The organism is Dendronalium sp. ChiSLP03b (genome assembly GCF_034531165.2).
In the GTDB taxonomy this organism is placed as follows: Bacteria; Cyanobacteriota; Cyanobacteriia; order Cyanobacteriales; family Nostocaceae; genus Dendronalium; species Dendronalium minutum.
In genome coordinates this window covers 57,672-99,545 of sequence record NZ_JAVRBR020000092.1, presented here as the reverse complement: position 1 = coordinate 99,545, position 41,874 = coordinate 57,672, and the positions used below count along the sequence as shown (strand labels likewise).

General features: G+C 42.5%; 27 protein-coding genes (1 of these 27 cut by a window edge). 15 read left to right on the top strand and 12 right to left on the bottom strand.

The annotated features are described in order from the left end of the window. The first annotated feature begins 300 nt into the window (after positions 1-300). Together RMY31_RS21750 and RMY31_RS21745 are read left to right on the top strand one after the other, a co-directional pair. Positions 301-3,678, top strand: a complete 3,378-nt coding sequence (locus RMY31_RS21750; RefSeq protein ID WP_322658691.1) for a PAS domain S-box protein — start codon at positions 301-303, stop codon at positions 3,676-3,678. 717 nt (positions 3,679-4,395) lie between these two features. Beyond that, a complete protein-coding gene (locus RMY31_RS21745) occupies positions 4,396-4,728 on the top strand; it encodes an STAS domain-containing protein (protein WP_322658692.1) in 333 nt (110 codons plus the stop codon). Here RMY31_RS21745 and RMY31_RS21740 read toward each other — a convergent pair whose 3' ends face one another. From RMY31_RS21740 to mnmA, 3 genes are all read right to left on the bottom strand, one after another. After that, a complete protein-coding gene (locus tag RMY31_RS21740) occupies positions 4,729-5,865 on the bottom strand; it encodes a PP2C family protein-serine/threonine phosphatase (RefSeq protein ID WP_322658693.1) in 1,137 nt (378 codons plus the stop codon). Positions 5,866-6,128: 263 nt separating this feature from the next. Further along, a complete protein-coding gene (locus RMY31_RS21735; RefSeq protein WP_322658694.1) occupies positions 6,129-6,896 on the bottom strand; it encodes a DUF1350 family protein in 768 nt (255 codons plus the stop codon). Positions 6,897-7,292: 396 nt separating this feature from the next. After that, positions 7,293-8,348 (bottom strand): tRNA 2-thiouridine(34) synthase MnmA, encoded by a 1,056-nt coding sequence (mnmA, locus tag RMY31_RS21730; protein ID WP_409878174.1) that lies wholly within the window; start codon positions 8,346-8,348, stop codon positions 7,293-7,295. Positions 8,349-8,718: 370 nt separating this feature from the next. Here mnmA and RMY31_RS21725 point away from each other — a divergent pair, with 370 nt between their 5' ends. From RMY31_RS21725 to rpmA, 4 genes are all read left to right on the top strand, one after another. After that, positions 8,719-9,549 (top strand): hypothetical protein, encoded by an 831-nt coding sequence (locus tag RMY31_RS21725; protein ID WP_322658697.1) that lies wholly within the window; start codon positions 8,719-8,721, stop codon positions 9,547-9,549. Between the two features lie 105 nt (positions 9,550-9,654). After that, positions 9,655-11,295, top strand: coding sequence for an NAD(P)H-hydrate dehydratase (locus RMY31_RS21720; RefSeq protein WP_322658698.1), 1,641 nt, complete (start codon positions 9,655-9,657; stop codon positions 11,293-11,295). Positions 11,296-11,482: 187 nt separating this feature from the next. Next, entirely contained in the window at positions 11,483-11,881 is a 399-nt protein-coding gene (gene rplU / locus RMY31_RS21715) for a 50S ribosomal protein L21 (protein WP_322658699.1), read from the top strand. Between the two features lie 32 nt (positions 11,882-11,913). Further along, positions 11,914-12,195, top strand: a complete 282-nt coding sequence (rpmA, locus tag RMY31_RS21710) for a 50S ribosomal protein L27 (protein ID WP_322658700.1) — start codon at positions 11,914-11,916, stop codon at positions 12,193-12,195. 102 nt (positions 12,196-12,297) lie between these two features. On the opposite strand, the gene RMY31_RS21705 is transcribed toward rpmA, so the two are convergent. Continuing rightward, positions 12,298-12,741 (bottom strand): hypothetical protein, encoded by a 444-nt coding sequence (locus RMY31_RS21705; protein WP_322658701.1) that lies wholly within the window; start codon positions 12,739-12,741, stop codon positions 12,298-12,300. A gap of 392 nt (positions 12,742-13,133) precedes the next feature. Here RMY31_RS21705 and cruF point away from each other — a divergent pair, with 392 nt between their 5' ends. Continuing rightward, positions 13,134-14,042 carry a gamma-carotene 1'-hydroxylase CruF gene (gene cruF / locus RMY31_RS21700; RefSeq protein ID WP_322658702.1) on the top strand — a complete coding sequence of 303 codons (909 nt, stop codon included), beginning with the start codon at positions 13,134-13,136 and terminating at the stop codon, positions 14,040-14,042. Positions 14,043-14,189: 147 nt separating this feature from the next. Then, positions 14,190-15,389: a 2'-O-glycosyltransferase CruG gene (gene cruG, locus RMY31_RS21695; RefSeq protein ID WP_322658703.1), complete on the top strand. Its 1,200-nt coding sequence runs from the start codon at positions 14,190-14,192 to the stop codon at positions 15,387-15,389. A gap of 138 nt (positions 15,390-15,527) precedes the next feature. On the opposite strand, the gene rnhA is transcribed toward cruG, so the two are convergent. From rnhA to RMY31_RS21660, 7 genes are all read right to left on the bottom strand, one after another. Next, positions 15,528-16,427, bottom strand: coding sequence for a ribonuclease HI (rnhA, locus tag RMY31_RS21690; protein WP_322658704.1), 900 nt, complete (start codon positions 16,425-16,427; stop codon positions 15,528-15,530). Positions 16,428-16,476: 49 nt separating this feature from the next. Next, positions 16,477-17,856: a hypothetical protein gene (locus RMY31_RS21685; protein WP_322658705.1), complete on the bottom strand. Its 1,380-nt coding sequence runs from the start codon at positions 17,854-17,856 to the stop codon at positions 16,477-16,479. After that, on the bottom strand, positions 17,853-18,275 hold the full coding sequence (locus tag RMY31_RS21680; RefSeq protein ID WP_322658706.1) for a hypothetical protein: 423 nt from the start codon (positions 18,273-18,275) through the stop codon (positions 17,853-17,855). The genes RMY31_RS21685 and RMY31_RS21680 overlap by 4 nt, the downstream gene beginning before the upstream one ends. Continuing rightward, positions 18,272-21,709, bottom strand: coding sequence for a tetratricopeptide repeat protein (locus RMY31_RS21675; RefSeq protein WP_409878173.1), 3,438 nt, complete (start codon positions 21,707-21,709; stop codon positions 18,272-18,274). The genes RMY31_RS21680 and RMY31_RS21675 overlap by 4 nt, the downstream gene beginning before the upstream one ends. Before the next feature lie 338 nt (positions 21,710-22,047). After that, on the bottom strand, positions 22,048-23,286 hold the full coding sequence (locus tag RMY31_RS21670; RefSeq protein ID WP_322658708.1) for a glycosyltransferase family 4 protein: 1,239 nt from the start codon (positions 23,284-23,286) through the stop codon (positions 22,048-22,050). Between the two features lie 83 nt (positions 23,287-23,369). Beyond that, positions 23,370-27,899 carry an eIF2A-related protein gene (locus RMY31_RS21665; RefSeq protein ID WP_322658709.1) on the bottom strand — a complete coding sequence of 1,510 codons (4,530 nt, stop codon included), beginning with the start codon at positions 27,897-27,899 and terminating at the stop codon, positions 23,370-23,372. A 903-nt stretch (positions 27,900-28,802) separates the two neighbouring features. Beyond that, positions 28,803-31,286: a caspase family protein gene (locus RMY31_RS21660; protein ID WP_322658710.1), complete on the bottom strand. Its 2,484-nt coding sequence runs from the start codon at positions 31,284-31,286 to the stop codon at positions 28,803-28,805. Between the two features lie 611 nt (positions 31,287-31,897). Between RMY31_RS21660 and urtA the strand changes: the two genes are divergently transcribed. The 4 genes from urtA (at position 31,898) to urtD (ending at position 36,617) form a co-directional block, all read left to right on the top strand. Next, positions 31,898-33,214 carry an urea ABC transporter substrate-binding protein gene (gene urtA / locus RMY31_RS21655; protein WP_322658711.1) on the top strand — a complete coding sequence of 439 codons (1,317 nt, stop codon included), beginning with the start codon at positions 31,898-31,900 and terminating at the stop codon, positions 33,212-33,214. A gap of 363 nt (positions 33,215-33,577) precedes the next feature. Beyond that, a complete protein-coding gene (locus RMY31_RS21650) occupies positions 33,578-34,738 on the top strand; it encodes an ABC transporter permease subunit (protein ID WP_322658712.1) in 1,161 nt (386 codons plus the stop codon). Positions 34,739-34,774: 36 nt separating this feature from the next. Beyond that, a complete protein-coding gene (urtC, locus tag RMY31_RS21645) occupies positions 34,775-35,896 on the top strand; it encodes an urea ABC transporter permease subunit UrtC (RefSeq protein WP_322658713.1) in 1,122 nt (373 codons plus the stop codon). Next, positions 35,871-36,617 (top strand): urea ABC transporter ATP-binding protein UrtD, encoded by a 747-nt coding sequence (gene urtD / locus RMY31_RS21640; RefSeq protein ID WP_322658714.1) that lies wholly within the window; start codon positions 35,871-35,873, stop codon positions 36,615-36,617. Before urtC ends, urtD begins: the two co-directional genes overlap by 26 nt. A 369-nt stretch (positions 36,618-36,986) precedes the next feature. Here urtD and RMY31_RS21635 read toward each other — a convergent pair whose 3' ends face one another. Further along, positions 36,987-38,306 carry a dihydroorotase gene (locus RMY31_RS21635; protein ID WP_322658715.1) on the bottom strand — a complete coding sequence of 440 codons (1,320 nt, stop codon included), beginning with the start codon at positions 38,304-38,306 and terminating at the stop codon, positions 36,987-36,989. Positions 38,307-38,548: 242 nt separating this feature from the next. Between RMY31_RS21635 and lepB the strand changes: the two genes are divergently transcribed. The 3 genes from lepB to RMY31_RS21620 all read left to right on the top strand — a co-directional run. Beyond that, on the top strand, positions 38,549-39,190 hold the full coding sequence (lepB, locus tag RMY31_RS21630; protein ID WP_322658716.1) for a signal peptidase I: 642 nt from the start codon (positions 38,549-38,551) through the stop codon (positions 39,188-39,190). Positions 39,191-39,320: 130 nt separating this feature from the next. Beyond that, complete coding sequence (locus RMY31_RS21625) at positions 39,321-40,121, top strand: MOSC domain-containing protein (RefSeq protein ID WP_322658717.1); 801 nt, start codon at positions 39,321-39,323, stop codon at positions 40,119-40,121. 561 nt (positions 40,122-40,682) lie between these two features. Then, positions 40,683-41,874 carry the 5' portion of an ATP-binding protein gene (locus RMY31_RS21620; protein WP_322658718.1) on the top strand. It continues 1,091 nt past the right edge of the window, so only the first 1,192 of its 2,283 coding nucleotides appear in the window; its start codon is at positions 40,683-40,685; its stop codon lies off the right edge, out of view.

The window sequence follows — 41,874 nt, the reverse complement described above, 5'->3', positions numbered from 1 at the left end:
AGTAATGACTATAAAACTAACGCTCTAATCATCATTTCTTCTACCCCTACACCCTTACACCCCCACACCCTTACACCCTAAAACCAGGGTTTTAGGAACAAAACGTAAAAAACCTACACCTGTCAGCTGCCCCCCTGCCCCCCTGCCTCTTCACATCTGGCACTGCCTGTTGAGAAATCGCGGTCGTTGGGAATACTAAAAAAGCAGAGGTAATAGCCTCAGAGAAATTCTCAAAAGAGCGATGGTGCATCTAATCTCGAGCGATCGCAGGCTGAAACGCTTACAAACAGGACTTTAGGCATGGAAAAGGACAGTAAAAAATATGAGTCCCGCGATGAAGCTCAGGAACTTACCAGCAATTGTCCACTCAAAAATCAGCAAGAGAATTTTTCTGTAGCCTTTGTACTACAGATTATTAACGGTACGGATGACCCGATTTTTGTCAAAGACCGCCAACACCGCTGGGTACTGCTCAATGATGCCTTTTGCAAATTGTTAGGGCGTAGCCGAGAAGAATTGATTGGCAAGTCAGACTATGACTTTTTTCCGAAAGCAGAAGCTGATGTGTTTTGGGAAAAAGATGAACTTGTTTTCACGACAGGCATTAGCAATGAAAATGAAGAAGTTTTAACCGACGATCGGGGATTGACGCGCTTTATCTCTACCAAAAAATGTTTGTTTGAAGATGATGCGGGTAATCAGTTTGTAGTCGGTAGTATTCGAGATGTCACACAATATAAGCAGGTAGAAGCTGAACTGCGCCAGTCAAAACAGCTACTGCAACTAGTGATAGATAATATTCCCCAAGGAATTTTTTGGAAAGATCGTAATTCAGTTTATCTAGGCTGTAATCGGAACTTTGCCCGTGATGCCTGTGTGGATTCACCAGATGAGATCGTCGGGTTGAATGACTACGATTTGCCTTGGACAAAGGAAGAGTCTGAGTGGTATCGAGAATGCGATCGCCGCATCATACAATCAGGCATACCAGAACTACACATCATTGAGACACAACAAAAGCCTGATAGCAATCAGCATTGGGTAGATACCAATAAAATTCCGCTGCGCGATACTCGGGGTAATGTGGTAGGTATTCTTGGCACTTACGAAGATATCACAGAGCGCCAACGAATTGAGGAAGCCCTACGTCACAGCGAAGCAAAATTGCAGAAGCTATCGGCAAACGTGCCAGGAATGCTTTATCAGTTTATGCTGCATCCCAATGGCTCATTCTCGTTTCCCTATGTTAATTCCGGTTCTTATGAAATCTATGGGTTGAAACCAGAAGAGATCCAAGCTGATGCCAGTTTGATAATTTCAACTGTACATCCAGATGAACGTCAGGCTTTTGAAAAATCTATTACTGTTTCTGCTCAAACTTTGCAGCCTTGGCAGTGGCAAGGGCGAATTGTTTTGCCTACCGAACAAATCAAATGGCTACAGGCTGTATCCCGTCCAGAACTGCAAGCAGATGGGTCAATTATTTGGGATGGTCTAGTAACAGACATAACCCGCAGTAAGCAAGCAGAGGCAGCACTCCAGCAAGCTTATGCAGAAATGGAAACACGGGTAGAAGAGCGAACTCAAGAACTGGCACAAAGCAACGAGGCGCTACAGGCTGAAATTATCGAACGACAACAAGCAGAAGCAGAATTGAGAGCTTCGCAGCAAAGACTAGCACTATTGATTCAACAAACACCAATAGGTGTGATTGAATGGAATACCAAATTTGAGATTCAAGAATGGAATCCTGCGGCGGAAAGAATTTTTGGATACAGCAAAAGTGAAGTTTTGGGTCGTTATCTTGAGTTTTTAGTTCCTGAGGTTGCTAGAGAACACGTAAAGCAGGTAACAATTGCTCTTTTGCAGCAGCAAGGAGGCACTTTAAGTGTCAACGAGAACCTCACAAAAGACAATAGAATAATTATCTGCGAGTGGTATAACAGTCCTTTAGTGGCTGATGATGGTGAAGTGATTGGTATCGCATCAATGATGCTGGATATCACGGAACGCAAGCAAGCAGAGCAGAGCTTAATGCTTTACAAGCAAGCTGTAGAAAGTTCTAGTGATGCCATTGCCATAGGCGATGCAACAGGTAATCATATCTACCAGAATCCGGCATTTTGCAAATTGTATGAGTGCGAAACCGTAGAGGACTTTATCAAATTTGGTGGTGTGCCTGCTACCTTCACTAACTCAGCAGTTGCTCAAGAGGTATGGCAAGCTACTATTTCAGGTCAATCTTGGATAGGTGAGGCTGAGCAACGCTCTCCTAGTGGTCGGATTATGCAGACTTTTCTTCGATCGTATGCTCTGAAAGATTCCACAGGTCAAAACATCGGTTTGGTTGGTGCAATTACCGATATTACAGAGCTTAAACGGGCGGCAGCTCAATTGCTAGAGAAAGAACAATTTTTACGTAGTGTATACGATGGGGCTGAAAATCCTATATTTGTTGTGGATGTCTTGGAAGATGGCGACTTTTGCTTTTCGGGTTGGAACCCTGCTACACAATCTATGAGTGGTATCAACAGTGCAGAGATAATTGGTAAAACACCAGAGTATGCACTTGGTGAGATTGAAGGTGCAGCAGTACGCCAGAGATATCTAAGATGTTTAGAAATAGGTGTGCCGATGACCTATGAAGAGTGCCTAGTTTTTCAGGGTGAAGAAACTTGGGCGCTAACTACGATTAATCCACTCAAAAATAGTGAAGGTAGAATCTATCGATTGGTGGGAACAACATTTAATATCACTGAACGCAAACAAGCAGAAACTCAGCTCAAGCAGCAAAAAGAAGACTTAGAAAGAGCCATCCAGGAACTCCAGCAGACTCAAATGCAACTCGTGCAAAGTGAGAAAATGTCTAGTTTGGGTCAATTAGTAGCAGGTATTGCCCATGAAATCAACAATCCTGTTAACTTCATCTACGGCAATCTCATCCATACTAATGACTATATTCAACACCTACTGGAATTTGTGCGGCTCTACCAGCAACACTATCCCCATCCCGTACTTCAAATTCAGGACTTTGCAACAGAGATAGATTTAGAATTCCTGAGCGAGGACTTGCCGCAACTCCTTAACTCTATGAAAGTTGGGGCAAAGCGTATTCAAGAGATTGTAGTATCTCTACGCACTTTCTCGCGTATGGATGAAGCTGATATGAAAGAGGTAGATATCCATGAGGGAATTGACAGCACTCTGATGATTTTAGAACATCGCATAAGAGCTACATCTGACCGCTGTACCATTCAAGTTATCAAAGAATACGGCAAATTGCCCTTAGTGGAATGTTACGCTGGGCAGCTTAACCAGGTATTTATGAATATTTTGACAAATGCGCTCGATGCTTTAGAAGAGGGATTGCGGAATGGTAAGTGTGCAGTAGGAGAAGAAGCACTCCCTACTCCCCAAATTCGCATTCGTACCCAATTACTAGAGCAAAACGAAGTAACAATTTCCATTACTGATAACGGGTCGGGAATCCCAGAGGCAGTTAGAAACCGAGTATTTGAACCTTTCTTTACTACAAAGCCTACTGGTAAAGGTACTGGCATGGGACTGTCTATTAGCTACCAGATTATTACTCAAAAGCATGGTGGTTCTTTAGAATGTATTTCCCCACTAGGAGGTGGCACTGAGTTTGTGATTACTGTTCCCCTCCGCCAAGAGTAATTTAATTTGTTTTTCCTTGTACGCCTATAATTTAGAACAAATGAGACAACTGAGTCATTATGAGCTTGTGTTGCATAACCTAAAAGTTTCTCTTTCTTGTAGGTTTTACCCGAGCTGATATAGTTAATAACCTTGTGATAACCTCAAATGAGAGGTTGTATACTATACTTCCCTTAAAAATTTATTAGCTAGTTTCTAACTCTAAATCAGTTTGACTATAAGTATTTTGATGCAATTGATACAAAAATTATCTATGGTAATCAGTTATCTTTATCTATCTTACTGCTCTCTCTTATTTCGTAAATCATATTCTTATAGTTGGTAAAAATAATATTTTGAAGGCTAAATACTATGAGTATTTATTGGCTATCTTTAATTCGTTTCATATGAGGTTTATTGTCACAAAATTTTCTTAAAAGTATGGTGATAAAGCAAGCATTTTTAGTTAGAAAAATTGGTAATAATTTTATGTCAATGTTTACTAAGCGGCAGCTTATTTTAAAACTATAGTAATATTACCTAACAAGTAATAGTTATGATTCTATTCAACTGATGTCCTTGATAGTTTACTATCTATCGATTAGAATTTATTATGCTTCATTTTTCCTTAAATAATTCATACCTTTGATAGTGTTAGCTTTTTCCAAAGTATGACTATTAGTATATAATACTAGCAAAATCGGCACATCCTCTTGCAAAAAATTGGTTAAAAATATTATGAATCAGCAAGTGAAAGTTAAAGTTATTAAACTCAGCGGGATTGTCAACACCACGAATTCACAGGAATTACGACAAAATATAACTAATCTTTTAGAAAGCGGTGCAAAAACTGTGCTAGTTGATTGTCAAGATGTGACTTTTATGGATAGTTCTGCTCTGGGTGCTTTGGTATTAGCATTCAAAGCACTACGGGCAGCGGATACAAACCTAGTTCTTTGCTCAATTAATGAACAAGTCAGAATATTATTTGAACTGACTGGGATGGATAAAGTCTTTGAAATCTTTCCAACTCAAGATGATTTTAATGAGGTGTTATTATCCAAAAATTAACTAATCAAATTTAACTTGTAAGATTGATAAATCATCATCAAAAGCTTCTTTAGAGTTCAAGGCGATGAGATAATTCAATATCCGATCGAGTTGGTAACCAATGGTATGCTGTAAGCTCACAAGTATCTGAATAAAAGCATCCAAACTCCAAAGTGTGCCATCTAACTTAGTAATTTCGTAAGCACCATCACTAAAAATATAAAGGCTGCTAAATTTTTCCACATAGCAATAAGCATCAACATATTTGGCCTCTGGAAACATACCAACTGGCATACCGGGGGTTCTCAATAGTTGAATTTTAGTATTTTTAGGAGATGTGCCAGATACCAAGACTGCTGGTGGATGACCCGCACTAGCATAAATTAATTGCCGCTTGACTCGGTTATAAACTCCGTACCAGATAGTAAAGTATTTATCATTTTGATAATTCATCTGAAAGGTTTCATTCAACGCTCTGAGTACATCACTAGGTTGATAGTAATCCAGACTTTTGAGAGCGCGGGAACGCAACAGATTCAGCACCGAAATAGAGGGAAGAGTAGCTTTAAGTCCATGTCCAGCAGTGTCTAACAGATATACTGCCAGATAATCGGGATCTAACCAATAGTAATCAAAACAATCGCCGCCGAGTTGCCGAGAGGGAATGAACCGGGAATTAATGGTGAAGGGTTCGGTCATAGGTAAAGGTAGCAGCGATCGCACATATTCTGCTGCTTCTGCTAGTTCTGTTTCTAAAAGTAGCTTCTGGGTCTGCAAATCCCGGCTCAATTGATGTAGGCGCAATCCGGCTCTGACTCTTGCTTTTAATTCATTTTGCTCGATGGGTTTAGTAATAAAATCATCAGCACCAGCATCTAGTCCCTTGACGCGATCGGCAACCGAATCCAAAGATGTTAGTAAGATAAAGAAAGTTGTGGATAAATTGGGGTCAGTTTTAATACGGTTACAGACTTCCAATCCATTCAAACCTGGCATTATCCAATCGCAAATAATGAGTGCTGGACGGTAGGCAATAGCCTGTGTAATTCCTTCGTCTCCATCGCTAGCGACAACTACCTGATAACCCTGCTTTTCCAAAAGTCTTTTCAGAAATATTTGTATTGAAATGTCATCATCAATGACGAGTATTTGAAACATAGAAACTTATGGAACAATTAATTAAGAAATAGATGTAAAAATAAAAATAAAAGCGTTTTAATGGTTAATTTATTACTACTATGACTGCAAATATAGTAATAACACCAATTCTCTAAAATCGGGCAATAGATTCAAACCTGTAAACACAAATTAAATCTAAGGACGCAAGACCTTGCACCTCTGGATTATAAATTAGGAATTGGTATGATCTATTCTCAATTGTCCCTCGACTTCATAACCTTTTGCCACTGATAGAAAAAAGATTATGGAGGCGAAAGAGGATTCAGCCACAAGAGAATGGCGCGTTTTAACTGGTTTAGGTCGCGGTATACTTCTTGCTTGAACCATTGCCCTAGAGCATCAAAGGGAGTGAAAGACGTTCCTGTTTGCCATTTGATATCCTGACCTAGGGGTGTGGTGTGAGTTCCTGGTAAAGTTTGTGCTGTCACCATCTCAGAAAAGCGTTCTTGTAAGATTTTGGTTAAAGTTCCTGATTGATCGAGAGTATCGTTACTAAATTTGATTAATAAGTTGCGACGAATGTTGTAGCGTTCCAGAACAAGCTGGTTAGTTTCTAAGGGCGAGGGGGTAAACTCAATTGCCAAAGTAGAATTAAATTGCTCCACTAAGGGAATAGCATCCTTAGCAGCATAGTTATTGAAGGATATTAAAATATTACCTGCCCGTTCTACAGGGAAAAGGCTGCCTATAAGCAAGTGGAGTTTGCAACCCATACTGTGACCGATGCCGTATGTAGGCAGGTAAAGCTTGCGTAAAGCCATAGAGTCATGTAAACGTTCTAAGGTGCGATCGAAGTTCAGCAGTACGGATTTAGCGATCGCAATATGATCCAAAGTATTGACAAATGGCGTAGCAATCACAACATACCCTTTAGCCGCCAACTGTTCTAATAGCCAGCGGTAAGTCAGGTGGGGTGCAGTGGCGACAAATGCACCTCCCAAGAAATGAATAATACCGATGGGATTTTGGGGAATGATGACCCAATTACCTCTAATTTCTTTCCAGTCCATGCCTACAGGCGATCGCTTGATTTACATTTGATTTACATTACTTTATGTTAGACCTTGAATTGCAGCGTTGGGTTAGTTTGTGAGAAAAGCTATTAGGAGACACAAGGCAGTCCCGATGAAAAAATTTCACCGTCAGCCATGAAAAACGAACAAGCAGATAGGGGATAGAGAGCAGAAGAGATAGGGTGAAACAGAGTAACTTGGATACAGCTTTTTCCCCTCTGCTCCTCTGCCCGTGCGACTCTGCCCTTCGGGTGATGCTCGTGCTGACGCTCGATAACTCGCTAACGCTGCGCTAACAGCAGTGACGCTCGGTCGCGTAGCGTCTCACGCCACTTGCTCTACTTGGGGAGCAAGTGGCATCCAAGACTGCGACTGCTTCACCTCCTACCTTCTTTAACTAAACTGTTCAATAATTCCGCCACCCAAAACTTTATCGCCGTCGTACCACACCGCAGCTTGTCCGGGGGTGATGCTGAACTGAGGTTCATCAAATACCAAGCGGACGCGAAAGTTTTCTAAGGGAATCACCATAACTGGTGTGGGAGTAGAACGATAGCGAATTTGCACTTCGGCGTGAATTGGGGTTGATGGTTCGGCGATGGAAACCCAGTTTACCCGATTCACTATACATTCTTGCTGAGTTGCTTTGGTGCGATCGCCTACTATCACCTTATTATTGGCTGCATCTAATTCAATCACATATAACGGTTCAGGTGCAGCAACACCCAAACCTTTACGCTGTCCAATGGTGTAGTGATGGACACCATCATGCTGTCCTAAAACTTTGCCTGTGGCATCCACAATATCGCCTTTTTTGGGGGCAAGATACTTATCTAGAAATGCCCGCATGGAACCGTTACTTTCTACCAAGCACAAATCTTGACTTTCTGGTTTGTTGGCGGTTTTCAGTCCGTAGTCAGCTGCGATGCGGCGCGTATCGGCTTTTTGCAGTTCACCCAAAGGAAACACGGAGGCTGCAAGTAAATCTTGAGACAAATCATAGAGGAAGTATGACTGATCTTTGTTGCGGTCAACTGCCCTTAACAACTGATAACGTCTTGTAGCTTCGTCATAGCTAATTTTGGCATAATGACCAGTAGCGATGCGATCGCATCCCAACTGTTCGCGGGCGTACTGCACCATTGGCCCAAACTTGACTGTTTTATTGCACTGGGAGCAAGGCAAAGGCGTGATCCCAGCACTGTAACCAGCCACCAGATAATCGACAATATTTGTCTCAAAGACATCTCGAATATCTACAACCTGATGGGGAATGCCCAGTTGTTCACAGATATAAGCCGCGTCGATCATCCCTTCAGAGCAACACTGTCCTTTGCCTTTCATCAGCCAAAGGGTCAAACCAATCACTTCATAGCCCTGATTGTGTAGGATAGCAGCGGCGGTAGAACTGTCAACGCCACCAGAAAGACCAACTACGACTTTTTTCATATCTCTAAATCTTGCTAGGCTAGTACCGCTTTGTGAAATTCAAAATTCAAAATTTTTTTGTAGCGGTGACGCTGTACTCAGTATGCGAGTAGGGCTTTTCATACAAGCCCAACACGGGAGCTTCGTGACTGTCCAATTCTAACACACATCTCTTCAAAGCCTTGATAGGGAAGCACTTCAGTTTCTAGGTTACTCATCAGCATATTGCCGGAAACTCAATTAGCTTCGCACTCGCTAACAGCTACTGAATTTTTTTCAGATGTATTCATTGCAACCTGGACATGCTAATTCTAAGCTGACACTATATAGTTGCTACAACAGTACATTCATTAGTTCCTGAAAGAAATTCTCTAAAAATCTTGTTACCACTATGTACAGTCAAATATCAGGTGAATTTATCGCATATCGGATGATTTTCTTGTTTTTGGGAGGTTGGTTGGCACTGACTTCCCATATTAATCCAGCACAAGCCCAAATCAACAACAGTAAAGTGTTGCTAACTCAACAGGGAGTAGTTAATACTTTACCACCGCCAGAAATTTCACCGATTCCCTTTGGTCAATCGCCATTACCCCAGGTACAACCAGGCCAGTACGGGCAATATCAGCCCACTCAATCAGTGGAATTTAATCAATATCAGCCGAATTTGCAGCCCACTCAATCAGTAGAATTTAACCAATATAGCCAGAGCTTTCAACGCTACTTAGTGTACGTTGATAATTATAATTACCAGACGCTGCAACAAGTGCGTCAGATTGAACCTGGAGCTTATATCCGTCAGTACCAAGGACGTTCTGTAATTCAGTCAGGAGTCTTTAACAGACTATCTAACGCCCAAGAGCGTGTTAGACAACTTGAGTCATACCGGATTTATGGCGCACAGATTGTTAGCTTCACAGACGGACGGGAAATTCCCACGTCTTCTTATTCTTCTAACACGGGTGACAGAGGCGTAGGCGTTTCTAGAGGAGAAAGTTCTAGATACTATGTGGCTATTCCCGCTAAATCAGAAGAGTTACCTGCGATCGCAGAAAGAATCAGACAAAATACACGGCTATCTGGCTTTATATTTCAAAGACAATCACCGCGAGGACCACACGTAGCAGTGGGGCCTTTTGCCCAGCGAACAGAAGCAGAAGAATGGAATAACCGTTTGCAAAATTTGGGATTTGGTGATGCTAGAGTTTACTACGGAAAGTAAATAAGTGCTGAGTGCTGAGTTAGGAGTTAAAAGTTAAAAGTGAGGAGTTGTGAGTGAGAAATTCATAACTCCTAATTCATCACTCCTAACTCACATTCAAAACTAATGCGGAATAGGCAAGAGCAAATTTCACAAGTCGTAGTTACCGCCGTGCAAATGCGGGATATTGAAGAGCGTATCTTTGCAGCTGGAATGCATGTAGCGGCTTTGATGGAAAAAGTGGCGGGACTCATCGCTCATCGCATTCAAGACATATACCCAAATTTTGGACAAGAGGGAGAAAAGGACGCGGGGAAACGGAGACGGGGGGACGCGGAGAAAGAATTCTTCGCATCTTTGCGTGTATCTCCAATAAGTACCTGTGTCGGAATTCTCGTCGGGCCTGGTCATAATGGGGGTGATGCTTTGGTGGTAGCCCGTGAATTATACTTTCGCGGGTATGAGGTTTGGATCTATTCTGCTTTTTCTAAGCTAAAGGAATTAACTGCACAGCACTTGCAGTATGCTCAAAGTTTAGGAATTCCATGTTACCAGGAGATATCACAACTACAAGATTGTGATTTTTTGGTTGATGGGTTGTTTGGATTTGGTTTAGAAAGAACGCTCACCGATCCCATCGCTGCTGCAATAGATCGCTTAAATGAATGGAATAAACCAATAATTAGTATCGATTTGCCTTCGGGTTTGCACACTGATACAGGTGAGGTATTGGGAACTGCCATTCGCGCAACTCACACCCTTTGCTTGGGTTTGTGGAAGTTGGGTTTATTGCAAGACCAAGCTTTAGATTATGTCGGCAAAGCTGAGTTAATCGATTTTGATATTCCTTTGGCTGATGTGCAAGCTGTTTTGGGGGATACACCCAAAATTAAACGCATTACACCAGCAACGGCATTTTCAACTTTACCGCTACCTCGTCCACTAGTTACCCACAAATATAAGGAAGGTCATTTATTGCTAATTTGTGGTTCGCGCCGCTATGCTGGTGGGGCAATTTTAACAGCTTTGGGGGCACGGGCAAGTGGTGTAGGAATGCTCTCAATTGCAGTTCCAGAATCTTTGAAACCTATTTTGGTGTCGCATTTGCCAGAAGCGCTGATAGTTGGTTGTCCAGAAACGGAAACTGGAGCGATCGCTCAGTTACAATTACCAGAAAAAACTGATTTAAGTTCCTTTCATGCGATCGCCTGTGGCCCTGGTTTAACAAAAGATGCTACAGCCATTGTGCAAGAAGTAATAGCTAGTGATGCTCCCTTAATTCTTGATGCGGATGGTTTGAATATCCTGGCACAGCTGGGAACCATCCCCACATTACAAAAGCGAAAAGCAACAACTGTACTCACGCCCCATACTGGTGAATTCCAGCGGTTGTTTCCCGATATCCCAGATCCCAAACACGACACAGTGCTAGCTGTCAGGGAAGCTGCGGCTCACAGTGGAGCTGTAGTGTTATTGAAAGGCGCAAGGACAGCGATCGCTAACCCCCAAGGTTTAGTTTGGATTAATCCAGAAAGTACCCCAGCTTTGGCGCGTGGCGGTAGTGGCGATGTATTGACAGGGCTACTGAGTGGATTGTTAGCGCAAGCAGTAACTAAACAAATAGCTGTAGAAGATATTGTGGCAACTGCGGCTTGGTGGCATTCGCAAGCGGGTATTTTAGCAGCCCAAGAACGCACTGAATTAGGAGTAGATGCGTTTACATTGACACAGTATTTAATGAAAGTTCTAAGTAATCCAAAAGTTTAAATTCTGTTTGGAGTTGACTTACCACTAGTTAATCAAATATGATTTTAGATTGTCTGTCTAATTCCTGCTCGGATCAGGTAGACATATCGCAAAAGCCAGCAACAGCGAATTATCGCAACCAGATAAGTCGCATCTCTATACAGAGATAAAAGCTAGCTACCTGTACGGCAACTTCAAGGACAATTCCATGACCTACGCAATTATTGAAACTGGCGGCAAACAACTGCGAGTTGAGCCGGGACGCTTTTATGACATCGAACTGCTTCCAGTTGAAGCAGACGAAAAAGTTACAATAGAATCTGTATTACTAGTTCAGCACGACGGCGAAGTTACCATTGGACAGCCGCTAGTAGCAGGGGCGACTGTAGAAGGCACGGTACTGCGAAATCTTAGAGGTCGCAAAGTCCTGGTCTACAAAATGAAGCCGAAAAAGAAAACCCGCAAAAAGCGGGGGCATCGCCAGGAAATCACCAGATTGATGATTAATTCCATCACCCTCAACGGTACGGTGCTGGTTGCTCAAGAAGCTGCAACTGCTGAAACTCCCGTCGCCGACAATCCCCCTGCAGAAGCAACTGCTGAATAATAGAGAAGAGAAAACAGACACAAGAGGAAATTATGGCTCATAAGAAAGGAACAGGTAGTACGCGCAACGGTCGCGATTCTAATGCCCAACGTCTGGGTGTCAAGCGCTATGGCGGTCAAGCTGTGCGTGCGGGAAACATTCTTGTGCGTCAGCGCGGCACTAAATTTCATCCTGGCAACAACGTCGGTATAGGTAGTGATGACACTTTGTTTGCTTTAATCGACGGTGTAGTGACCTTTGAAAGAAAGGGCAGAACCCGTAAGAGAGTTAGTGTTTACGCCCCTGCTGCCGCAGTTGAGGCAGTAGCTAGTTAGAGCAATCGGGTAGGCATTACCACCCATAAAATTTATCGACGAAGACGCGGAGAGTGTTTGCGATCGATTCCCCGCGTCTTCTCTATTTGTGGTATTTAGTCTCTATAAAGATACGTGATGTAAAACTCCTTGGTATATGCCTGCACCCAAGGCTATGCCTACCAGTGAGATCGCACAAGTAATCCAAAAGGCTTGCCCTTCTGTAAAACCAGATACTTGAAAGTCAATTCTCGCTAATATAGCCGCAGAAAAGATCAGCAAACAATCAAGAAATAGCCGGAACCAGGCAAGCATCAAAAAAAATAAGAATGCCCCGAAAACGGCAACAGAAAAAGTCCTGATATTTGAACGAAATAAAATACTAGAATATTGTGTCATCAATGACAAAGGAGCGGTTAAGCTTCCCACAACAAACAAGACAATAGGCACAAATACTAGCCATACAAGCCTAGGGACTTGTGACTCAGCTAATACCCAACCTAAAGCACTATAGCTAAGCAGTACTAGCACTAAGGATATCCAGGGAAGTCTTTTAACAATTGACATGAACTTGGTATGGCCATTAGCGGTTCAATCTATTACCTAACAGGATTTAGTGCCACTGAAAGCCTTGTTTTATTGAGTTGTTCAGATTGTGGCTATTGTCTGCCCTCAGCTATATCCTCATATAGTGGGAGTCTTTCAATCTCTTAGTGTAAGCGGGTCGTAAACTAGAAGCAAGCCGGATCTAGGTAGATATATTTTGACAGCGATCGCTTAGACTATATGTCTATCATCCTATTTCTTCTAGATTCAAGCAATAGGCTGTTATGCTCTTGCAAGAAAACTAAACTACTTGGTAAAGAATTACTGCACAAATTAGTTAAATATGATCGTAAACATTTGTAAACTGTTAGCAGCCGAGTAGCGACGTGTCACATCTTGTTAAGGAATTCTCTATGAGACAACTGGTTATCGCTGAACGTGTATGCCTCATTGGTCATATTGTGTCAATGGTGTTTGGATTGGTAGGGATACTACTGGTTGTACCTAACGCCGAAGTAATTTTTCACCTATCCGAGATCGGCCAGACTGCCATGCAATGGAGTATGGCTGGTGGTGGTGTAGTATATATGATTCTAGGTACAGCTGCTGTATTTTTATATGGCTTGCGGATTTTGGGTTTGGGTCGCACTTTAGCATTTATGCTGCCCGCAGTGCTGATTTCCTTAAGCAGCGAACTCCTAGGAACTAGCACAGGCTTTCCTTTTGGTCACTACAGCTATCTAAGTGGCTTGGGCTATAAAATTGCTGGTTTAGTGCCGTTTACAATCCCCTTGTCGTGGTTTTATGTAGGATGCGTTTCGTACCTGCTAGCGCGGGCTGGTTTAGAAGTAGACAAAAAACCTAGCTTGTGGCGACATATAGGTGCAATCGGCTTGGGTGCTTTGATGCTCACCTCCTGGGATTTTGTCCTCGATCCTGCCATGAGCCAAACTGCTTTGCCCTTCTGGTATTGGCAACAACCGGGGCCTTTCTTTGGTATGCCCTACCAAAATTTTGCTGGCTGGTTGGGTACTGGTTCAGTGTTTATGACTGTGGCAGCATTGTTGTGGAAAAATAATCCAATTAAATTGGAGCGATCGCAACTTAATGTACCCTTGGTAGTTTATTTAAGCAACTTTGGCTTCGCTACAGTTATGAGCTTGGCAGCTGGGTTCTCTATTCCTGTGTTGCTTGGCTTGTTGCTAGGTGTAGCCCCTGCTGTAGCCTTTTGGTTGAAAGCTTCAGCAGCATCTACCCAAGTTACTGTTGAACCAGCAGCTCAGGAAGTCTCAGTAGCCAGCGTCAAAGTCGCCTTGAAATGATAAGGCAGGAGGACGACAGTCGCCACAAGTCGGCAAAGCCGCCCAAGGCGCTGTCTCCAGAGGGCAGAAGTCAGTAGTTTTATTTCCCCTGCTTCCCCTGCTCCCCTGCTCCCCCTGCTCCCCAGTCCCCAATCCCCATCAATTAACGTGGACAATGCTTCGACAGTAGAAAGCGCCATATCGCTCTTATTGCTACTTATTCAGTTACCAGCAACGGCGATTCTGCTCTCACGTCTATTCAAGGGCCCAACACGCCATCCACCCATTCAACCCCAACAGCCAACACTAGAACTTTTGGGTAGTGTTAGTGTTGTCGTACCCACGCTGAACGAGGCTCTTCGCATTAGTCCTTTGTTAGCTGGCTTGAGCCGACAAAGCTACGAAGTTAGGGAAATCATCGTTGTAGATAGTAAGTCCCAGGATGCTACTCCCGACTTGGTGAAAGCCTCACAACAGCAAGATCCCCGCTTTCGTCTGATGACTGACGATCCCTTACCCTCCAGCTGGGTAGGTCGTCCTTGGGCGTTGCATAACGGCTTTTTACATAGCTCAGAAGCAAGTCGGTGGTTTTTAGGGATGGATGCTGATACCCAGCCACATCCAGGTCTAGTTGCTGGTTTGGTGAAAACGGCCCAAATGCAAGGGTATGATTTGGTTTCTCTGTCGCCCCAGTTCATTCTCAAGTATCCAGGAGAATGCTGGCTACAACCAGCATTGTTGATGACTCTGCTTTACCGATTCGACCCTGCTGGGATCGAGACAGAACAGCCTGAAAGAGTGATGGCAAATGGTCAATGCTTTTTATGCCGTCGCTCTGTTTTAGTCGCTGTGAGTGGTTACACCAGTGCGAGGAGTTCTTTTTGCGATGATGTCACCTTGGCGCGATATATTGCTGCTCAGGGGTTTAAAGTAGGCTTTTTGGATGGTGCGAAAGTTCTGAAGGTGCGGATGTATGAGGGGGCAATCGAGACTTGGAAAGAATGGGGACGCAGTCTCGACCTCAAAGATGCATCTCTACCTGCTCAAGTTTGGGGAGATTTATGGTTACTCTCAGCCGTTCAAGGTTTACCCCTCCTGATTCTACTCAGTTATTTATCTCTTCTTTTGCTGCTCCCCCAGCCTTTGCTGCTACCCTCACTCCTCTTACTGGGACTGAATGTATTTCTATTGGTGATTCGCTTTGCTATGCTACTAGCGATCGCACCTTCATACGATCGCAAAAGCGCTAAAGGTAGCTGGTTATTTTGGCTTTCTCCTTTAGCCGATCCCCTAGCAGTGCTACGAATTTTCTTATCTGCGTTCCGCACTCCCCGTGAGTGGCGGGGACGCAAATACAGTGCTGAGTAAGGAGTCAGTTGTCAGTTGTCAGTTGTCAGTTGTTAGTTGTTAGTTGTTAGTTGTTAGTTGTCAGTTATCAGAAGGCAATAGGCAATAGGCAAGAGTCAATGATTGTTCCCCGCGTCACCGCGTCACCGCGTCCCCTATTCACTCTTCACTTTCCCCTCCTAGTCGATCGCCTCGTTCCAGTTCCCAGAGAATTTGATTACCTTCGCGTCGTACCCGTGACACAATCCAGTTTCGCCAGCGCCATTGATCCCCGCGACTTGTGACAGCGCTGGCGTGGACATCCATCAGGTCTGCTAGTTCAGAACTGGTGATTAAGTAGCCTTTTTCGGCAATCTCGTCGGCTATACGTAAAGTTTCAACCAAATTGCGGAGTTGTTCTACCCTGTTTTCAGGTAGCTTTTCTTCAGTTGCGGCCGCAACGTGTGCGGTAGATTGTTCCATAGACGTTATTTCTAATGCAGGAGTACTGATTTCTCTTGTTCTAGTGTTAATTATTGTAGAGTTTGTTTCGCGATCGGATACTTTTACGACTGGAGCGGGTAAAGTTTTATGAACATTTGTGAGAGACAATTGTTGTAAAGACGGGACTTTACCACTAGCAAAGGAGCGAGCGATCGCATCACAACGTTCGTTACCTATGTTACCAGAATGCCCACGAACGTGTTGCCATTTGACTTGTCGGGTATTAAGTTCATCTAAGATTTCTAAAAGGTCTTGATTTTGCACAGGGTTGCCGTCTGCTTTTTTCCAGCCTTTTCTTTTCCAGCCTTTCACCCACTTGGTAACGCAATTAATAAGGTATTCACTATCGGTATGCAGGGTGATGGGATCGGTTTGTCTAAATTCATGTATAAATTGCAGAGCAGCGATCGCGGCTTGCATTTCCATTTTATTATTGGTGGTGTGAGGCGATGCATCGCCCATTTCGTGAATTGAGCCATCGTTGAAATAGACGACAACGCCCCAACCACCAGGGCCAGGGTTGCCGGTGCAAGCACCATCTGTGTATATGTTTTGGATTGTAGGTTGGGTGAACATGGTTATGAATATCGAACCGCATTAGACGCAAAGTACGCCAAGGAAGAAGTTATGAGCGGCGAATTTGGGTAAACAATATCCAGGCTATTATACTGGTAAGCACTCCAGTGACAACGCTCCAACCAAAGGCTGTTGTGAGAAAAAATGGTGTTTTGCTATGCGGTGGAAATTGGGCTACTAAAACTGAAGATGCAATTTGGCTAGTTGCTAGTCCAATACCTGCACTACCAATGAAGTTTTCTAGATTGCGATCGCGTTTTGCTTGATATATGTCAATTGTACCTTGAATTGTACTAATTAGATTTTGTAGCAAGGTTAAGCCTGGGCTAAGGTTGACGTAATCTGTCTCGATTTGTTGGAGATATTTTTCAGCACTAAATTCACTGAATTGTTGAAGAAATTGTAGCTGGCTTGTGCTGTTTTCTCTAGAAATATTTTCTAGTCGCTTTTTATAATTATTCAGATTAACTTTGATTGTACGTGCTTGGTCATCCAGATAGCTTAAATCAATTGCATAGCGCGATAGAATTGTCAGGGTGTCAGTTAGGGTTTTTTGTAATTCTTCAAGATTGGGTTTGCCTTGATTAATTTGTTGCCCGAAATCGCTGATTTTTCTAACTGTCTTTTGGACTTGGTGAAAATCTGTCTTGAGTTGATTTTTTAATTCGCGGCTTTGATGGTAAGCCCAAAGAATTTTGTGGCGATAACAGAACAGACGGATTAAATCGAAATATATATTAGCAATACTTTCTTGAATGTCCTTCTGCGATCGCTGTGGTGGAAACAAACATATTAACAGATGAAAACTATTTTGAAAACTCTGCTCATCTATCCAATTACGAGGCTGTTCCCAGACATCAAATGCAGTTGCACCTAAAAAATTGCCTTGGTTTTGCAAGTTGATTTCACCTTGATAATTGAGATTGATTTGTAGATAGCATTGTTTGGCGATCGCTTCGATTTCTTCTGCGTTATAAATCTTTTCCAACTGTCCCCAGACAAACCAAGTTTGACCGATTTTTCCTTTTTGGTGATGGATACGAGATTCTATGTTTTTTTTAATATCCTGAAAACGGTTAATCGGTTTACTGATATTGTCATCAATAACAGAGCAATCCACCTGTAGAGCGTAGGTATCGCTTAGTTGTAGGGCGCGGTAATAACCTTCTAAGTCTGTTGGAAACTGTTCTAACTTATCTGGTACAAATAACTCGGCGTAATCTGCTTCTGGGTTCTCTAAAGTAGCGAGTTGTTTAAGTAAACCATTATCTTTAATTGTTTCGTAATCTTTATTTAAAGCTGGATTGATTTTGCGCCAAAAATTATGACGATTTTGATTAATTCGCTCGTTTGTTTGTCCTAAACCTTGTTGTAGGTCATAGACAAACAAATCAACAGTTGGGTAAATAAGATTATACTGTTGATTCATGGCATAGGCATTTGTAGAGAGCGAATAATTATTGCCCACGTATTTTTAGCGACAGTTACAGAATCAGAAGCCTGGAAAATGGGTCGAGCAATTTCAGTTAAGCTTTGGTCATCTAGTTGTTCATCAATAGCGACAAGAATATTGTTGATTTCTGTGCTTTGCTGTTCGGCAACTCGATCAATTTTAGCGGGTAAAGGGCCTTTGCTACGCTGTTTACTAATTGCGTCTAAAGATTGCCAAACATTTTCATAAGAAGTTGCTAGGGGCGAATAACTCTTGGCTATGTCATAGAGTTTGCTAATATCCGCAGGTATGTTAATTTTATTTATCTGCGCTTGCACAGTCTCCGGCAAAGGTGAGTCAAGTTGGTAGAGTGCAAAAATAAAGGCTTTTAGTTCCGAGGCTTCTATTGGTTTCATGATGGATTCCCAGTAATAGTATAAGCTGCCCAGAAGTAAGGGTGATTATAGGGTTTATTATTTGGTTCCGCTGTATTCTTAATATTGTCTAAATAGCGTGACAAGAAACGGCGAACGAGTCCTTCATTTTCAGAAAGTTTTGCAATTTGCGCTGCGTACCATTCTGCAAGTTCTGCATTTGTGACATTTCGCAACCATTGGGTAGCCTCAGTCAAAGCTACCGTTTCTGGTTTACCTTGTTGCAGCAATTGGTAAAACTGAATCATCACCAAAGCGCTAGCAGCTGATTCTACAGTCCATAGAGTACTGACGACATGAGCCACACCGCAACCCATAAAGCCACTGACAAGCCCTACGTATTCTGTGGTGATGATATAATTACCTGTTATCGCAGTTTCGCAAGCTGCTAGAGTTACGAGTTGGTAGCTTTGCAAATTAAAGCCGTGGATATCCGCGAGAGTTAACTTTTCCTCACCTGCTAATGCCAAGTGAGATAACGCCGGATTTTGGAAGTTATATGCACCATGCCCTGTAAAGTGAAAAACACTGTAGTTTTGGGGCAAAGCAGTTATTAGTGCTGCTTTTGTGGCTTGTTCGGAATGCTTGCGGGTAGGGTTGGGGAACATTCGGCTAATGGCTTCCGATTCGACTTGGGCGAACTCCAATGAGGGATAACCTGTACTGTTGGGATGTTCTATGCTAAGTAAATTTTGTGGCTTATGGCTGCCTTTGTTAACAGGGATAGAGACAATTTTGGCGCTTGGTAAATAGGTGATGGTAAATTCAGGTGGAAACAGTGCATGGAGAGGAAAGCGGTGCAAATCGCGGTGGGGAATGAGAATTAGTTGAGTAATATCTGGAATTGCCGAGACAACAGCGTTGATATCAAGGATAGTACTCAAGTTGTGAAGCATTTCAGGCAAGTTATTGCGCCATGTTCTGTCTTTTTCACCTTGCTTATCTTTGCCTTTGCGATAGTCGGTGTATTGTTCATTCCAATTTTTCACCCAGCCTTCAAAATCGCGTAAGCGTTGCGCCTGAGTTAGAAACTCGGTTTTTCCTAAAACAATCGGTGATGGGGCGTTGTGTTTGAGGATGAAGGTGTGTAGAGCGTAAGAACTGAGATGCCAATAAATAATAGCAGTTGAGGGATTAAGTAGTTGTTGTATTTCTGCATAACTGGAAGAAGAAATTTGATCGTTCCATCCATCCAAAAGCCAACGCAAGCAGGTATTTTTGCCCTCTTCTGCTAATTCAATAGCTTGCAGCAAATCTCCAGAATGCACAGCTAAATCAACAGTTAACTGCTGAATCCAGGCAAATTTTAGAGCTAGTTGTTTTTTACTTCGCTCGGAGCGATTTGGTTCATTTGATAAGCGCCGCAACAAATCAGTACCCTGGCGCTGGAGTTCTGTGGCTTCGGCTGTTTCTCCCAAATCCAACTGCACGCGAATTAAGTCTTGCAAAACCTCTAGATGCAACTCAGGAAAATCTACTGCTGTGAGAGTTTGGAGTACTTCGTTGTAACTGTTAACGGCTTTGCGCCAATAATAGCGGGCGTTAGAATTTCCTCGTCCTCGGAAGTAATGAGCATTACCTATCGCCTGATGCAATTTCCCCCAACCTTCTGGGTGAGTGTCTTGCTGACAATGCTTCAATCCTTCCTCGTAGCTTGCCAATAGTCCCTCATAACCACGCTTATTTAAATCAGGATTGTTAAATTTTAAAGCGAGGTTAGGTGCTGCTGCATTAGGTAAAGTAAATGTAAAAGAGAAATCTGTCCTCTGTCCAGTTACGTTCCCTGCTGCAATTCCTCGGTTAATCCAAGCTTCGTGGAAGTCTGGTTTAATTTTGAGGGCACTGTCATAAGATGCAAGTGCTTGTTCTAATTCTCCTAAATCAGCCAGCGCCGTACCCCGGTTGTTCCAAGCTTGGTCTTTGTCGGGTTTAATTTTGAGGGCATTGTCATAAGATGCGATCGCTTGTTCTAATTCTCCTAAATTATGCAGCGCCACACCCCGGTTGTTCCAAGCTTCGTAGTCGTCGGGTTTGATTTTGAGGGCATTGTCATAAGATGCGATCGCTTGTTCTAATTCCCTTAAATCAGCCAGCGCCAAACCTCGGTTGTTCCAAGCTTCGTAGTCGTCGGGTTTGATTTTGAGGGCATTGTCATAAGATGCGATCGCTTGTTGTAATTCCCCTAAATCAGCCAGCACCGTACCCCGATTATACCAAGCTAGGTAGTCGTCGGGTTTGATTTTGAGGGCATTGTCATAAGATGCGATCGCTTGTTCTAATTCTCCTAAATTATGCAGCACCGTACCCCGGTTGTTCCAAGCTTGGTCTTTGTCGGGTTTGATTTTGAGGGCATTGTCAAAAGATGCGATCGCTTCTTCAAATCGCCCTAAATCAGCCAGCGCCCCACCTCGGTTGTTCCAAGCTTCGTGGAAGTCGGGTTTGAATTTGAGGGCATTGTCATAAGATGCGATCGCTTGTTCTAATTCTCCTAAATTAGCCAGCGCCCCACCCCGGATGTACCAAGCTTCGTGAAAATCGGGTTTGAATTTGAGGGCTTTGTCAAAAGATGCGATCGCTTCTTCAAATTCCCCTAAATCACCCAGCGCTACACCCCGGTTAGTCCAAGCTTCGTGGGAGTTAGGTTTGATTTTGAGGGCGTTGTCAAAAGATGCGATCGCTTGTTCATATTGTCCTAAAACATACAAGGAGAGACCCCGATTGTACCAAGCTAAGTGGTCATCGGGTTTTATTTGAGATTTTAAAGCTTGATTAAAAGCTGCGTTTGCTTCTTCATATCGCCCTAACTGAAGCAATGCCACGCCGCGATTCCGCCAAGCATCGTAGAAATCAGGTTTGATTTCAATAGCATCGTCGAAGAATGCGATCGCTTGTTCATGTAATCCTAAATTAGCCAGTGCCACACCTTGATTAAACCAAGCCTCTGCTTCACTATTTGTCAATTCACCAGCATCATTGAATTGATTACTATTACTTGTTTCTTCTTCCTCCGCTTCCTCCACACCTTGGCGGTTCGTTTCTCCTCTCTCTAACAACCGCCTACCAACATCATAAGCAACATCACTAACTTCCCCAATACTCAACTCGCCCAGCTGCACCATTCGCGTTGCTAACTCATCATTTGGTGTAGCTGAGGCTAACAATCTTTCGCCAAAGCCTCGCAACCACTCCACCAAATTAGTCTCATTGATGCGCCTTGCAGCCAAGAAACCTTTTACCCCTCCTCTAGTCAAGCCATCATTGACTTCTGCCAACAACTGGAGAAACAACGATTCATACTCCGTATCTGTTAGCGGTTTCGGTGGTTCTACTTTCCTCTGTTCCCGCAAAGGAGTGTGCTTTCTGCCAAATAAGCGCCCAAAAGACCTCTTGAGCCACTGCCAAAGCTGCTTGAGCATCTACCGCAACCATGTATTGCTTTTACGATAAATTTTAGCGATTTTACTGAAACAGCAACAAAGTACAAAAGTATATTTTTTTAACGAGACATACAGCAATGAGACAGCCCAGCAGTTAGAGGTGAGTTTAATATATGCGATCGCATCATTCGTAATAACATAGTGAAATTAATTAGAACTTACGCATTGACAAGGCCGCGATCGCATTAACAATGCAAGTCGATGCATTAACAAGGCCGTAGCCGCATTCATCATGCAGGTCGATGCATTGACAAGACCGTGGCTGCATTCATTATGCAGGTCGATGCATTAACAATGTCAGCCAATGCATTTAACTTTCATCTAATAACAGGGATAAAAGGTTTGAATTTCTTACTAGCAACATCTTTGATGAGTTGAACGTGTTGGGGTAGTAAATCAGCCAAAGCATAACGCTCTAACGCAGTTTTACGAGCATTGGCGCGAATTTCTGCCATCTGTGTCGGATGGTTTAGGACTTCATCGATGCGGTCAGCTATTTTTTGCGGCGAGAAGAAGTCAACCAACAGACCGTTTTCCCCATCTTTGATAACTTCAGTTACAGGTGCTGTATCAGAACCAAGTACTAAGCAGCCTGTAGACATAGCCTCAATCATCGACCAAGAAAGTACAAAGGGTCTGGTTAAATAAACATGTACTGACGATGCTTGAATTACTTGCAGATACTGCCCATAGGGCAAAGAGTCAGTGAAGTGAACCCGTGATAAATCGAGTGGGACTTTTTTCAGCATAAAGTCCTTATAGCTGCTACCGTCTGGCAGAGATTTACCGTAGCAAACTCTATCTGAGCCAACAATGACAAAATGGCAATTTGGTCTTCTTTCTTGGACGTAAGCAATGGTTTCGATAAACTGGGGAAAACCACGGTAAGGCTCCATTCCTCGTGCCACATAAGTGACAATTTCATTAACACTAGATAAATCCAGGTTGGGCAATACTAATTTAGCTCCTGGCTTAGGTTTAAAGTATTCCGTATCGACTCCATCATGCAGTACGGAAATCTTTTGATGGAATTCTGGGGGAAACTGCGCTTTCTGCCAACCTGTTGGCGATAGACCGCGATCGCATGTATACAAATCTAATAATATAGGTGCATTCTTTGTCCGAATACGTGCTAAGTCATCGACACTCAACGGATCTGTTGGGTCAAAATCTGCATCTGCACCCAGAGAGTTATAAAACCATTCAAAATAACAAATAAGTGGTTTGTCTGGGAATGCATCTTTAATATACAAAGTTGGGCCCCAACCAGAATGACCGCAGATGACATCAGGTACAAAGCCTTGATGTTTGAGTTGCTCGCATAATTTAAATACTGCTTGCCCATGCAAAACAGCACTTTCCAACGGACGAACATAATGATGTGTTGTAGGATGGGGATTACGGCTAGGTTCAAAAATCGCTTTATAAATCCCAGGTAGATTTACGTCTCGATTTTTAGTACCAAAGACTACCTGATTTTTGGGATCTTGAGCCAAAGCTTGGGCTACATGGCGATACTGCGCTGGGAAGTTGGTATGCAGGAAGAGAACTCGCATTATCTTACTTTCGTGTATTAGTGCCTTCGTGGTTCAAATTTTTTACCACAAAGACACGGAGACAGAAAGAAAAGAAATATTTCTCAATCCATGTTTTTACGAGTGCAGAGAGAGCGATCGCCTTCATCCGTAGAGTGATTTAAATAGTTACGCAAGCGCAAGCAACCTCCTTGTATTAGATCGTTGAATGATTCAATGTGCCACACTCCAGCGATTCCATCTCCGCCTGCGGTAGCTAGTAACTTGCTATCGGGGCTAAAACTAACACTCTCAACTTCAAAGCCTCGATGCCCTGTCCAAGCTGCAAACTTTTCACCTTGTAAATTCCACAACTGTACTGTACCTTTCTCCCCACTAGCAGCAATCATTTTGCCATCGGGGCTAAACGCCACTGCTTTGAGTTTGATGCCAGGTATCTGGAATGGCTGCTGAATTGGTTTACCTTGCAAGTTCCATAAACGGACAGTACCATCATCTCCGGCGCTGGCTATTTGCTTACCATCACGACTGAACGCTACAGCATAAACAGGGCCTAGATGACCTTCAAATGGCTGTGCCACTTGTTGTCCTTGTAAGTTCCACAACCGCACAGTCGCATCATCTCCGGCGCTGACTATGTGCTGCCCATCTGGACTAAAACTGACTCTGTTGACTTTGCCTCGATGACCTGAAAATGTTTGAGGATTTGGTTGTCCTTGCAAGTTCCACAAGTGGACATTACCATCATCTCCGGCGCTGGCTATTTGCTTACCATCTGGACTAAAACTGACGCTGCGGACTTTGCCTTGATAAATTTGAAATTGTACTAACTTTTGAGTTTGCAAGTTCCACAAGCGGACAGTACCATCTTCTCCGGCGCTGGCTATTTGCTGACCATCCGGACTAAAACTGACGCTGAGGACTTTGCCTCGATGACCTTGAAATGGCTCTCCTATCTGTTGAGCTTGCAAGTTCCACAAGCGAACAGTACCATCATCTCCGGCGCTGGCTATTTGCTGACCATCCGGACTAAAACTGACGCTGCGGACTGTGTATTGATGCCCTGTAAATTGTACCTGTTGGTCTTTTAAGTTCCACACATGCACAATGCCATCATCGCCAGCACTAACTAATAGCTGGTCATCTTTGCTGATACTGACGCTTCTGACTGGCCCTTGATGCCCGATAAATTTATCTAACTCATTGCCTTTTAAGTCCCACACACGGACAGTCCCATCTCCAGCAGCGCTAGCTACTTGCTTACCGTTGTGGCTGAATCCCACATCCCATATCCTACCTTGATGCCCTTTAAATGGTTTTGCTAATAGCTTACCTTGCAAGTTCCACAAGCAGACAGTACTATTTTCTCCTCCTGTTACTAGTACTAGTCGCCGCTCGTGCAGGCCAAATTTGATGCTGCTGATATTGCCTTGATTCCCTTTCCATTCTTTCAACAGCTTACCTTGCGGGTTCCACAAGTGAATCAGACCGTCATCACCAACGCTAGCGATGATTTTATCGTCCGGGCTAAATGCTACGCCCCAAACGCCCCAAACTAGCTTTTCTTCTTGTTGGTGAGGCACAATCCTTGGGAAGGGTTGCCCGATGGGGTTGCCTTGCAAATCCCACAAGCGGACAGTATTGTTTGCTCCTCCAGTAGCTACAAGCTGACCATTGGAGCTAAAGCTGAGATTTTTGACAAAGCCTTGCTGTGCTTGCCATTCTTTGACAAGACTACCTTGTAAATCCCATAGGCGGACGGTATCATTTTGACCGGCAGTAGCTATTAGTTGGCCGTTTGGACTAAAAGTAAGATTATTGACAGAGCGTTGCTGTGCTTGCCATTCTTTGACAAGATTGCCTTTTAAATCCCACAGGCGAATAGTGTCATCTTCTCCAGCACTAGCCAAAAGCTGATTATCTGGGCTAAGAAAGCTCCTGACTGTGCCTTGATGCCTTTCCATGCGAATGCGTTCTCGGACTGAATAAACCGCTTCTTGCAGTGTGCCTCTGACTTGATTTTGTAGCTCCTCGCTGGGACTAATTAATCGCAACAGTGGGTGTTGCAGTAACCTTCCTGCTCGTAGGCTATAAACTAATGCATCTAACCCTCGCTCTTGTAGCTTGGCTTCTGCTGTTTCTCTAGAAGCAGTGGTTTCACCAATCTTTGCACTTCTTTGACTAATCAGCGCCCACAAAGTAAATCCGAGTAAACTTAAGATAACTGCGATCGCAATCCGCCATCGCCAACTGATATTGCGGCGTTTCTGTAAAACACTCTGCTGCACAAACTCAGCTTCTACTTCGTTAAACCAGTTATAATTCGCCTGGAATTCTCTATTTAATACATCTAAATAAGGATTAGTATCCCAAAGAAATTGTACGGGTTTCTCTCTCGAACTTGCCTGCTGATTTTGTCTTTGTCGCCAAAATTGCCAAAATAGAGTATTGATTTTATTTAATAAATTTTCGGCAGTATAGAGTTTGCTATCTACCCAATCAAATACAGTTTCAACCTTTGCTTGTAATCCTGAAGGCTGTTCTTGGTCTTTAACACTTTGCCATTCAAAAGCTGCTGGGGTCAGCCGCCGTTGTAGAATTAAATTTTCCTCTTCATCTTGTTTCCAAGCTAATAGCTTTTGCCATCCCCGCACCAAGGCATCGTGAGCAGGTTCGACATAAGGATTGCCCTCTGTATCTTGTCCTTCAACTAATAACCGTGCATCTGTAAATCGCCTAATTATTTCCTTGACTCGCTGATTTTCCGCTGGGGGATATTCCAGTTCCGATAAAGGCACGCGCCGACGAGCAAATTCACCACCGCCTACCGCTACCATTCGCAGCATGACATGACGAATTGTTTCTGCATAAGCTGAATCTAGTTGCACTAATTGCTCGTATTCGCTATCAGCTCGTTGAGTAAGACTTTGCGCTACACCTCCCAATTCTTGATAATCTGCCTCAGTAATTGCTCTATCGATTGTTTCACCGTTGATTTGAGCGATTTGTTGTCGCTTTAAATACTTAAGATAAAGCTCGCTCAACGTAAAAGATAATAAAGGTAAGGCTCCTGGCATATCTGCTACTTCATCAATTAGCCTGTCTACCAAAGGAGACTGAGGGTCATCCGATCTAAAGTACATCACCCGTTTTGATGCCGGTTCTTCAATTGCTTGCCGCAGTTCAATTCGCGTCATCTGTGGCACAATAAATCGGGCGTTTTTCCAATATTGCTTGAGGGCAGTGTTTTGAAATTGGGATTCAAAGTCAAGTCGCAGTGTCAATAATAGCCGTAAATAATTTGCAGATTTTGCTACTAATTGTGCCAACAAGTTAAGAAATTTTTCTCGCTCTTGCTCATCTCGACAGAGAGTGATGATTTCTTCAAACTGGTCAATTACTAGTACCAATTTTGCATTAGGATTTTGTTGACTCCAAGCCGCAATGTTGGCAGATATAATGTCTACTTCTTGGTTATTTAGCTTTGCTAAGTGTGCCTGTACCAGTGTATAGTTTAAAGTTTTCAGCGGCGACTCTCCCGGACGTATAGTCGCTAGAATGTGCCACTGTTGCTGATTGAACTGTTTGAGGTATGGTATCAATCCTGCTTTTATTAAACTAGATTTTCCTGTTCCCGATGCTCCCAGTACTACAGTTAACGGTTGAGTACTGACAAAATTATGTAATTTTTTGGTTAATGCTTGTCTACCAAAGAACAAATCACTTTGGGATTCTTCAAAAGATTCCAAGCCACGATAAGGGTTTTGAGATTCGTCTAGGGGCGGTGCTGGTGGTAAATTTAATACATGCCCAGGTGTAAGAAAGATATATTCGCCTTTATCGTGCTTCTTCAAAGGCCAAATACCGGGGGTTTGTCTTTGACGATTACTAACGGTTGCAGGTTCGACGCGATCGCGCAAATATAAATACATTTCTGTTGCAGTAATTACGCCATCGCCTGCGGGTTGACCTTGATGAGTAGCAGGTGGATAGACATCTGCCGCACCTGCTAGCGCTTCTAGTAATGCCCCAGCAAAGGGGGAATGAGTGCCGCGACCGCGTTCGGTATTGATTGCAAAAGCATCTAAGGCTTTTTGGTCGTAGGCAGCAGAAGTAATTACCTGCCATGCTGGGTCAGTAATAAAGCGATCGTAACGTTCTTGATAAATTACTTCTGGAACAGTAGAAAAATCTCTAGTACTCGACCAGCGAAATGCTCCCGCAAAGCAGCAGTCAAGGATTCCCAAGAAATGACGGCAAGGTAATTTCTCCAAGGCCACCTGCAACCGAGTCATCGGTAGATAAGTTTGCACGTCTCCTAATTTGGCATCTTGGGGAATTAAATAACCTTCAGGCCCATCTTCGCCATTCAAAGCAATTCCATGACCCGCAAAATAAAATAGCAGACGGTCATCTGGCTTCACTTGTTCTGGAAGAGTTGTTTCTAGCAGTTCGTACAAATTCCGAAGAGTTGCTACTTCATCCAAGCACACCCATACATTGTATTGATGCTGCCCGCGCAGAACCTCCACCAGCTTTTTGGCATCATTTACAGCATTTTGGAGAGAAGAAATCCCATTGCTGTAATTGTTAATTCCAATTACAAATGCTAAATTGCGTGAAAATTCAGACATAGTACCAGAGCCTCATTTAGTTCAGATGACTGGTTGTTTGAATCGTGAACTAGTTTTTGACTAACCCAACAAAGCAGGCTACTGAGTTGACAGGTGTAGGTTTTTGAGATTTTGCGTTTTGATTGGCGCAAAAACGCTAAGAGAAATTTCAGACCGAAAAAATCAGCTTTTTCGACTGAATTTGAAAAACCTACATCTGTAAGGCAGGAAACAAGGGTAGAGAAAAGGTCTAACTGAACTATGCTGACGCATAAACACATTTCAGCGTTTCTGCCAAAAGTTATGCACTTAAAAACTCAAATCTTTATTTGTATTGCTGTGTCATCTAAAAGCAACCTCTTGCATTGTGAATGCATCGGCTGACATTGATAATGCAGGGGGTGGCCTTATTAATGTATCGACTTGCATTGTGAATGCAGGAGCGGCCTTGTGAATGCATCGACTTGCATTGTAAATGCAGGGTGCGGCCTTATTAATGCATTGGCTTGCATTGTTAATACATAGGCTTGCATTCCAAGACCGCCCTGACTTAACGTGAGTTCGATGAACCTCTCCCTCCCAACCTCCCTCTCCCACGGGAAAAGGGAGGAGCAACGATAAATTAGGGTTTTGGCTCCCCTTTCCCTGTCGGAGAGGGGTTGGGGGAGAGGTCAAAAAAGGGCTTGTCGAACTCACGTTGACTTATACCAATTCGCAATTCGCAATTAAAAAATTTAGATGCAGCATGGCTTTCAGGGTTTACATCTGTTTCATGATTTTAGTGAATTGGTATTACAGTCCACAGTCAACAATTTATTTTTGTAAAGACTGGCTGGGTTGATTCTGATTTTTGGGCTTTGTGTTTTTGGATTGCTGTGAAATCAACAAGTCGCGCCTTTCTACTCATACACAGTAGCAAGCATGTCATTGGGTTTCTCGAATCAGGGCAAAGAAAATTCTGATTGAACGCCCAAGATAGCCACTGCTTTCACTTACTGGCTCAGTCAACCGCTCTAATACAATTTCTGTCTTGCCATCTAAGGTACTGCGAGCGTATCCCAAAGGTAAATCGTCATAGCTGATGGGTAATAATTTTTCCTGTGGTCGTAAGGGTGTATCAACAATTAGCTTCAAGGGTTGAGCGGGTGTCACCACAGATGAGTTGTCTACCTGAGTTAACTCCAGAACATTGCCAGTTTGCTCAAGTCCACGAGTCACAGGAAATTGAAAAGATTGAATACCCAAACGAGTTGACTGTAGCATTGGTGGTAGTATACTACTGCCTAAATCCCTGGTAGATTGGGTGACTGTTATTAGACGAGCATTAGCTTTGAGGCTGGGATGCGATCGCAACCTCACACCAGTTGCTAGGATAAGATTCTCGTCTCCTCTGGGTATCGATGGTTGCGGACGCACAGTCGTAATCACGATTTGACTTGTTACCCAATCGTCATATTCTTCGTCATCTAGTATAGTAGTGAGTTTACGGGTTTGAATTTGATGCATTAAACGGTTGAGCGTTCCTTTCTGTCGCCCTCCCAATGCTCTTATTGTATGCCGCAAATCCAACTTGTCTTGTTCGAGTAATCTAGCGTCAAATTCAGATGTACTGACAATCAGTTTGTAAATATCTGTGTATTCGCTAACTCCCTGTGTTAGTAGTTCGTAGGGAATCTCTGCATAAATAGTTTGACCTCCTAATGCCCAGGCTTCTTGTTTTGGCTGTAGCCACACTCCTCCAGCTTCAAATAAACCAGAATCTACTTTATATTGCTGTGTTAAATCTAAAACAGCACAGTATAGCGGTCTAGTGCTTGTATTTTGCAGTTTGATTTTAAAAGGTGGTTTTTGCCATCTGCCATTTACTTGACGATATTCCAAGCGAATCTCAGCATTTAGAAATTCTTGTTCTTCCCGATAAATAATCATTTGCACTGCATCAGGCCGAATTCTACTAGTAGCAGGACTGGAGAGTTCGGCGATATTTGTCCAACGGGCAATGTGTTCTAATCGCTGAATTGCTTGCCAAGCAGTAGCCGAATTGTAACCTCGAATTGGCGCAACTAAAGGACGGTCATCGGCTGGGCGTGTAATTAAATATTCTCCATCGCGGACTATTAACTTAAACTCGGCTGTTTCGGGTGTGACAACTTCTCGAACGTAGAGAGAATGCTGGTTTTGCGGCCCGACTGTTTGCAGAGCTTTACGTGCTAAGTTGATTCCTAGTTCTTCTCCAACAATCAAGACTCCTTTGGGCGGTAAAGGTAGACTAGTGATGACTGCCTTGAAAGTCATGTCTAAATTTAAGTCATCTACACCGCTGATTTGAACTTTACTTAATTGCGGCAGAACTTTGATAACTTGAGCTTCGCCTATTGCTGCTGAAAGTTGGCGTAATTGTTCGCTGGGAGTATCAAAGGGAAACAATGCAAGTATTGTTGTCTCATCTGTAGCTGGTTGGGGAATGCCATGGATAGTACCGCCATCAATTACCCAGCTTTGGTCTTTATCGTAACTGACGGTGAAGTAAGAAATGCGTGATGCGATCGCGCCTCCCAAAAACGCTTGCTCTAAATCGCCCATCACTGTTGCTTCTATCTGGGGAGATTGAGCGGTAACTTTAGCCCGAACTAGAGCATTAGTACGTTTAAATAAATCTCTATAGCTCAGACTGCCATTAGCTTTTTTCAATGTATCGAGCAAAAAGTAAGAAAAGGCTCCTCGACTTTGCCCATCTGCGTTGTACTCTTTGGCTTCTTCAATATCCCGACAAGCTGCCAACAAGATATGTTGTCCTCTAGGCAAAGTCCAGCCAGTGGAATTTTTTTCCAAACTGCGAGATGAAAGCTGACCAACTTCTGCTAAGGAGAAAATGAAGCTATCTAAAGGTCGCTGACGGCGGTCAATGGCTGCTTTGCGGACTGCTATTTCTGTTTCTAAATCGCCACGAGTACCAGAACCTGAGTGACAACAGTCCAAAATAATAGCAATGTGAGGATTTTTTTCGGCTACTTGAGTGATTAGCTTGGCTAACTCCTTATCTGCCAAATCCCAACCCCCTAAACTACGACTGTCATAACAAACTACAGTTTCATCTAGTCGGTCTGGTTCCAAAGCCCAAAACTCTTGAGGCGATTGTTCTTGACTTCCATGCCCTGCATAGTAAAAAAAGGCAACATCCTCACTGCTTGCTTGGCACAGATGTTGACGAAAACCATCAATAATTGCTTGACGGGTAGCATCTTGATTTAAAAGTGTGCGTAAATGTAATTTGTAGCGATCGCTAGCAACCCGTCCTGATAAATATTCTGCGATCGCCGTAATATCGTTAACACAACCCTTTAAAGCAGGAACTGGACTGACGTATTCATCAATACCAACCAGCAGCGCATATATATTACGAGTCATATTTATTTTATTGTCTAGATACTTTGAAAATCTTCTCTATTCTCGTCTTGCTTTTGTATCCTAGAAATATTTTGTTGATATTAAGATTTTTTTCCAGCTTATTATTTAATATTTATTTTTTGCAACAAATATGCTTGTGTTGTTAGAGGATATTTGAGAAGTCGGTGAAAGATATAGTTTGTTATTGTGAGCGTCTCGAACAGGAAAACCGCAATTTATCATGAGTTGGTGAGATAGATGCTTGACTGTGCGATCGCTTTCTTCAGCATAACATTTTGAACTGAAGAGACATCCTCTTAGCTGTCTAATATAAGACTCCTATTTGATTGTTGCGAACTAGGTACACTTTTATTCCTTCTTCCCCGTTATCTGACTCTACGAGTGATTCAGGAATCAAATCAGATTGCAATACCATTAGATAGCTCTTTAATATTTTAAAGCTTAATTAATTTTATTATGCTGAAATTAAATTTTGGTTATGCAAAAATGACATTTTGTATAAAACATAACTTTTTTATAGTTAAATAACAAACTAATATCACAGTTTAAAGATTGATACCTCAGCTTTCTGTATAGTTAGCTGATTTATTAAGAGGAAGATTCATTAAGATATGAGTACACAATTTAACAGACGTAAGTTTTTGATTTACAGCTCCGCAACCATCGGTAGCAGCATTTTTATCAAGGCTTGTGCTAATAGTGCCCCAAGTGCTACAAATAGTCCCGCAGCCTCTGGTAATGCTTCTCCTGTGGCGGCTACTTCTGGTGACACCATCAAAGTCGGTATTTTGCACTCTCTCAGCGGCACAATGTCTATTAGTGAAAAAAGCGTTGTGGATGCAGAAAAATTAGCAATTAAAGAAATTAATGCGGCTGGTGGTGTTTTAGGTAAACAAATTCAACCAATTGTTGAAGATGGTGCTTCTAACTGGGATACTTTTAGAGAAAAAGCAACCAAGCTCATCGATCAAGATAAAGTTGCTGTAGTCTTTGGTTGCTGGACTTCTGCTAGCCGCAAGAATGTTAAGCCAGTATTTGAGAGCAAAAACCATATGCTCTGGTATCCAGTGCAATACGAAGGTCAAGAATGTTCTAAAAACATTTTTTATACAGGTGCTGCGCCAAATCAACAAATCGAACCATCTGTTGATTGGCTGTTGAAAAATAAGGGCAAAGAATTCTTCTTAGTTGGCTCAGACTATGTTTTTCCTCGTACTGCTAACACAATTATTAAAGCTCAATTAGAAGCTTTAGGTGGGAAAACAGTTGGTGAAGATTACTTACCATTGGGTAATACAGAAGTTACGCCAATTATCACTAAAATTAAGCAAAATTTACCCAACGGTGGAGTAATTTATAACACTTTAAATGGTGATAGCAATGTTGCTTTCTTTAAACAATTAAAAGGCGCAGGTTTGACCCCAGAAAAATATCCCTCTATGTCTGTAAGTATTGCTGAAGAAGAAGTTAAAGCAATTGGTGTAGAGTATCTCAAAGGTCATTACGCTGCTTGGAATTACTTTCAAACAGTAGATACACCTGCTAATAAAAAGTTTGTTGCAGCTTTTAAGAAAGAGTATGGTGAAAATCGGGTGACAAATGACCCCATGGAAGCAGCATACATCGCAGTTTATTTGTGGAAACAAGCAGTAGAAAAAGCTGGTGTTACTGACATAGCGAAGGTAAGTGCAGCTGCGTATGGTCAAACTATAGATGCACCTGAAGGCAAAGTGACAGTAGATGTCAATCATCACATATCCAAAATTGTGCGAATTGGTCAAGTCAGGCAAGATGGTTTGTTTGATATTGTCTATGCTACGCCTGCGCCAGTTGAGCCAGTTCCTTGGAATCAGTTTGTGAAAGAGACTAAAGGATTTGCTTGTGATTGGTCAGATCCTGCTAAAGGTGGTAAGTACAAGCAAGCTTAAATAATTCGTAATTCGTGAGGAAGTCGGAGTCTTGGATGCCACTTCCTCCACTTGGGGAGACCCCAAGACCAGAGTGGCTCCGCTTCCCGTCGAGTCCGAACTTCCGTTAGCGCAGCGTTAGCGAGCTTGCGTTCGCGCAGCGTCTCGTAGAGAGCGTCACCCGAAGAGTAATTCGTAATTCGTAATAAATTACGAATTAGTCAACCTTAACTTTGTAGTGGCATGGCAAGGCTAAAATGTTGCATTAAAAATCTCTGAAAAATTGAAGTTTAGACACATAATCGAATTTTTCTATTGCACTACTTTAGCCTTGCCATGCCACTACTGATTAATAAAAAGAAGCTAAGATTTGTGGGGTAAAAAGTGCTTACAGGTTTTTTAGAAGCTGTATTTAATGGTATTAGTATTGGTGCTGTATTATTAATTGCAGCATTGGGACTAGCCATTATATTTGGATTGATGGGTGTCATCAATATGGCTCATGGCGAATTGATGATGTTCGGCGCTTATACAACATTTGTTGTGCAAAATGGTTGTAAACAATTGGGTGGGCTTTGGTTTGAAAGTTATATATTTTTGGCTTTGATTGTTGCTTTTATCTTTACGGCTGCTGTAGGGTTAATTCTAGAAAAAGGCGTAATTCGTTATCTTTATGGACGACCCCTAGAAACTCTCTTAGCAACTTGGGGAGTTAGTTTGATTTTTCAGCAGTTTGTCCGCAGTTTGAATTGGATATTGATAATTGGCATCGTCCTATTTTCTCTATTGTTTTTTGGAGGTTTATGGATTTTAAATTCCCGCACGAATTTTGAGAGAATTCGTAACTGGGTTGTGGCGGTGTTGTTATTCCTATCGCTAGGCGTGACAATAACAACGTGCAACTTATTGAGCCAAGCTTATCAGCAAGCATTAACTCAGCCTTGGTTTGGCGCTCAAAATGTAGATGTAACAGCGCCTACTTGGTTACAAGATGGTATATCTTTACTGGGCGTGCAATTACCTTTTGCCCGACTATTTATTATTGCTTTAACAATAATTTGTGTAGCAGGAATTTACCTATTTCTACAACGCTCTAACTGGGGATTAAGAATTCGCTCTGTTACGCAAAATCGCAGTATGAGTGCTTGTTTAGGTATCCCAACTGAAAAAGTCGATGCTATCACTTTTGCACTTGGTTCGGGGTTAGCTGGTGTGGCTGGATGTGCTATTAGTTTACTTGGTTCTGTAGGCCCCAATACCGGACAAAACTATATCATTGATACTTTTATGGTGGTTGTTGTCGGTGGTGTGGGTAATTTAGCAGGTACTATTGTGGCTGCTTTGGGAATTGGTACAGCTAATTTTTTAATTGGTTCTGGTACTCTTGCTTTCTTGTTTGCTCCTGTTAAACCTTTAGCAGATTTCTTCACTTTTTTTGCTACGACAAGTATGGCTAAGGTGATGGTATTTGCGTTGATTATTGTATTTTTACAGTGGAAGCCTGGGGGAATTTTTCCACAAAAAGGTCGTAGTGTTGATGTTTAAAATAAACCGCGAAGACGCGAAGGACGCGAAGAAAGAATGAGGAAGAAGAGAGGAGGGTTAATATTAATTGAAGTTGGGGTAGTGGTTGCGATCGCACTCATCCTCATAATTATCATGCCAGTGGTACTTTCTGAGTTTCGTCTGAATTTGTTGGGTAGATTTTTATCACTGGCGATTGTGGCTTTGGGTATTGATTTAATTTGGGGGTACACTGGTTTATTGAGTTTAGGACATGGCATTTTCTTTGGTTTGGGTGGATATGCGATCGCTACGTACTTGAAACTGCAAGTTCCCACTGGTGAGTTACCTGATTTCATGGGACTTTATGGAGTTACGGAACTTCCTTGGTTTTGGCAACCTTTTTATTCGTTTCCTTTGACAATAGCTGCTGTGGTACTAATTCCAGGGTTATTGGCAGGAATTTTAGGATATTTAGTATTTCGCAATCGCCTTAAGGGTGTTTATTTTTCTATCTTGACTCAAGCTGGAACGATTGTATTTTTTAATTTCTTTAACGGTCAACAAAAACTATTCAATGGTACGAACGGACTGATAGACTTTACAACTTTGTTTGGGGCAACCGTTAGCGATGCCAAAACGCAATTTGTTTTTTACGTCCTGACAGTATTGTTTCTCGCAGCTACCTATGGAGTTTGTCGTTGGTTAACAAGCGGACGCTTTGGTAGATTGTTAATAGCTATTCGTGACGATGAAAGTCGAGTCAGATTTTCCGGCTACGATCCTACAGATTTTAAAGTGGTGGTGTTTGCAGTTTCAGGTGCGATCGCTGGCATAGCAGGAGCATTTTACACCCTCCAAAGTGGTTCTGTATCGCCCAGAGCGATGGATATTGCCTTTTCGATTGAAATGGTAATTTGGGTGGCGGTAGGTGGACGTGCTACCTTAACTGGGGCAATTATTGGAACTTTGTTAGTCAATTATGCCCGCGCTTTTTTAAGCGAACAATTTGCCGAATTCTGGTTATTTTTCCAAGGCGCACTATTTTTAATAGTCGTCACAGTGCTTCCTGATGGCATAGTGGGATGGTTGCGTAGTCAGAATATTCCTCTTTTCAACCGCCGTCAACAAATTGCCACATATCCAACCTTAGAAGAAGACGCTGAAGTGCAACATGAACGCCAAAATATTGGAAACTGAAAATGTAACTGTTAGTTTTGATGGTTTTAAAGCACTAAACCAGCTAAACTTTAACATGGATGCAGGTGAATTGCGTGTAGTCATTGGCCCGAATGGTGCCGGAAAGACAACATTTCTGGATGTGATTACGGGTAAAGTACAACCAACAGTAGGGCGAGTCCTATTCAAAGGAAAAAACCTGCGTTCTTTACGCGAATACCAAATTGCACGGTTAGGAATTGGGCGCAAGTTTCAAACACCCCGAATTTACTTGAACTTAACGCCCCGTGAAAATTTAGAAATTACTAGCAACCGCAATAAAAATGTCTTTTCTACTTTGTTTGGGCAATCTAACACTGCGGAAAAGAATAGTATTAAAGGTTTATTAGAAACCATCGGTTTAACTGCTAAAGCAGATATTCGAGCAGGTTTGTTATCTCATGGCGAGAAGCAACGTTTAGAAATTGGGATGTTAGTAGCACAATCTCCTGATTTATTACTCGTTGATGAACCTGTTGCAGGTTTAACAGATGAAGAGACTTATAACATCGGGGAATTACTTTTAGCCTTAGCTCAGAGTCATTCAATTTTAGTAATTGAACACGATATGGAATTTGTGCGTCAAATTGCCCGAAAAGTCACAGTACTACATGAAGGTTCAGTACTGTGTGAAGGAAATTTTGAGGGAGTGCAAAATGACCCACGCGTGATTGAAGTATATTTAGGAAAACAGGAAGAATGAACTGGGGACTGGGGATTATGGACAAACGCCACAATCGCCTTCTACCTAAATCATCAGGCAGAAGTAGAAGCCTACTTACAACAGCGACAGCAGCAATCACAAGAGATTCGGGCAATGAATCAAGCGAGATTTGACCCACAAGGCTTGCGCGATCGCCTGCTTGCCCGAAAAACAGCAAGAGAAGCATGTTAAAATTGCTTGCTGATGAAAACTTCGATAATACGCTTGTTAGAGGAATATTCCGCCGTAATCCAGAAATCGACGTAGAAAAAAGTAAAGCTAAAAGCAATTTTTCATACTGAGTGGTGAAATTTTCCCTTCTGCCTTCTGCCCCCTACCTCCTGCCTTTCAACTCAAACGTCTAATTTACTACAAGAAAGTCAAAGCTTGTCCCCGCACATCAGTATTTAACTGACCTTTGTTATAAACAATCTCACCGCCGACAATGGTAGTTACAGCCCATCCTGTAAGGTTCCAACCTTCAAAAGGACTCCAACCACACTTAGTCAGCAACTCCTCGCGCCGGACTGGGCGATATATATTCAAATCTACTAGTACTAAATCGGCATCGTAACCAGGAGCGATCGCCCCCTTATTCGGAATACCGTAAGCTTTAGCTACAGCTGTTGACATCCAGTTGACAACTTGGGCAACAGTACACTGTCCCTGCATAGCCGCAGTTAACATCAAAGCCAGAGAAGTTTCCACCCCAGGCATTCCAGAGGGACTGTTGGGATATTCTTGGGCTTTTTCTGCCAAGGTGTGCGGTGCGTGGTCTGTGGCGATGAAATCGATCGCACCATCCCGCAAAGCTTGCCAGAGAACTTGATTATCGTGGGGCGATCGCAAAGGCGGATTCATTTGTGCTAAAGTGCCAATCTTTTCATAAGCACTGGTGTTCAACAACAAATGCTGTGGTGTCACCTCTGCTGTTACCCAACTCGGTTTATCCTGACGCAGCAACTCTGCTTCTTCGGCTGTGGACATATGCAGAATATGCAGACGACGCTGATATTTTTTAGAAAGTTTTAATGCTAGTTCAGTTGCCAACAGGGCAGCTTGATTATCTTGTATCTGAGAGTGAACTGCCGGGTCGTGAATGCCAGCAAATTCTTGACGGCGTTGGTTAATTCTAGCTTGGTCTTCGGCATGAACGGCAATTAAGCGATCGCCCTCGGCAAAAATAGCTTCGAGTGTTGCTTCTCGATCTACCAACAACTGACCATGCATCGACCCCATAAAAATTTTAATTCCCGGTGTCGGCTGTGCTGAGAGTAAATCTGGTAGATTCTCACCAGTTGCCCCAATAAAAAAGCCATAATTAACCAAGCACTTGTTAGACGCACGTTGTAGCTTGTCGTCTAAAGCTTCCTGGGTAGTAGTTAAGGGGCGGGTGTTAGGCATTTCCAGAAAAGAAGTGACTCCACCCTTAGCACAAGCACAGCTGGCGGTGAACAAGTCTTCTTTGTGTTCTAGTCCTGGTTCCCGGAAATGCACCTGCGGGTCAATGACTCCTGGCAACAAAGTTAACCCTTCTGCGTCAATTTCTCTGGTTGGTGTTGCAATGGAAATTTTCGGTGCAACTTCAACTATCTGGCGATCGCACATCAGTACATCGCCTACCATCAATTCACCATTAGGTAGGATAATGCGAGCGTGGCGAATCAGTAAACTTTGTGAAGATGACATGGGGTTAAAAACGTTCAGACAGACAGCTATGAATTATAGAGAACTATGCTTATAGGTTAAACTTGGTTGCACTCTTCGTAATAAATTTTTGCAGGTCGTGAAAAAAAAGTTTATTTTTAACTTATGAATCTGCCTGACAATATGCTAACAACCAGTAAATCGATGTTCTCCCGTTAAGATTAACAAATAAAGTCTCCCTGAGCGAGTTCATTACCTGCACTTCCCTTATTTACAGTAATTTCATGCAAAATCAAGTGTCTGATAACAACTCTAGTCAACAACCCGATAATTCCTGGATCGCAGAGCTAGGCAGAACAGTTGTATTAAGTATCGTGCTGGCTCTAGGCATTCGTACCTTTGTTGCGGAAGCTCGCTGGATTCCTTCTGGCTCAATGGAACCCACTCTACACGGAACGCCAAACCAGTGGGAGGCAGATAAAATTATTGTTGATAAGTTGAAGTATAAGTTTTCTCAACCAGAGCGGGGAGATATTGTAGTCTTTTCGCCTACAGAAGAACTGCAAAAGGAACAATACCAAGATGCCTTCATTAAACGTGTAATTGGCTTACCCGGAGAGACGGTAGAACTCAGGGATGGTAAAGTTTATATCAATAAAAAACCTCTCCAAGAAAACAAATATCTTAGCTCCAAGCAGCGTACAGTAATTGATGTTTGTACTTCAGGACAACAGCCACCTTACTTAGCAAAACCTGAAACTATACCCCCCGATTCATATTTAGTGCTTGGCGACAATCGTAACAGTAGCTACGATAGTCGCTGCTGGGGTGTTGTCCCTCGAAAAAATATCATCGGTCGTGCTGTACTTCGCTTCTGGCCTTTAAATCACATTGGGGAAATCGACAATTCACCACTGTATCCATAGTGCAAAATATTTGGTGTAGATAAGTAACCACATTTGAAATTTTAGATTTGAATTGACAATAGCAGTCGCCTCATAAGTTTTTCACACTGCCAATGGGACTGCTATTTTATACCATATCCAAAATAGCTTCATGCCATACTTAGCTAAAATTTTACTCTACCCGATTAAGTCACTAGATGGTGTCGAAGTGGAGCAAACCAAGGTTCTCGCTAGTGGTGCATTAGAGTATGACCGCGAGTTTGCCATCCTTGACGGACAAGGTAAATTTGTCAATGCCAAGCGCAATGACAAAATTCATTTACTGCGAGCATTTTACGCAAATCCTTTTGGGGCAAATAGAACTATCTCGCTGCAAATCCCAGGTCAAAAATCACCACAAGTTTTTCATTTGGATCGAGAACGCCAAGCTTTAGCAGCAATCTTGAGTGATTTTTTTGGGTTTGCTGTCATGGTAGAGCAAAACTCTTTAATGGGCTTTCCCGACGATCGCAATTCACCAGGGCCAACGGTAATTAGTACAGCAACCCTGATAGAAGTAGCCTCCTGGTTTCCTGGTTTAAGTATCGATGAAATCCGCCGTCGAATGCGTGCCAATATTGAAATTGGGGGTGTAGAACCGTTTTGGGAGGATCGGTTATTTAGCGAAGAAGGCGACCTTATCTCCTTTCAAGTCGGAAATGTGAACTTTTTTGGAGTTAATCCCTGTCAGCGTTGTATAGTTCCAACACGCAATCCTGACTCTGGAGCAGCTTACCCTAACTTTCAAAAAATATTTGTGCAAAAGCGACAAGCAACTTTGCCCAGTTGGGTAGCCTCATCGCGCTTTAATCACTTTTATCGCTTAAGTGTAAATACACGATTATCCATATCACAAACTGGTAAAACTTTGCAAATTGGCGACGAAATTGAAATATTGTCGTCAAACAGTTAATATTTATTAATATTAAAAATTGAATAGTCAAAAATAAAACCATTATTGTAAATTCTTATTTAAGAATATTTATTAAAAAATCCTCAAATATTTATAATCAAATATAAACCTTTTGAACCTCGCAAATATCTTGGAACCAATGAGATTAAGTGGTTTAACCAAGAGCGTAACTGATAGCGATCGTTAATTCGTAAGGGTGTATTGCAATATGCCCAGACTCAGATTTAATCTCGATTCCTACTTTTTGTATTTGTCGCTTTGCCCTTAAAAGTGACAACTCTTCTGAAATGGAATATCTTTGTTAAAGAATATAAATATATATTGCCTTGAGTCTAGTTATATGCATCGACTTGTCGCCATGACGAGAGCGAGCAAATTAAGGTGTTATAACAAAGCTTGAGGATTAGTTGTGGAGTGAACAATTAAACGTATAAATCTATACTAATATCAGCTATTTGCTTGATGATTTTTGCTATTGTAGGCAGTACTAACCTTTGTATTCAAGATAACTGAAATAGCCAGAATTCCCCAAGTTGAGCTTAGGGGAAAAATTAAACAACAATGTTATCTAAACTTCAGCCTGTCAAATTTCTCAACCGCTTAATTGGCAAACTTTACGCCCAGATGCCTATCAGATTGGTTTCACTTGTGCATTTTGTGTTGCAAATTAGTGGGGCTATAGGACTGGTGGGCTATCTGTCGTTTCAAGGACACAAAGCAGTAAAAAAGCTGGCTACTCACTTAGAAAACGAAATCTGCGATCGCATTGAACAACACCTCGATCGCTACTTAACAATCCTGAAGCTAATTAAGCATATTCTAAAATTAAACACACCAGCTCGGAAAATTGCTACAGGTGAAGGGAAGCAGTCTACAGAATTAGGGGAGTTAGCTAATTCATTTAACAGTATGGTCAAAGAACTGCAAGAGTCTTTCGCTGCATTAGAAGCAAAACAGGCTGAAATGAAAACTTTAGATAATGAACTGAGCAAAATTACCTTTGCGTTGATGCGTATTGCTTCGCAGAACTCAAAGAGTAGCAGCTTGCCGTCAGATATCGCTACTTTTTCCGACACTACCCAAAACAAACAAGAAGAACACAATTGTGTCGTCGAAGCTCAAGTAAAAGAGCGTACCCAAGAACTCCTATTAGTCATTGAACGACTGCAAATTGCCCAACAAGAATTAATTCAAGCTCACAAAATCGCCACACAGGGACAGCAGGCCGCTGAGCAGGCAAACCGTGCCAAAAGTGAATTTCTGGCTAACATGAGCCATGAACTGCGTACCCCACTTAACGCGATTCTTGGCTTCACCCAAATCATGAGCCAAGATAATTCTCTATCCAACGAACATCAGCAAAACCTAGCAATTATTAATCGTGCTGGCGAACATCTGCTCAACTTAATCAACGACATTCTAGAAATGTCAAAAATCGAGGCCGGCAGAACCACATTGAATGTTAGTAGTTTTGACTTAATTAGTTTTTTGCAAAGCCTAGAAGAGATGTTGCGTTGCCGTACTGTTTCTAAGGAAATACAACTGATATTTGACTATACTCCTGATATACCCAGGTACGTGCAAACTGACGAAAGCCGACTGCGTCAAGTCTTGCTCAACCTTCTGGGAAATGCCATTAAATTTACTCGTACTGGTAGTGTGACGTTGCGTGTGAGATTAGGGACTGGGGACTGTAAAGGAGCAGAGGAGAAAAAAGCAATCTTGTCTAACTGCCCTCAGTTCCTCAGCCTCC

Excerpts from the sequence above, each read along its gene's own strand:
- rplU (WP_322658699.1), top strand. The coding sequence starts at position 11,483 with ATGACCTACGCAATTATTGAAACTGGCGGCAAACAACTGCGAGTTGAG.
- RMY31_RS21750 (WP_322658691.1), top strand. The coding sequence starts at position 301 with ATGGAAAAGGACAGTAAAAAATATGAGTCCCGCGATGAAGCTCAGGAA.
- RMY31_RS21705 (WP_322658701.1), bottom strand. The coding sequence starts at position 12,741 with ATGTCAATTGTTAAAAGACTTCCCTGGATATCCTTAGTGCTAGTACTG.
- RMY31_RS21685 (WP_322658705.1), bottom strand. The coding sequence starts at position 17,856 with ATGAATCAACAGTATAATCTTATTTACCCAACTGTTGATTTGTTTGTC.
- RMY31_RS21745 (WP_322658692.1), top strand. The coding sequence starts at position 4,396 with ATGAATCAGCAAGTGAAAGTTAAAGTTATTAAACTCAGCGGGATTGTC.
- RMY31_RS21635 (WP_322658715.1), bottom strand. The coding sequence starts at position 38,306 with ATGTCATCTTCACAAAGTTTACTGATTCGCCACGCTCGCATTATCCTA.
- RMY31_RS21680 (WP_322658706.1), bottom strand. The coding sequence starts at position 18,275 with ATGAAACCAATAGAAGCCTCGGAACTAAAAGCCTTTATTTTTGCACTC.
- RMY31_RS21725 (WP_322658697.1), top strand. The coding sequence starts at position 8,719 with ATGTACAGTCAAATATCAGGTGAATTTATCGCATATCGGATGATTTTC.
- RMY31_RS21665 (WP_322658709.1), bottom strand. The coding sequence starts at position 27,899 with ATGTCTGAATTTTCACGCAATTTAGCATTTGTAATTGGAATTAACAAT.
- RMY31_RS21720 (WP_322658698.1), top strand. The coding sequence starts at position 9,655 with ATGCGGAATAGGCAAGAGCAAATTTCACAAGTCGTAGTTACCGCCGTG.
- RMY31_RS21735 (WP_322658694.1), bottom strand. The coding sequence starts at position 6,896 with ATGGACTGGAAAGAAATTAGAGGTAATTGGGTCATCATTCCCCAAAAT.
- urtA (WP_322658711.1), top strand. The coding sequence starts at position 31,898 with ATGAGTACACAATTTAACAGACGTAAGTTTTTGATTTACAGCTCCGCA.
- cruF (WP_322658702.1), top strand. The coding sequence starts at position 13,134 with ATGAGACAACTGGTTATCGCTGAACGTGTATGCCTCATTGGTCATATT.
- RMY31_RS21670 (WP_322658708.1), bottom strand. The coding sequence starts at position 23,286 with ATGCGAGTTCTCTTCCTGCATACCAACTTCCCAGCGCAGTATCGCCAT.
- RMY31_RS21675 (WP_409878173.1), bottom strand. The coding sequence starts at position 21,709 with ATGCTCAAGCAGCTTTGGCAGTGGCTCAAGAGGTCTTTTGGGCGCTTA.
- RMY31_RS21740 (WP_322658693.1), bottom strand. The coding sequence starts at position 5,865 with ATGTTTCAAATACTCGTCATTGATGATGACATTTCAATACAAATATTT.
- mnmA (WP_409878174.1), bottom strand. The coding sequence starts at position 8,348 with ATGAAAAAAGTCGTAGTTGGTCTTTCTGGTGGCGTTGACAGTTCTACC.
- lepB (WP_322658716.1), top strand. The coding sequence starts at position 38,549 with ATGCAAAATCAAGTGTCTGATAACAACTCTAGTCAACAACCCGATAAT.
- RMY31_RS21625 (WP_322658717.1), top strand. The coding sequence starts at position 39,321 with ATGCCATACTTAGCTAAAATTTTACTCTACCCGATTAAGTCACTAGAT.
- rnhA (WP_322658704.1), bottom strand. The coding sequence starts at position 16,427 with ATGTTCACCCAACCTACAATCCAAAACATATACACAGATGGTGCTTGC.
- rpmA (WP_322658700.1), top strand. The coding sequence starts at position 11,914 with ATGGCTCATAAGAAAGGAACAGGTAGTACGCGCAACGGTCGCGATTCT.
- RMY31_RS21660 (WP_322658710.1), bottom strand. The coding sequence starts at position 31,286 with ATGACTCGTAATATATATGCGCTGCTGGTTGGTATTGATGAATACGTC.
- urtC (WP_322658713.1), top strand. The coding sequence starts at position 34,775 with ATGAGGAAGAAGAGAGGAGGGTTAATATTAATTGAAGTTGGGGTAGTG.
- urtD (WP_322658714.1), top strand. The coding sequence starts at position 35,871 with ATGAACGCCAAAATATTGGAAACTGAAAATGTAACTGTTAGTTTTGAT.